Source organism: Bowmanella sp. JS7-9 (assembly GCF_004329715.1).
Classification (GTDB): Bacteria; Pseudomonadota; Gammaproteobacteria; order Enterobacterales; family Alteromonadaceae; genus Pseudobowmanella; species Pseudobowmanella zhangzhouensis.
Window position 1 is genome coordinate 1 of record NZ_JXSY01000024.1, and the last position, 56,745, is coordinate 56,745.

Here is a 56,745-nt window from a genome sequence, read left to right on the forward strand (position 1 = left end):
AAAAAAATGTTCGTTTGCGCAGTAACTATACAAACACCTCTATTTCTGTTTATTTTTTGACTAAATTGAACTAATTTGACCGTCCAATTGTCACAAAGTGGCATGTAAAAACGTTTTAAAAAGCCGAGGCTTGAGGTGCCGCAATATGAAAAAACTGATTCCCGTGCTGCTTTTTAGTGGAATGAGCTGTGCGTGCCTTGCCATGGAAGCTTCAGAGAGTAGTAATAATGGTATTACCCAAGACTTACTTGAAGAACAGTTGCAGAAGAACATCGGACTCGGCCAGGCGATTAAATCCATAATAAGTCACTATCCACAAGAAGCGCGGAATATCGTTAAAACAGCCCTTCAGTTATATCCGGATAAATACAGGGAAATTATTCATTCTGCTATATCAGCCCAACCCACGCTGACAGAGGATGTAGTAGAACTGGCATTAGAAGCTGGAATTACCACCTGTAGCAATGTCGTGCAGACAGCTATTAATGCAGAACCAAGTTATGTGGACTTCGTGGTTAATATAGCTGTGCAGGCGGAACCGCAAGAACTAGACGAAATAGTAAGAGTTGCCGTACTTACCGAACCTGACTCCGCTGACGACATTGTACGAACCGTTGCACAGGCTCATCCCAACAAACTGGTAGATATATTAACCAGCGCCCTGCAGGAAGTGCCTTTTGTAGGTGAATATATAGTAGATGCTCTACTCGCCGCATTCCCGGAGGAAGCTGAAACCGTAGTGGTTACCGCGGTAAAAGAATCCAAACAGTCGCCGGAGCACATTCATAAAATAGTCGAAGTCGCTCAGTCAGCAGGGATCAGTGATAGTGATATTACTAAGTATGCTAAGGAAGCAGGATTAGAGCAGGCGGCAATTGATACTGCGCTACAAGAACATAAACGCAATTAGCAGACAACCTTAATTTTACGCAATAAAAAAGCCGGGTAAACCCGGCTTCTTCATTTGTTTGGCTTATTCAGCCGCGTTGTCTTCAGAAGCAACTTCTTCAGCAACTGGACGGTCAACCAATTCAACGAATGCCATTGGTGCATTGTCACCGGCACGGAATCCGCATTTCAGAATGCGAATATAACCACCAGGGCGCTGCTCATAGCGTGGACCCAGTTCGTTAAACAGCTTACCGACAACCTCTTTGTCACGAGTGCGAGCAAATGCCAGACGACGATTTGCTACGCTGTCTTGCTTGGCAAGCGTAATCAGAGGCTCAATAACACGACGCAGTTCTTTCGCTTTTGGCAAAGTCGTTTTAATAACTTCGTGCTTTACCAAAGAGCCAGCCATGTTGCTGAACATCGCTTTACGATGGCTGCTGTTGCGATTTAACTGACGACCACTCTGACGATGGCGCATAGTTATTTCCTTCTCAAAAATCAGCGTGGTTATCGGGTTCCATTACCCAACAACCACAGGTTAATGCCGATCTAATTAGTCTTTCTCAGCGATACTTTCTGGCGGCCAGTTTTCCAGGCGCATACCCAGTGAAAGTCCGCGTGAAGCCAGTACATCTTTGATTTCAGTCAGAGACTTCTTACCCAGGTTAGGGGTTTTCAGAAGTTCAACTTCGGTACGTTGTACCAGGTCACCAATGTACTGAATTGCTTCAGCTTTCAGACAGTTCGCAGAACGTACAGTCAGCTCTAAGTCATCAACCGGACGAAGCAGAATCGGATCAAACTCCGGTTTCTCTTCTTTGGCTACCGGTACAGAGATATCACGAAGCTCAACGAAGGCTTCTAATTGCTCTGCCAGGATAGTCGCAGCACGGCGGATCGCTTCTTCAGGATCCAACGTACCGTTCGTTTCCATATCGATAACCAGCTTGTCCAGGTCGGTGCGCTGTTCAACACGTGCAGCTTCAACACTGTACGCAATACGCTCTACCGGGCTGTATGAAGCATCAACCAATAGACGACCAATTGGACGATCATCTTCTTCTGAGGAACGGCGCACAGATGCAGGTACATAACCACGGCCCATTTCTACTTTGATACGCATGCTGATTTCAGCGTCGCCAGTCAAAGTACAAATAACATGCTCAGGGTTAGCGATTTCTACATCGCCGTCATGCTGAATGTCTCCAGCTACGACAGGACCTGCACCTGATTTCACCAAGGTCAGTGTGGCTTCGTCTTTACCTTGCAGGCGTACTGCCAACCCTTTCAGGTTAAGCAGAATTTCGATTACATCTTCCTGTACACCTTCTTTGGTGCTGTACTCATGCAGTACACCGTCGATTTCAACTTCGGTGACCGCACATCCTGGCATAGATGACAACAGGATGCGGCGCAGCGCATTACCAAGAGTGTGTCCAAAACCACGCTCTAAAGGCTCTAAAGTGACTTTAGCGCGAGTTGGAGAGACGTTTTCGATATCCACTAGCCTTGGTTTTAGGAACTCAGTTACAGAACCCGACATTGTTTCCTCTCTTTATCCTTTAACCTTACTTACTGTAAAGTTCGACGATCAACTGTTCGTTAATATCAGCAGACAAGTCAGCACGCTCTGGCAGACGTTTGAAAACGCCTTCCATTTTAGTACCGTCTACTTCAATCCAGGTTGGCTTTTCACGTTGTTCAGCCAACTCCAGAGCAGCGACGATACGTGCTTGCTTCTTGGCTTTTTCACGTACAGCAACGACATCTTCAGCAGAAACACTGAAAGAAGGTACGTTTACCACGCGACCATTTACAGTAATGGCTTTGTGGCTTACCAGCTGACGCGCTTCAGCGCGAGTGCTAGCAAAACCCATACGGTAAACAACATTGTCCAGACGTTTTTCTAAAAGTTGCAGCAGGTTTTCACCTGTGTTGCCTTTCAGACGTGCAGCTTCCTTGTAGTAGTTACGGAATTGCTTTTCCAGAACGCCGTACATACGACGAACTTTTTGCTTTTCACGTAACTGAACACCGTAGTCAGACAAACGGCCGCGACGAGCGCCGTGTTGACCTGGTGCGGTGTCAATTTTACATTTCGAGTCAATTGCTCGAACGCCACTTTTCAGGAACAGGTCAGTTCCTTCGCGGCGGCTAAGTTTGAGTTTAGGACCCAAATATCTTGCCATGATCTTTCTCCAACTGTCCTACGCGATTAAACGCGACGTTTCTTCGGTGGACGACAACCGTTGTGAGGAATAGGGGTCACATCGGTGATATTCGTGATTTTGTAACCTGTCGCGTTCAGGGCACGGATTGCAGACTCACGGCCTGGTCCTGGACCTTTTACGAACACTTCAAGGTTTTTCAAACCGTATTCCTGAGCCGCAACGCCTGCACGCTCAGCAGCAACCTGTGCAGCGAACGGAGTAGACTTACGCGAACCACGGAAACCTGAACCACCAGAGGTAGCCCAAGACAGAGCATTGCCCTGACGGTCAGTAATAGTCACGATTGTATTGTTGAAAGATGCATGGATATGAGCCATACCATCTGCAACCTGACGCTTAGCGCGCTTACGAGTTCTTACTGGTGCTTTAGCCATAAATTCCCCCGCTTACTTCTTAATCGGCTTACGAGGACCTTTACGGGTGCGCGCATTAGTTTTAGTGCGCTGACCACGAAGAGGTAAGCTGCGACGGTGGCGCAGGCCACGGAAACAACCCAGGTCCATCAAACGTTTGATGTTCATAGAAACTTCACGACGCAGGTCACCTTCAACGGTGAACTTGGCTACTGCGTCACGCAGTTTATCGATCTGAGCTTCGTCAAGATCTTTGATCTTGGTGCTCTCTGCAACACCAGCTTCGGCGCAAACGCCTTTGGCACGAGTTGGGCCAATTCCGTAGATTGCCTGGATAGCAATTACAGCATGCTTGTGTTCAGGAATGTTAATGCCAGCGATACGGGCCACTAACAGTACTCCTCTAGTTAATTTGTCGACAGCCTAAAAAGCCCGCTAGGATACTTACCCATCGACTAAATTGCAATTGATAGTTTGATTATCAAACTACCGGTTTAACCGTTAAGCCGAAACTTAACGGTCGTATTGAGATTAACCTTGCCTTTGCTTGTGCTTTGGCTCGCTGCAAATCACACGCACAACACCGTTGCGCTTGATGATTTTGCAGTTACGGCAAATCTTCTTTACTGATGCACGAACTTTCATTACATCACTCCGTTAGGGCCAACTTAACGACCGAAGCCCTTAAGGTTGGCTTTCTTAAGAACAGAATCATATTGATGTGACATCAAATGAGTCTGCACCTGTGCCATAAAGTCCATGATAACAACGACGATAATCAATAATGATGTACCACCGAAGTAGAACTGAACGTTCATACCGATCATCATGAACTCAGGAATCAAACATATAAAGGTAATGTACAGCGCACCGGCCAGAGTCAGGCGAGTCATAACTTTATCGATGTATCGTGAGGTCTGCTCACCCGGGCGAATACCCGGTACAAACGCACCAGATTTCTTCAGGTTATCTGCTGTCTCACGCGGGTTGAATACCAACGCAGTGTAGAAGAAACAGAAGAAAATAATCGCCACGGCATACAGCAATGCATGTAAAGGTTGACCTGGAGACAGCATCAAAGATACGTCCTGCAACCACGCCATGCTTTCGCTTTGACCAAACCAGCTCGCAATTGTTCCAGGGAACAGAATAATACTGGAAGCGAAGATAGGTGGGATAACACCCGCCATATTCACTTTCAATGGTAAGTGAGTGCTTTGCGCAGCAAACATCTTACGACCTTGCTGACGTTTCGCATAGTTAACAACGATGCGACGTTGTCCACGCTCAACAAATACCACGAAGTAAGTTACCGCCGCGATAATCACCGCAATCAGTAACAATACCAGGAAATTCATATCACCCTGACGTGCTTGCTCAATAGTCTGACCAAACGCTGTTGGTAAACCAGCCACAATACCCGTAAAGATAATGATTGAGATACCGTTACCGATACCTCGCTCAGTGATCTGCTCGCCCAGCCACATCAGGAACATCGTTCCCGTTACCAGGCTGACAACCGCCGTAAAATAGAAAGAGAAGCCAGGGTTAATCACCAGCCCACTCATCATCCCAGGCAGCGACTTTGCAATCGCAGTGGCCTGGAAGATAGACAGTACCAGCGTAAAGTAACGCGTGTACTGACTAATCTTACGTCGACCAGCCTCGCCCTCTTTTTTCAGCTCTGCCATGGCCGGATGGACCACGGTCAGAAGCTGAATAATGATGGACGCTGAGATGTAAGGCATGATGCCCAATGCCAGCACAGAAGCACGCTCCATAGCACCACCGCTGAACATGTTAAACATTTCAACGATAGTACCTTTCTGTTGCGCAAACAGCGCCGCCAGCACGGTGCCGTCAATACCAGGAATAGGTACGTAGGATCCGAGTCTGAATACGATAATCGCACCAAGTACGAACAACAACCGTGACTTAAGTTCGGTTAATCCACCTTTTGCGCCGGGCGCTTCCAATCCTGGTTTGGCCATCTAGCTTATTCCTCTACTTTACCACCGGCCGCTTCGATAGCTTCGCGCGCGCCTTTAGTTACCTTTACACCGCTAACAGTAACAGCGCGTGAAATTTCACCACTCTTGATTACTTTAACAGCCAGACGGTCTTTCTTGATGATGCCCGCTGCTTTCAAAGTTTCCAGAGTAACAACTTCACCTTCTACCTTGGCGATTTCGTTCAACGTTACTTCGGCAGCAACCAAAGATTTACGTGAAGTAAAACCGAATTTAGGCAGACGACGCTGGATTGGCATTTGACCACCTTCAAAGCCAGCACGGATGCTGCCACCTGAACGTGAAGTCTGGCCTTTATGACCACGGCCTGCAGTTTTACCCAGACCAGAACCAATACCGCGACCTACGCGCTTACCAGAGGTTTTAGAACCTGGTGCAGGAGAAATGGTATTCAAATACATTGCTTACTCCTCCACTATCTCAACCATGTAGCTGACTTTGTTGATCATGCCGCGAACAGCAGGAGTATCTTCCAACTCACGAACATGACCGATTTTGCGTAAACCTAAGCCAGTCAGTGTTGCCTTATGCTTAGGCAAACGACCAATAGAGCTTTTAGTTTGCTTTACTTTAATCGTCTTAGTCATGAGTATTACCCCAGAATTTGATCAACGCTCAAACCACGTTTAGCAGCAACTTGCTCAGGAGACTTCATATCAGTCAGAGCATTGATAGTTGCACGCACTACGTTGATTGGGTTAGTTGAACCATAACACTTAGACAGAACGTTTTGAACGCCTGCCACTTCCAGTACCGCACGCATTGCACCACCGGCAATGATACCAGTACCTTCAGACGCTGGCTGCATGTAAACATTAGAGCCAGAGTGACGACCTTTAATTGGGTGCTGCAGAGTGTGGCCATTCAGACCTACAGTAACCATGTTGCGACGCGCTTTTTCCATTGCTTTCTGGATAGCTGCCGGCACTTCACGGGCTTTACCGTAACCGAAACCTACTTTGCCATTGCCATCACCCACTACAGTTAGTGCGGTGAAGCTCATGATACGACCACCTTTAACAGTTTTCGCTACACGATTAACGGCAATTAGCTTCTCTAACAGTTCACCGTTTTGAACTTCTTGTTTAGCCATGATTTACTCCTAGAACTGCAGACCAGCTTCACGAGCCGCATCGGCTAACGCCTTGACTCGACCGTGGTAGTTAAATCCGCTGCGATCAAATGCTACAGCAGTAACGCCAGCTTTGATTGCACGTTCTGCGATCGCTTTACCAACCGCTGCTGCAGCTGCTGCGTTACCAGTTGCGCTCAGATCTTTAGCCAGATCTTTCTCAACGGTAGAAGCGGCGGCCAGTACCACTGAACCACATGGTGCAATTACTTGCGCATACATGTGACGTGGAGTGCGGTGAACAGTTAAGCGGTTGACTGCAAGTTCACTAATTTTTTTGCGGGCGCGAGTAGCGCGACGCAAGCGAGCTGCTTTCTTATCCATCTCACCCACCTACTTTTTCTTAGCTTCTTTACGACGCACAACTTCATCAGAGTAACGTACACCTTTACCTTTGTAAGGCTCTGGTGCGCGGTACGCACGGATGTTAGCTGCAACCTGACCTACTAACTGCTTGTCAGCGCCTTTAATCAGCACTTCAGTCTGAGTAGGAGTTTCAACGGTAATACCTTGTGGTAATTCGTAAACAACCGGGTGTGAGAAACCCAAGCTCAGGTTAAGTTTATTACCTTGTGCATTTGCACGGTAACCAACACCAACCAGTTGCAGTTTCTTTTGATAACCTTCGGTTACACCCATTACCATGTTGTTCAACAGTGCGCGCGCAGTACCTGCTTGTGCCCAGCCGTCAACCGCGCCTTCGCGTGGCTTAGCCAGCAAAGAACCTTCTTGGTTAACTACTTCAACAGCGTTGTTGAATACACGGCTCAGAGTGCCGTTTTTACCTTTTACTGTTACGTCCTGACCAGCGATAGAAACTTCTACGCCTGCAGGAAGAGCAACAGCTGCTTTAGCTACACGTGACATTGAATACCTCCCGTTACGCTACATAACCGATGATCTCACCGCCCATGCCTGCTTTACGCGCAGCACGGTCAGTCATCACACCTTTAGATGTAGAAACGATAGCGATACCCAGACCACCCATTACTTTTGGCAGCTCATCTTTTTTCTTATAGATGCGCAGACCAGGGCGGCTGACACGCTCAATAGTTTCGATAACCTTTTTGCCTTCGAAGTACTTCAGGGTAACTTCAAGCTCAGGTTTAACTTCGCCAGAAACAGCAAAATCAGCAATGTAACCTTCATCTTTCAGCACTTTAGCGATTGCTACGCGCAGTTTAGAAGATGGCATCATTACAGATACTTTGCTGGCCAACTGGCCATTACGGATGCGGGTAAACATATCCGCGATAGGATCTTGCATGCTCATATTCTGCTACTCCTTACCAGCTGGCTTTTTTCAGGCCAGGGACTTCACCACGCATGGCTGCTTCACGCAGCTTAATGCGGCTCAGACCGAATTTACGCAGATAACCGTGTGGACGACCGGTTATGCGGCAACGGTTACGACGACGACAAATACTTGAGTCGCGCGGCAGTTGTTGCAGCTTCAGAACAGCATCCCAACGCTCTTCTTCAGAGACGTTAACATCGCTGATAATCGCCTTCAGCGCCATACGCTTTTCAGCGTACTTTGCTACCAGCTTAGCGCGCTTTGCTTCACGCGCCTTCATTGATTCTTTTGCCATAACCCTACACCTTATTTCTTAAACGGGAAGTTAAATGCATTCAGCAGAGCACGGGCTTCTTCGTCAGATTTAGCAGAGGTAGTGATGGTAATGTCCATACCACGTACTTTATCAACTTTATCAAAGTCGATTTCTGGGAAGATGATTTGCTCTCTAACGCCCATTGAATAGTTACCACGGCCGTCGAACGATTTAGGGTTCAGACCACGGAAGTCGCGGATACGCGGGATAGCGATTGAAATCAAACGCTCTAAGAATTCCCACATACGCTCGCCACGCAGGGTTACTTTGCAGCCAATCGGATAGCCTTCACGGATTTTGAAACCCGCTACAGACTTACGCGCTACTGTTACAACAGGTTTCTGGCCAGCAATTGCTTGCATGTCGCTTGTGGCGTTTTCCAGAATCTTTTTGTCAGCTACCGCTTCACCCAGACCCATGTTCAGGGTGATTTTTTCAATCCGAGGGACTTGCATGACGCTCTTGTATCCGAACTGCTTCGCAAGTTCAGCTACAACCGTTTCTTTATAGAAATCATGCAGTTTCGCCATCGTTAACTCCAAATAATTAAATCAGGTCGCCGTTTGATTTGAAGACACGCACTTTTTTGCCATCTTCAAAACGGAAACCTACGCGATCCGCTTTACCTTCACGGTTAACGATCGCTACATTTGACACATGAATGGATGCTTCTTTCTCGATGATACCACCAGCCTGACCCAGTTGAGGATTAGGTTTCTGGTGTTTCTTCATCACATTCACACCTTCTACTACAACACGGTTAGATGCAGGCAGTACTTTCAGGACTTTGCCTTTCTTGCCTTTGTCTTTACCGGTTAATACGACAACTTCATCATCACGACGAATTTTGTTTGCCATAATCGTGACTCCTTACAGTACCTCTGGGGCCAGTGAGATGATCTTCATGAATTTATCTCCACGAAGCTCACGGGTTACCGGGCCAAAGATACGCGTACCAATAGGTTGCTTGTTGTTGTTCAACAACACAGCTGCGTTGTTGTCAAAACGGATCACTGAACCGTCTGGACGACGAACGCCTTTTCTAGTACGCACCACCACTGCATTCAGTACGTCACCTTTTTTAACTTTACCGCGAGGAATTGCTTCCTTGACGGTAACTTTGATGATGTCACCGATATGTGCATAACGGCGATGCGAGCCACCTAGAACCTTAATACACATTACCCGACGAGCACCGGAGTTATCCGCCACGTCCAGGTTAGTTTGCATTTGGATCATTGTTAGTGCTCCGCTCTACACGTTAAGACCTTCACAGGTCGTAAAAACTGCTAAAAAACACCCTTACGGGCGCAATTTATCTTTCCCCTGATAAAAAGGGCGCGAAATAATAACAGAAAATAATCAGCTGCGATAGCACAAATCTAATTAAAATTCGTACAATTTGCCGGCATCGAAGCCGGCATCCTGATTAGGCAGGTTGATGCAGGAAAATATCCTTGTAGGCCGCGTAGATAGAGCCATACAGCATGGGAATAAAGACAAGTAAACCGAGGAAAAATGGCAACGCAGCAACGATGGCAGCGACCAACTGAACAACCCCGTAAAGCAAAAAGGGCAGTACATTTCTTGCACAGCCGATAAAGCTCAGCTTCATTGCCTCAATTACCGGTTTGTTTTGTAAAACGATTAACGCCGGTGCAAACCAAGTGCACATCATCAACGGCAGCAACAATGAAAATGCAATCAGCATGGGTAAGACGACATCTTCGATAATCGTCTGGGGGTTGGGCGTCCATTCGTTGCCCATCAGAATATCCCAATATAAGGGACCCACTACCGCTAACATAATCACCACAGACAAGATCTGGTTTATGATACCCAGCAGGACCAGTGTATCCAGGCGATGCTGAAAACCTGCGAACAGGTGATTAAGTTTTAATTCAGCGCCCTGGTCGGCATCGCGACAGCCGATCATCAGCCCGCCAATCCAAACGTAAGTAAAAATGCCAATCAGCAAGCCGGCGCCGGGAATAACATTAAGAATTCCCAGTGCCAACATCATCACAAATCCAACAACGCAAATACCAATCCAGGCCGCCGCATTAGCCCCAAATAAACGCATACCATCAGCAAGCCACTCAATCCCACGAACAATCCCCACGTTCCGTGGTGAGTGCATTTGCGGGGGTAATGGAGGCATCTCCTGCTGTATAGCGTTTTCCATCTCTGACATCCAAAGCTCCTTGTTATTTTTATAATTACACAGCGAGTCGTTGACGAACGATTTCGTATAAACACACGCCGGTGGCGACCGATACGTTGAGACTAGACACTGCACCTGCCATCGGTAATTTTACCAACTCGTCACAGGTTTCACGGGTTAAACGTCGCATTCCGGAGCCTTCGGCGCCCATTACCAGTGCAATGGGGCCAGTGATTTTGCAATCGTAGAGACTCTGCTCAGCTTCGCCCGCGGTGCCAACAACCCACACACCTTGTTGTTGAATCTCACGTAGAGTGCGCGCCAAATTGGTAACCTGTACTAACGGCACCGTCTCTGCTGCACCGCATGCTACTTTGCGCGCGGTGCCGGTTAACCCTGCAGATTTATCCTTGGGTACGATCACCGCATGTACGCCGGCGGCATCCGCCGTGCGCAAACACGCCCCCAGATTATGGGGATCGGTAACACCATCTAACACCAGTAAAAATGGTGTGCTGGCACCTGCAATGATGGCATCGAGGTCTTTTTCGTCGTATTGCTTACCCGGTTTGGCCCGCGCGACAATCCCCTGATGCTGTTCACCACTGACCTTGTCATCCAGGGTTTTACGCTGGCAAAACTGCACCGACACACCGAATCGACGAGCTTGGTTGACAATATTATTCAGGCGCGCATCATCGCGCCCTTTGAGCACAAATAACTCAATTAAACGCTCAGGTTCACGTTCGATGACGGCTTCCAGTGCGTGTAAGCCATACAACCATTCTTGCTGGGCCATGTTTATTTCCTACGGGATTTTTTTGCGGCGGGCATTTTACCTGAGTCACGCCGTTTCGACTTGGGTTTTGCTTCTTTGGATGTGACTTTTTTTACGCTGACCCGCTTGCCCTTGGGACTACGAGCCAGTGTTTCATCTAACACAAAGTCAATTTTGCGATCATCCAGATTCACGCCGGCTACCTTGATCCGTAGTGCGTCACCTAAACGAAATACGCGGTGCGAGCTTTCACCAATGAGACGCTGTTTTAGCTCGTCAAACCGATAGTAATCATTTTCCAGTGTGCTGATATGCACCAACCCATCAATACCGAATTCAATAATGCGCACGAACAGACCGAAGCTGGTGACTGACGCGATGACACCATCGAAGCTATCACCTACATGGTCCTGCATGAATTCACATTTCAGCCAATCGGCTACATTACGCGTTGCATCATCGGCGCGGCGTTCCGTCATAGAGCACTGCTCACCAAACGCCGCCATTTGTTCGTCGTCATACAAAAAGCCACCGGTTTTCGACTTGCGCCCTGCAATGCGGTCTAACACAGCTTTTATGGCTCGGTGGACCAATAAATCCGGATAACGGCGAATGGGTGAAGTGAAGTGTGCGTAAGCATCCAGCGCCAGTCCGAAGTGCCCGACATTATCGGGACTGTATTTGGCCTGTTTCATCGAACGCAACAACATGGTTTGAATCAATTCCTGATCCGGTCGATTACGGATTTTTTCCACCACGCTGGTGAAATCTTGCGGGCTGGCATTATCTCGAATGTGATGCGGGATACCGACTTCTGCCAGATAGGAAATAAAGGTTTTCAGACGCTCTGGATCCGGTTCTTCGTGCACCCGGTATAACCCTTCCGCCTTGTGCTCTTCAAGAAATCTGGCCGCGCAGACGTTGGCCAGAATCATACATTCTTCGATGATTTTGTGCGCATCGTTACGCACCACCGGGACAATGTGATCGATCTTGCGCTGGGCATTAAAAATAAACTTACTTTCCTGGGTTTCGAATTCAATGGCGCCACGCTGAGAACGGGCTCGCTTGAGACTACGATACATATCATGGAGGTTACGCAAATGCGGGACAAAGTCGGCATAGCGCTGGTGTAATTCCGGATCACCCTGCAAAATATCCCACACTTTGGTGTAGGTCAGGCGCGCTTTTGAGCGCATCACCGCTTCATAAAATGCATATTCCTGTAGTTTGCCATCGCCGCTAATCGACATTTCACACACCATACACAGACGATCGACGTCCGGGTTCAGTGAGCAAAGACCATTAGACAGAACTTCCGGTAACATCGGAATGACCTGTTCCGGGAAATAAACCGAGTTACCCCGCTCTATGGCTTCATCGTCAAGCGGAGTCGCAGGACGGACGTAGTAACTAACATCGGCGATGGCCACCCACAAATGCCAGCCACCTCTCTCATCAGGCTCACAAAATACCGCATCATCAAAGTCACGGGCATCCTCACCATCAATGGTGACCAGCGGCATGTCGCGCAGATCTACCCGGCCCGTCTTAGCATTCTCAGGCACCTGATCAGTTAACTTACCAACGGCAGTCTGCACCGCTTTTGGCCAGTCATGGGGAATGTCATAATTGCGCAAAGCAACCTGAATCTCCATGCCAGGCGCCATATGTTCACCCAGTACTTCAATCACCTTGCCGATCGCATTTACCCGGCGCATTGGGCGCTGGGTGATCTCAACAACAACCACGTAACCCTGACGGGCTCCATTTACCTGCTCTGGTGGAATAATGATTTCCTGGCATATCCGACTATCATCCGGAATCACAATCCCTAAGCCACTTTCCATAAAAAAGCGTCCAATTACAGGCTCCGGACGGCTCTCAATAACCCGAACAATACGCGCTTCGCGTCGGCCCTTATTGTCTTTTGGTCCCTCTTTGGCCAGCACCACATCACCATGCAGCAACTGGTTCATTTGCGGCGCGGCAATAAATAAGTCGGGTTTGCCGTCTTCCCGGTGCAGAAAGCCAAATCCATCACGATGACCAATGACCCGCCCTTTGATCAGCTCCATCTTATCGGCTAACCCATACTTTTTATTGCGGGTAAACAGAATCTGTCCCTCACGCTCCATCGCGCGCAAGCGACGTTGTATTCCGATGCGGCTATCCTCATCTCGTACATTGAGTAAGCGCCAGAAATCTTCCAGAGATAAAGGGATGTTTTGTTTTTCCAGCAGTTCCAGCAAGTATTCACGGCTGGCGACAGGATTGTCGTATTTTTGCTTCTCGCGTTCGTAGAAAGGGTCTGATTTGGTCAAAGTCTTTTATCTAAATAACAATTTATGCAGTCAGTATACCCGTACTCTTGAGGAAGAATGCAGAAAATCTCGGCAACTGTGTCAATTCGATGCATAAATGTAACCGGATGATGTCGAAAATTCCGCAACTGTAATAGAGTATCTCAGTTCAGGGGTTCTGACATATTCAGATACAAGCGGCGCTAACTTTCTTCCACCTGCACGCTACTAATTAACTGAGTATGTCACTCATTGTTTATTAGGAGCCCCTATTATGAAAGCGAAATTAATCACTTGTGCACTGGCTTTAACTGCATCGTTATCTGCAAGTGCTTCGTCAATTCCACAAACTTATCTGGAAACACAACTGGTAGGCATCTGCGAGTCAATCAGAGACGACCACGTCGGTAAGTTTCAGCACCGCGTAGCGCAGGCACATCTTCGTATGAAAACCATCCGTGAAAAATTAGTTTGCAATCAAATGTCTGCCTACGATTTTGCCATGCACTATGACTCGTTTAATGTGGCAAGTAAGTTACAGGTTCCGGCGGTTAGCATTACCGACTTAGCCAGGGTGACACCTGAGTCGGCGGTACACATCGCAGAATAACTTACCTTTCAATTTCCAGGGGCATATCCAACACCACAATAAAAATAACCATTCAGAATCAAAAAACGCGGCCATGCCGCGTTTTTGTTTAACTATCTACCGCTTGTTTTGCGGCTCTCACTGCCTTGGGATGCATCAGGGTTTCTAACTTCGTCAGACATCGACTGATTCTTTTATGCGTCGCGTCATCTGCCGTAATCGCACCATACAACCAACGGTAAGCATCTTCAAAATCGTAGGGGCTGCCATAACCGTCTATAAATAGTTCAGCTAATTGAATTTGCGCTTTCAGATTGCCCATCGAGGAGGCTTCACGCAGATACACCACCGCTCGCTCTTTATCCTGTTGTACCAGTTTGCCCTGAGCATAATAGCGGCCAAGCTGCTCCATCGCCGCCGGCATACCTTGTTCAGCCGCTTGCTTCATATAATAGATGCCACGCTCTGCATCCCGTTCAACACAAACGCCCCATGCCAACATATCGCCAAATAAAAACTGAAAAGCCGGTAATTTTAAGGTCATCGCGCGGGCCTCTACGTCCTGCACCAACTGGCAACGATCGGTTACCATACGGTCAAGATGGGCGTTGGCATCAATCAGCTTTAACAGTTCATCCTGCGAATATAACTGGACCAGCTTGATATCGTCCTGCGCAAATGACAGGGCAGGCAATAACAACAGGCAGGCAACTAACCTTTTCATAACGGCACGACGGGTAAAGTAATCATATTCAGCATATCGGCGAGAATAGCAGAATCCTGACCATCCATAATGAAAAAAGCCCGCTTACTGCGGGCTTGGGTATCAACCTTTGGCGTTGGTACTTTCGAAAATCTTATCCGCAGAGGCGGCAACAAACCCGGTGTAAAGTTCACCGTTGGCCATTTCAAAACGCTCAGCGAATTCATAGAAGCAGCTCGGAATTTCCATGGTCTTGTCAGCAAACTCCACCGGCATTTTATCTGCCATCGTAGAAGATTGAGCCAGACACACATCACGGCCACCTTTAATCTCACCACCTGAGGTATTTAAACGGAATCCCGCATCTTTGAGTGCCTGATTAACCGCCTCGAGGCTGTCATAACCCTTCAAATAATTCACGCTTACTGTGAAGTGGTTAGGGCGATAGCCCCACGCCGCCAGCCATGCCGCATATTCGGACTCTTCCAGTAACTGTTCATATTCTGCGGTGGTAATTTTCCACTGGGTTCCCGAATACAAAAAGTTTTCGGCACTAACTGCAGCTTCGTCGATTTGATCGACGATACGCTGCACAACAGCTTGCAGCTTGTCAGAGAATTCCTCTACCAGCAGCTCACTGATAAACACCTTTGGCTTGGTCGGGTCGCTGTGCTCATAGTGTTTGGCTTTGAGCTTCTTCTGTTCAAATACGTAATCACCTTTTTCTTCATAGCCTAATGCAAGTAAATGCGCGGCCAGTTTAGCGACATTTACTTTAGGATGATTAAACGTACGAAAAGCCACGTGGTCATTGATGATGTCATCACCACGACCCAGCAGCTGATGAATTTTGTTGGCGGATGGCGTAATGGCAACGTAATCCTGCCACATATTTGCAAATAGGGTATCGACGTTGGTATGCATGTTTATCAACTCTTTATATTGGTAGCGCGCCTCCATAGTGGAGGCGCGGGAATACTAACTAATTTTTAGTTGTTCGTTTTGATTCAGCGCAACTGCTCAGAATTTAAGCCCTGGACTCAAACTGGCTGGCATTTCCACCTTTTCCAACTCAACCGAAGCGACTGGATAAGAGCAGTAATCCGCTGCGTAGTAAGCACTGGCGCGATGGTTGCCGCTTTCACCAATACCGCCAAAAGGCGCTGCACTACTGGCACCCGTAATTGGGCGGTTCCAGTTCACGATACCAGCACGAATACGGTTTAGGAAATAGTCATATAATTCGGCATCATCACTCAGTAAGCCTGCAGACAAGCCAAAACGGGTGTTATTCGCTTCCAGTAATGCTGCATCGAAATCAACGTAACGGATCACTTTCAGCAAGGGGCCAAAATGCTCTTCATCCGGGAACACGTCCAAAATGCCAGTAACATCGATAATCCCCGGCGTTACGAATCCAGTGTTTTCATCAAGATGACGCATTTCCAGCAAAGAGGTCGCCCCCAAACGCTGCAATTGCTGTTGCGCGGCAATCATACCTTGGGCTGCACCACGGGAAACCATCGCGCCCATAAAGGGTTGCGGCTCGGCAGCGTAGTCGCCAACCGTAATATTCGATGCCACCTCGACCAGGCGCGCCACAATCGCATCACCCTGTGGGTTATTTTCGATAAACAAGCGGCGGGCACAGGTACAGCGCTGGCCGCTGGTAACAAACGCAGATTGGATGATGTCGTGCACAACCGCATCGATATCACTGATATCTTTAACGATAAGCGGGTTGTTACCGCCCATTTCCAGCGCCAGAATTTTACCTGGGTGACCGGCGAATTGTTCATGCAACAATTTACCGGTACGTGAACTGCCGGTGAAAAACAAACCGTCTAATCCTGCGTGTGACGCCAGCGCTTTGCCGGTTTCAACTTCGCCCTGTACCAGATTCAATACGCCAGACGGTAAGCCGGCTTTATCCCATAATTGAACCGTCTTTTCTGCCACCTTAGGGGTCAGGTCGCTAGGTTTAAACACCACCGTATTACCGGCTAACAATGCCGGCACGATGTGACCATTAGGTAAATGGCCCGGGAAATTGTATGGACCAAATACCGCAACCACGCCGTGTGGACGATGGCGGATGAAGGCTTTACCTTGCGGCATGGGATTTTCAACGACACCGGTACGCTCATGGTAAGCTCGCTCGGAGATGCCAATTTTACCAATCATGGCTGCCACCTCTGTGGCGGTTTCCCATAATGGCTTACCGGTTTCTTCCGCAATCACCTGAGCTAATTCGGCTTTGTGTTCGCCCAATAACTCGCCAAAGCGTTTCACAAACGCCAGACGTTCATCAAAGGTGAATTCACTCCAGGGTAAAAACGCTGCCCGCGCAGACTCTACAGCAGCATTTACTTGTGCCACTGATGCCGCGCCAGCCGACCAGATAACCTGATTGCGCGCTGGGTCGATAGAGTCAAATGCTTTGCCTTCGCCAGCAAGCCACTGACCATTAATGTATAAATTATTCATGCTATCCCCTGTTATTCAGACTGCGGGTGAAAAACGAACCCAGTCCCCGCTACTGACCTGCAATGCGTCTGCACTGGCCTGACTGATCACCAGCTTATTGTCCTGTATTACAGCACGCTGCATAACCGCACGGAAGTCACTGACTCTGGTATTAATAATCATGTACTTATCTGCACCCGCCACATCACCAATTACCACTGGCAGGCGACGACTGTAGCGGGCACTGCGAATATGCTCAAGCGACGCTTCTACTGTCGGGCCAGCATCGAAAATATCCACGTAGCCGCGACAACTGAATCCTTCGGATTGCAGCAATTTGAGCGCTGGGCGGGTTTTCTCGTGTACCTGTCCGATCACTGCCTGCGCCTGCTTGCTCAGTAGGCTGACATAAATAGGGTACTTGGGCATCAATTCAGCAATGAACTGCTTCTGACCAATCCCCGTCAGGTAATCCGCAGTAGGAAAGTCCATTGAAAAGAAATGTTCTTCTAACCACTGCCAAAAAGGTGAATTACCCTGCTCATCTGAGACGCCGCGCATTTCGGCAATCACTCTGTCCGCGAAGCGCTTACGATGCTCTGCGAGAAACAAGAAGCGAAACTTAGATAAGAAACGACCATTGTTGTGCTTACGCGCATGCTCATGCAGGTACAAAGTACAGATTTCAGTCACACCGGTGTAATCGTTACACAGGGTCAGAATATCAATCGATTTGTGTACATTGAGTTCGCGGGAGTGATGCACCACCTTACCCATATGGTAATGATAAAATGCATCTTCAAGGCCCACAGCGGCTTCGATACCACTGGTGCCTAAAATCTCACCGCTGTTGCTGTCTTCCAATACGAACAGGTAGCCCTGATCGCCCGGTACCTGAACGTCCGCTTTAAACGAACGCTCAGCACGACTGATTTTGCGTTTGAGGAGATCCTCGTTAACTGGCAGCGAAGTAAAGCCAATGCCTGACTTCACTGCACAATCGTATAACGCATCATAGTCGTTTTGATTGATGGGACGTATGATGTTCATAATTGGTTTCCCGGCAGATTAGCCGTTAACAACCTGAGCTACGGCTTTTTCAAATCTCGCCAGACCTTCGGCAATGTCTTCCTCACTGATAATCAGCGACGGTGCGAAACGCACCACGTTCACACCTGCCACCAGGCACATCAATTTGTGATCGGCAGCCGCGACCAGGAAATCACGCGAGCGTCCCTGATATTTCTCGTTCAGCGCAGCGCCCAGCAACAACCCTTTGCCACGCACTTCAGAGAATACGTCATACTTTTCGTTAATTGCCTGCAAACCCTTACGGAATAGTGCTTCGCGCTGTTTAACGCCTTCCAGCACTTCCGGGGTGTTGATGGTATCAATCGCAGCCTCGGCTACCGCACAGGCCAATGGGTTACCACCGTAGGTACTACCGTGCGTGCCCACTTTCAGGCTGGCGGCAACATCTGCGGTTGCCAGCATGGCACCAACAGGGAAACCACCACCCAGGGCTTTAGCCGTAGTGAGGATATCTGGCGCAACGCCCAGGCCCATATAGGCATACAAATGACCAGTACGGCCTACACCCGCCTGTACTTCATCGAAGATCAACAGGGCGTTGTGTTTGTCACACAGTTCACGCACGCCTTTAATGAATTCGTCGGTTGGGCTGATAATGCCGCCCTCACCCTGCAGAGGTTCCATCATCACTGCACAGGTCTTGTCTGACATAATCGCTTTTAATGCGTCCAGATCGTTATACGCCACGTGGTCGATAGCACCTGGTTTTGGTCCGAAACCATCGCTGTACGCTGGCTGACCACCAACCGTCACGGTGAAGAAAGTACGGCCATGGAAGCCCTGTTTGAAGGCGATAATCTGGTTTTTATCTTCGCCATAATGATCCAGTGCCCAACGACGCGCCAGTTTCAGTGCGGCTTCGTTAGCCTCTGCACCTGAGTTACAGAAATACACACGGTCGGCAAACGTCAGGTCAGTTAATTTCTTGGCCAGGCGCAGAGCGGGCTCATTGGTAAACACGTTACTCAGGTGCCACAGTTTTTCACTTTGCTCTTTCAGCGCGGTGACCAGTGCCGGGTGACAGTGACCCAATGCATTTACTGCAATACCACCCGCCAGATCGATATATTCTTCGCCATTCTGATCCCACACACGTGAGCCAACACCACGGACAGGAATCATCTTCGCCGGGTTGTAGTTAGGGGCCATTACTTCATCAAATAATTCGCGGGTTACTTTCATTTTGTACTCCTAATGCAGGGCATGACCGTCCATGGGGACGTAAAATTTTGCGCGCATTATGGCAAAATTTTAAACAGTTGTCTTCATCTGCAATATGCCGCAGGCCTTATATTTCAAGGGTTTGGACTAGTTTTGCAAATAATCTGCATAACTATTTGTACGTTCAAAACGGCCATTCCACGCGCACAGCATAAATTTGCTGCCTCACACTGGCATCGGATGGTTGATGGAAGAAATAAATATGCGGGTAAATAAATTGTTAAATTATTTTATCCGCGCTAACTGTAGGAAATTATTAAGGATTTGATGACCGGCGAGAGTAAGCACCGATTCTGGATGGAATTGCACCCCCCAGACCGGTAATTCAGTATGGCGCATGGCCATAATGGTTTGGCTACCATGATCGTCGCACCAGGCGGTGGCGGTCAAACAGGCGGGTAAAGTCTCACTTTCAACCACCAGCGAATGATAACGGGTCACTTCACAGGGGGACGCCACGCCATCGAATAAGTCGTCACCACCGTGACGTATCTGCGAGGTTTTACCATGCATAATCCGCTGTGCGCGTACTACGTTGGCGCCAAACGCCTGGCCAATAGCCTGATGACCAAGACAGACTCCCAGAATTGGCAATACACCAGCGAACCTACTGATAGCCTGCAACGAGACGCCGGCTTCGTTGGGTGTGCAAGGCCCGGGGCTGATGACCAGAGCATCGGGCTGCAGAGTCTCGATTTCACTCAATGATATTTGGTCATTACGCACCACTTTCACGCCCGCCCCCAGCTCGGTGAAATACCGCGCCAGGTTATGGGTGAAAGAATCGTAATTGTCGATCAGCAACAGCATGCTGACGCTACCCGTTTAGCGAGGGCGGGGAACAAAGCCCAAAACGTCGTACACTTTTCTCAGCGTATCTGCAGCCCTCGCACCGGCCTGCTCTGCGCCCGCAGCCATAATCCGATCAAGTTCAGCACGATCACTGCGTAATGCATGGAAACGTTGTTGAATAGGTTCCAACAATGCGACCACCGCATCCGCGGTATCGCCTTTCAAATGCCCATACATCTTATCTTCATATTCAGGTACCAGAGACTCAACCGATTTTCCGGTCGCACAAGACAACAGGGTTAACAGGTTTGATACACCCGGTTTTTCTTTCTGATCGAAGTAAATGCGCGCCTGCTCATCTGAATCTGTCACTGCACTTTTGATTTTCTTGGCAACTTTCTTGGGGTCTTCCAGCAAGCCAATGAAGTTTTTCGGATTATCATCCGACTTGGACATTTTCTTACCCGGGTCCTGCAGACTCATGATCCGCGCACCAAATTCAGGAATATAGGGTTCAGGCACAGTAAAGACATCTCCGTACAAATTATTCATACGTGTCGCGATATCACGGGCCAGCTCCAGATGCTGCTTTTGATCGTCGCCTACCGGCACCTGATTGGCCTGATATAACAGAATATCAGCCGCCATCAGCGCAGGGTAAGTAAACAAACCGGCGTTAATATTAGTAATATTCTTGGCTGACTTGTCCTTGAACTGCGTCATACGATTCAGTTCACCCATCTGGGTATAACAGTTCATGACCCAGGCTAGTTCAGCATGTTGTGGAACATGGGATTGTAAAAAGATGGTGCTCTTAGCCGGATCGATACCACAGGCCACATAAAGGGCTAAACCATCAAGGCTCGCCTCATATAAGCTTTTAGGCTCCTGGCGCACGGTAATCGCATGCAAATCCACCAGCATATACAGGCATTCGTACTCGTCCTGCATAGCAACCCATTGACGCAGCGCGCCCATGTAATTGCCAATGGTCAGTTGTCCGGATGGCTGGCATCCACTTAGTACGATAGGTTTTGTCATGATAAATACTGTCTTATTTCAAATTAGCGCTTGCGAGTTCACTGCGCATGGAATCAATCACCGCAGCATAATCGGGTTGGTTAAAGATTGCAGAACCGGCAACAAACGTATCGGCACCAGCTTCAGCAATGGCGCGAATATTATCGACTTTTACGCCACCGTCAATTTCAAGGCGAATATCGCGGCCGCTTTGTGTGATTCTTTGCCTGACCTGACGACACTTCTCCAGCGTCGCGGGAATAAATGACTGACCGCCGAACCCCGGGTTTACCGACATCAACAGAATATGATCTACCTGCTCGATAGTGTAATCCAGATAACTTAGTGGTGTAGCCGGGTTAAGCACCAGGCCCGCTTTGCAGCCCGCGTCTTTGATCAATTGGATGGTGCGATCTACATGACGGCTTGCCTCCGGATGGAAGCTTATCCAACTCGCACCGGCATCCGCAAAACGCTGAGCCAATTCATCGACCGGCTCCACCATCAAATGCACATCGATGGGTGCATCAATGCCATATTTACGCAACGCACTGCAAATCATCGGCCCAAATGTCAGATTTGGGACGTAATGGTTATCCATCACGTCAAAGTGCACCACATCAGCCCCTGCATCTAACACCCGTTGCGTATCGTCACCGAGACGCGCGAAGTCGGCAGAGAGAATAGAAGGAGCAATAAGAAAATCAGTCATTTATACAATCCTTTTGATAGCGCAGACACTTTACCCAAAAGCACGGAGGAGAAAAAGTATCGCTGTGATGCACTAATTCAAGACGTGCGCCCTAAAATAGTGCAAAAATTCACCACAAGGTCTATATCCATAATACTTACAACCAACTGGCCCTACCGTTCTTTATTTTTTTAATTCTTATTAATCAGATACTTATGAAGTATTTAAGTTGGATTTAGCCTGAGTTTGGCGCATGGGTACTGAATTTGCGTTAGTCCAGTTAAATCGAAATGGAGAACACACTAAATGAAAAAACTTACTTCACTCACAATTGCCGCACCTTTATTACTTGCTGCTTCAATCGCTCAGGCGGAGGTCAGTGCAAACTTTGGTGCGACCAGCAACTATCTGTGGCGCGGTGTCACTCAGTCTGCCGACGGTGCTTCTGTATCCGGCGGTCTGGATTACAGTAATGAAAGTGGTTTCTATGCGGGTACCTGGATCGGTACCATCGATTGGGGTATCGGCAACGCAGCCGAAACCGATTTATATCTGGGATACAGTGGCGAAGCCGACGGATTTAGCTATGACGTCGGTTACGTTTATTACGCTTACTTAGAAAGCGAATACGATGGTTCTGATTTCGGTGAACTGTACTTTAAAGGTGCCATGGCAGACTTTAACTTCAGCATCGCCTACACCATCAACAGCGATGCCGATGATGCAGCGCCATTTGGTCAGGGCGACCTCTACTATTCTGTTGGTTATGAATTCGCCCTGTCGGAAGACTACTCACTGGCTCTGACAGTGGGTCACTATGATTTTGATGTGGATGGCGCACTGGATGCAGATTACAGCCATGCCCAGTTGGACCTGAGCAAAGGTGACTTTACCTTCTCAGTTTCAAAAACGACCGACTCAGCGTTATCGGATGATGACCTGAAACTGGTGGTTAGCTGGTCAACCTCATTCTAAGTCATTGAGCCAGAGCATTTTTATGATGCTCTGGCGCATTTCGCCTAAGTGCCGATTTACGGGTCAAACCGCTATTGTTGTTTTTTTGAACTTGTTTATAATGGCTCAATCTTCGGATAGGAGCACCGGATATGAACAACTCCATTAAGCGCACGTCGCTTTTATTGGCATCAGTGGCAATGACCGCTGTAGTTGCGCATGTGCTCGTTCCGCAATCGGACAGCAATGTTATGTGTAGCGGTGTCGCTACCTACGACAACAACCTGCCAGCCAGCCACCCTAACAATGTTTGCGCCAGCCACACCGAGTCGGATGTCAGCTGGGGTAATTGGTTAGTGGGTAATAGTCAAAGCGGACAATTTCATTTCCTCGATCTACTCGAGCTTATCAGCCGTCACACCAGTGACGCCCAACCAGCCAAGACCTCACCCGGACCATAATGTCCAGGCTCTGGCGGATCATTCAGAGCGTATTAGCCAGCGCCTTTGGCGTGCAGAGCGAAGCCAATCGACAGGCAGATTTTAATCAGGAATCATTCGTCCCCTACATTCTGGTAGGCGTCGTGTTTGTGGCTTTGTTTATAGCAGGACTGATTGCACTGGTGAATGTCATTACCCACTAGCGGTAAAGCGCGAGTAACTCACCTACTTTTTTGCGACTGGCACCGTGGCGACTGATTGTGCGCGACACATGTAACTTGGTCAGCCTGGCGCCGCGATACAACTCGCGGGTTAGCGCTGTATCATGATTACTCAGCAGCACCGACGTCCCTTGGGCCGCTGCTTCGCGAGCCAACACTGCCAACTGATGTTGATCGTCTAACGAAAAACCCACTCTGGCGTAGTCGGTGAATTTTGCCGTCTCGCTGATTGGAGCATACGGCGGGTCACAATAAATAACCGCATTTGCCGGTGCATTACGCATCACATCCTGGTAAGACAAACAACTGAATGTGGCCAACTGCGCCTTCTCTGCGAACGCCCACATTTCCTTTTGCGGGAAATACGGCCGCTTATAGCGTCCAAATGGTACGTTATACCCGCCCTTACGATTGTAGCGACACAATCCGTTGTATCCATGGCGGTTGAGGTAAACAAATAGCGCTGAACGCCGCTGAATGTCATTGCACTGATTAAACTCATCACGCAGCGCATAGTAGCGCTCGGCCTGATTGTTGTACTCCTGCATCAGGCGTTCAATGTCAGCGATAATTTGATCCGGTTTGGTCTTGAGGAGTTGATAAAGATTGATCAGGTCTGGATTAATGTCATTGAGATGATAGGCCGAATACTGAGTATTCAGAAACACTGAACCGGCACCAACAAAAGGCTCAACCAACACATCTGCTTCCGGCAAGTGTGCTTTGATCTCTTTCATCAATCCGAATTTTCCCCCTGCCCATTTTAGAAAGGCGCGGGTTGGGGCGTGTTTCATTATTATGGTTTTTTTACGACATTAATGCGGAACATGCATTGTAACCACAGGGATCTTGCAAGAACAGAATTTTATTCAAACGGCGACGACGCTCTGGCCTGCTCGCGACTTATTTGTCGCCCGGATTTTACAAAGGGCTGTAAATCAGGCCACTGTTTCCGGAACTCTGCAATCCCTGCACGAGCGGCCTCCAGTGAATCAAAAGAATGACGCCACACCACTACATGCCAGCCATGATCATCACGACGTGTGGCATATTGAAGCAACTCGCCGCTCAGCTTGTTGCGTAAAACGAACTCATTTAACAAATCGATATTTTCCATACCTACGATTTGCAGATAATAACGACGGCTATCAATTTCCGGCTCAACAGTCACTGCATCTTGCTTGGGCACTGACAGCAATGGGTCTGTTTGCTCTGTCTGTTCTGTCTGTTCTGTCTGTAGCGTATTGTCTGTATCAATTAAAGCCATGTCCTGATGTTCTGGGCTTTGCAAATCGTGCGGCACTTCAACATATTCATCTGACGGGTTTGTGTTCTGCTCACTCTCCACCGCGCTTTCAGCCGCTTGAGGCAGGTTATTTTTATCCGCCATGTCTTCGCTAGCAGGCGCTGCCCAGTGAGTCACAGGTAACTGATTGGCGGGAATCTTAAGCGCAGCTGGTTCGGGCAGTTGGTTGGCGATATCGGGTGTAGTGAGTTCCTGTACATCCTGCCATACCATTGACACCCCATCCGGATAAAATCGGTGCAGCGCCAGCAAAGCGGCGGACATCACCAACACCATCATCATTGCCCGCCACCACCAGGCATCCTTAAATGAACGGGTATTGCGATGCTCATAAATAAACCCGTCATCAGTCTGATCCTGATTAACTGAAGAGGCGTCTTTATCGCTCAAATTAATTCTTTCCTGCGCCAGCAATACCGGTTGCTCATCACGATGGGCGGGGAGACAAGCCTTGCTCTCAGCGGCCCAGTCAGCAGGGCCAAATAACAGCACATTCATATGATGGCGCAAACGCTCAGAACGACTATGGCGAATAATGTCCCACAACTCACTGAGGATATCGCTATGCAACTTATCCGCATGCACAATTGCAATCAGAATAAACTGCGGACTATTGCCCAATGCATGGGGCAGGATCTCGGCCAATGGCCGCGCATAATCGAGACGTAACTTGCCCACTAACTGTTCGACAATGCGCTGACGCGCCTGACTCAGCGAAAGGTTTTCCTTACCAATTAGGTAAGCGACATTAGCCTGCTCACTTTTGCGTGCTAAAAACTCAGTAACAAATTCGTTATGCTGTGCGAGAGAATCACCGCCGACAAAAATTAATTGCGACGAGTAGTTCACCAGATGATCCAGGCGTGCATGCAAATCCTGAAATGGGGGGCGTGTGTGTCCTTGCGTCAATGGTTACTCTGCCAATATGTCTCTCAATAACGGTTCCGGTAACTCAGTGATCACCGCATGACCAATTTTATCTGCGATGACAAAGCGTATGGCACCTTGCTTCACTTTTTTATCATGGCGCATATGCTGGATAAATTGCGCATAACCCATGTGAGCAGGGGCTTTGACCGGTAAATCAAAGGCAGCGATCAGGTCGGTGATACGTCGAACTTCTGACGCACTCATCCAACCAAGTGCTGCTGATGCTTGTGCAGCAAATATCATACCAGTGGCCACTGCTTCGCCGTGCAACCAGGTGCCAAAGCCCATTTCTGCCTCGATTGCATGCCCAAAGGTATGGCCGAGATTAAGTATGGCGCGAATATTCTGTTCAGTTTCGTCGGCAGCAACTACCTCTGCTTTTATTTCACAGCTACGCTGCACGGCATAACGGATGGCCTCAGGCTCTAATGCTTTCAAAGCCCCGACATTATTTTCCAACCAGGCGAAAAATGCCGCATCGTAAATAATGCCGTACTTGATCACTTCCGCCATACCGGCGGCAAATTCGCGAGGGGGTAGCGTGTGCAAACTATCGATATCAATTAGCACCGCTTGTGGCTGATAAAACGCGCCTATCATATTTTTACCCAGCGGATGGTTTACCGCCGTTTTACCACCAACCGATGAATCCACCTGTGACAGTAAGGTGGTTGGGATTTGTACAAAGGGAATGCCACGCTGATAACAAGCAGCCGCAAAGCCTGTCAGATCACCGATCACACCGCCACCTAATGCCACTAAACAGGTATCCCGCGCCGCGTGCATGTCCAGCAGTGTGGTCATAATCTGTTCGAAGCTTTTAAGCGTTTTATATGCTTCGCCGTCGGGAATTTCGATCCATTGAGCATGTGGACAGGCAGCCGCCAACTTTGCACCGTACAAGGCACGAACTGTGGGATTGGTTACCACCACCAGATGTTGATAAGGAAGATATTGATTGACCAGTTGTGGCTGTTGCAGCAAACCAGTCTGGATACAAATCGGGTAGCTACGCTCACCCAGACTAACAGTTAACAGGCTCATGAGCGTAGCTCCGTAAGAAGGGTTTGATTACAAACCGATTTTTTCGATGATTTGGTTGGCCACTGCGCGCGCGCTTTGGTCGTCGGTTTGTACCACGTAATCCGCCACTTCTTCATACATAGGATTACGTTCATCGGCCAGGCTACGCAACACCTGCTCAGGTTCACCATTTTGCAGCAGTGGACGGCGCTTATCACGCTGAGTACGCGCAACTTGCTTCTCGATGGTCGTTTGCAGATACACCACAATACCACGGGCAGATAAACGGTTACGGTTTTTCTTGCTGATGATTGAACCACCGCCGGTGGCTAATACAATTCCTTGCTTCTCGGTGAGATCTTCGATGACATTTTCTTCGCGAACTCGAAAACCTTCTTCACCCTCCAGATCGAAAACCCAGGCAATATCTGCACCGGTACGGCGCTCAATTTCCTGATCGGAGTCATAAAATTCTAAATGGAGTTCGTCGGCGAGGTGTCTGCCAATGGTGCTTTTACCTGCACCCATGGGTCCGACGAGAAAGATATTACGTTTTTCGGCCATATTTTTCAGGTCACAAACTAATAATTAATCGTAAGGTGGAAAGCTCTAATACCTCCGGTATTAACCCGGGTCATTTGAGAACGCCGGATTATCTCAGTTTACCTGTCAACTTTGCAAGCATTGCGCCGTTTAATTAGCCATTATCCGAAGATAAACAAAAACGGCACCCGCAGGTGCCGTTATCCAATAACCAGATTTACATGGATTCGAGAATAATCTTCGGTGTCACGAAAATCAGTAATTCGCGCTTTTCGTTGAGGTTTTGTCTGTTTTTGAACAGATGGCCTAACACCGGAATATCACCCAACAAAGGCACCTGAGTAACAGCTTGCGTGGCATTTTGCTGGAAAATACCGCCCAACACGATGGTTTCACCGTTTTCCACCAGCACCTGTGTACTGATTTCCTGAGTATCAATGGCGACCGCAGGACCCGTCGAGGTAGAGACAGTGTCACCACGGGTATCCTGAGTAATCACCAGATCCAGAATAATACGGTTGTCCGGGGTGATATGAGGTGTCACTTTCAAACTCAACACCGCCTTTTTGAACTCAACCGAGGTAGCGCCACTGGAAGTTGCCTGTACGTATGGAATCTCTGTACCCTGCTCGATATAGGCATCATGCTGGTTGGCAACTGTAATACGTGGGCTTGCAATCACTTCGCCTTTGTTCTCATTCTCCAGCGCCGATAATTCCAGATCCAAAATGGTGCCATCCGCCAAGCGGGCAATACTCAGACCAAAACGACCCGCCGCGCCACTGACTGGCAAATTCACATTCAGACGATCTGTCAGAGAAGGAATGTTACCGCTGCCAATGGTTTGCGCACCTTCCAGCGAACCCGATACCCCATCGGTGTCTTGTTGGTCACTGAACCCCCAGCGTACCCCTAATTCATCGGAAATATTGTCACGTACGGTGACCATGCGTGATTCAATCAGCACCTGTTTCACCGGAATATCCAGCGTGCGCACCATATCACGTGCCTGATCGATGGACTCCTGCGTGTCTTTGATCAGAATGGTATTGGTTCGCTCATCCACCGTGACAGAACCACGGGCGGTAAGCAGTCCGCCTTCCGGAGATTTCAGAATCGCAGCAATGTTAGCTGCCTTGGCGTAGTTAATCTGTAAGTTTGCTGACGTCAGTGGTGCCAGTTCCGCCACCTGTTGTTGCGACTGCAATTGTTGAGCTTCACGCGCTGCCAGTTCATCGGCCGGTGCCACCAGCAAAATATTGCCTTCAACACGCTTATCCAGGCCCTTGATTTTCAGGATCATATCCAGTGCCTGATCCCAGGGAACACCGCTCAGGCTGATTGTCACGTTGCCATTCACAGAATCGGTCGTAACCAGATTAAAGCCATTAACCTGCGCAATGATTTGCAGTACCTGACGTACGGGAACATCCTGAAAATCCAGCGAGATAGGTGCACCGGCATAATCGGATTGCACCGCCTCAGCCTCCTGCATCGCTTCTTGCTGACTCACCGGCGAAATCTCAATCACTAAACTGTTGTCACTGCTTTGCTCAATCCATTTGACATTATCCGCCAACGTGAACACGACTGCGGCGTTCTCACCTTCCTGGAAAGTTTCAATCATCGTCACCACAGACGCGAAGTCCGTCACATCCAACTGGTATAAATGCTCTTCAGAGACATTAACGTTGGCTAAATTGATGCGCAGTGCATCCGCGGATTTTTCGAACTGAGCATCCACACCCTGCTGATCGAATACCAATACGGTGCGAGCACCGCCGTCCTGGGTGCGTTGAAATTGCACGTCATTCAGGGTAACCACCTGCATAGTATGTGCTTCGGTGTTGACCAACACCGGTTCTTGCGCGCTGGCGTGCCAGCCCAGCAAAGATACCGCAGCCAGCGCAACCCAAGGCCAAACGCGACGCTGTTTGTTCAATTTTTTGTTAAAGATATATCGCTCAGACATCACTTTGCTCTCCTGCTGCTGAGGCCTTTGTCAACTTGGCATCTTTTCTAAGCCAACACCCGGTGCCATCAGGCAACATTTCTGAAATTACTATCGCGTCCGGCGTGATGCTGGTGACTTTGCCATAAAACAGTCCCAGAAAATCGCCCGGTTTAACTTTGTATAATCCGCCATCACTGCTTTGTACCAGCCCCCATTTGGTGCCCATTGCGTCAAATGACCCCTTAAATTGCAGCGCGTCTATCCCATAGCGCTCGAGAGGTTGCTTCTGACGACGAAAATCGGGCTGAGGACAGTTGACGTTTTTGGTATCCGCCACCTCATAGGTTTCACGCTTAGGACGCTGAAACGGATTACGCTTATCTTTTCCTGTGTACTCGAAAGGTGGCATGCGTGAAAACTCAGGGTATTTTTCGATGGTAACCTGAGTCGTACTGTTGACCTGTTGAATAAACGCTTGCAAATCAGACACATCCGCCTGACATCCAGCCAAGGTCATCAGTGGTAGCAACATAAGCACTTTTTTCATCTTAGCGCTCCACCAATGTGCCAGTACGATAGGTTTTCGCTTTAACCTTCAGGTTAAGCCCTTCGTTAGTCTGGTTGATATCGAAATCATGCATCGTCACAATACGCGGCAACGCAGCAACACTGGACACAAACTCACCAAACTGGTGGTAACTGCCCTGTACTTCCATCTGAATCGGTAACTCTGTATAAAATTCTTTGGCGACTTCTGGCTGCCAGTCGAGCAACTTGAAGGTCAAGCCTGCCGACGTACCCACATACGTAATGTCATCAAGCAGACCCGGCGTTTCATCACTGGTCGGTAAAGAGCGCAACATAGAAGAAAAGTCATCCTGAATGCGTGCCAGCTGCTCTTCGTAGGCGCTCAGATTAACGGCGATACCGTACTTCACCTGATAAGTACTGCGTAATTCAGGTTCCTTGGCTTGCTCTTGGTCTAACACCGGTAATTTGTCACTGACCACCAGGTAGTAACACAACACACCAACGATAATCGCTTCAACCAGCGCCACCACGGTCTTGACTTCAAACGGCCAGAACGCAACCTGTTCGAAATCCAGCTCATTCATTTCCTTCAGTTTGGCAAAATCAAATTTCATTTTTTGCCTCCTTTTTTACCTTTCTTGTCATCCGCTTTGTTTTCAGCCAGCGTTAGATCCGGAGCAACCTTGTTACTCACGTGAAAGGTAATTTTGAAATCACTCACTGCACCACCTGCATCCTGACTAGCGCGGATCGAAGACAGATCTTCACGGTCAAACACCTCAGAATTTTGCAACTGGCGCATAAATTCGGCTAGGCGGTTATTGGACTCACTTTGCCCCTGCACCTCAATCTGATTGTTGGTGCGCTTGAGGCTTTTAAAGCTCACGCCGGCTGGCACAATCTTGGCCAACTCATCCAATACATGTGCAGCAACGTTACGACTGGTTTGTAACTGTTCAATCAGCGCCATTTGCTGCTCAATCGCTGCTTTCTTCTCTTTAATATCTTTAATTTTCGCAATTTGGGCATCCAGACCGGCAATTTGCGTTTGCATAAACTGATTGCGGTGACGCTGATTATCAATCATATGGTCGATTGTCATCCCCACCAGATACATCACAGCGAACGCGCCAAAGGCAACAAGCCCCAGTATTCCGAGGTATTCCTTTTTCTTTGCCTGCCGTTGCTTTTCACGCCACGGCAACAGGTTTATATGTGCCATGGTGCAAATCCCCGACTCGCCAGCCCTGCGGCAATTGCCATTTGTGGTGCCAAACGCTCAGCCCCCTGCTTGGCAGCCTGCTCACTGATCGTGAGGTGGGCAAATGGGTTAAAAATCTCGACCTGAATATTCATCTCTCGACTTAGCTCTTCGTTAATCGCTTCGATACAGGCGACTCCGCCAGCTATCATGATGGAAGATGGGGTACCTTTTCCAGTTGCACTTGCATACATCTGTATTGCGCGTGATAACTGCTGAGCCAGATTCGCCACAAATTGCGGCAAAGAGTCCTGCCGCCAGGTCGCTGGCAATTCATTTTGGATAAGCTGACGTTCCGCTTCCAGCTTATCCAGCGAATTCATAATCGCTAAATCCTGCAAAATCACATCTGAGCCGAACATATGTTCTTTGCAATAAATGACGTCGTCGCCCTGTACAGCAGCCAGCGTCATCATATTATTGCCAATGTTGGCACACACCACGGGCTGTGGCTGGTCATCTTCCGTGTCGGCAACGGGAGCAAAATGAAGTAATGCATTGGCCAGCGCATAGGTTTCAACGTCGATGACTTTGGGCACGAACTGCACTTCCTGCAATACGGTGACGCGGGTATCTATCAGATCCCTATGGGCTGCGGTTAATAGCACATCGACTTTTTCTTCTGCGGCTTTACTGTCACCTAACTCCTCGAAGTCCAGGTAAACCTGATCTAATGGATAAGGGATCAAACTGTCGGCTTCCAGTTCAATCTGGGTTTCCAGCTCCAGATCATTCATCCCTTTATCCATGTAGACCACTTTAGTAATGACAGAGCTTCCGGAAACGGCAGTGGCGATATCATCTTGTTTGGTTTTCAGGGCTAACTTTACTTTGCGCAACGTATTGCTCAACGCTTCAGCGTCACGCACGTCACGGTCAACCAATACATTGGCCGGTAAATACTCACAGGCGCAGGCTGCCACTTCGTGACCATTCTCGGTTTCTTGTAAAAGCACCGCCTTTACCGCGCGGGAGCCAATATCAATGCCGATAATTTGCGCCTGCTTTTTCTTTAAAATTTGTTTTAACACCGGTTAAGCCCATCCAGTTGATACCGCGGGAAGCATATTATTAACTTATTTTACTTCCTAATTGGTTCTAATAACGGTACATAGGTATAAAATATAAGTCATTTTGCTGTAATTGCCCTGTTATCATTAGTTTTGTGAAGTATCTCAAACGTTTATTCTTACTTACCCTGATAGGTTGCTTTTTAGCGACCGGGCTGATTATTGGCCTTTATTATTACTATAAACCGCAACTTCCCAGTGTAGACGTATTAAAAGATGTGCATTTACAAACACCGCTGCAAATTTATACGTCAGATGGCAAGTTAATTTCCCAGTACGGAATTAAGCGCCGTATTCCGCTTAAACTGTCAGAAATACCGCAGCCCCTGATCGATGCAGTAATCGCCACTGAAGACAGTCGTTTTTACGAGCACCCTGGTATCGACTTTATCGGCGTTTTTCGCGCCGCCGTTAACCTAATTCGCACAGGAGAGCGCAGTCAGGGTGCCAGTACCCTGACCATGCAGCTGGCTCGGGGATTTTTCCTCAGTCGCGAAAAGAAATTCGAACGCAAGATAAAAGAAATTTTTATCGCCCTGGCGATGGAACAGGTCCTCAGTAAGGATGAAATCCTTGAGCTTTACCTGAATAAATATGAATTAGGCCATCGCGCATTTGGTGTTGGTGCTGCCGCGCAGGTCTATTACGGCAAAAACGTTCAGGAGCTGACACTGGCGCAAATGGCAACCATCGCCGGTTTACACCAGGCACCGTCACTGCTGAATCCCATCAGCCACCCCTCGCGTTCAATGGAACGTCGCCGCATAGTGTTATTGCGTATGCTGGATGAAGGTTACATTAACAAAGACCAATACATGGAGGCGGTTGCGGCGCCCGTCACGGCCCGCTTGCACGGAGCAGAAATCGAAGTCAACGCCCCTTACGTAGCTGATTTAGCCTATCAGGAAATGGTACGCCGATATGGTCGCGAAGAAGCCGAGACGATGGGCTACAAAGTTTATCTCACAACCCCATCCGATATTCAGCAAGCGGCAACAGACGCGGTCATTCAGAACCTGCACGATTATGACGAACGTCATGGATACCGCGGGCCGATAGCTCAACTTTGGCCGGCCGACCAACCAACTCCCGTTGACGAAACGCAAATACTCGACATGCTCTCCGCCACGCCGGCATACAGCCCATTGACCCCGGCAGCCGTGTTGGCAGTACAGGAACAATCTATCGACGTAGTGAACAAAGACGGTACCCGGCTGAGAATTGACTGGGATGGCCTCGCCTGGGCACGACAGTTTATTTCCGATATTGAACAAGGGCCTGATCCTCAGACAGCAGCAGACATTGCGCAGGTAGGTCAGCTTATTTACATCCGCCAGAATCAGCAGCAACAATGGCAAATTAGTCAAATTCCCGATGTGACCGGCGCGTTTGTTGCGCTGGATCCGCTTAACGGAGCGATCCGCGCTTTGGTCGGCGGTTATAACTTCTATCACAGCGAGTTTAACCGGGCGACTCAGGCTAAACGTCAGGTCGGATCTAACATTAAACCCTTTGTTTATTCCTCTGCTCTGGAACATGGCTTTACCCCAGCCAGCATCATTAACGATGCGCCAATCAATCAGTGGGATCGTGCCTCAGGGTTGGCGTGGCGTCCAAAGAACTCACCGGAAGAATATGATGGGCCCATTCGTATGCGAGTGGCGCTGGGTAAGTCTAAAAACGTGGTCTCCGTACGATTGCTGCGGGCGGTAGGGCTGGATAATGTTATCAATCATCTGGCCAATTTTGGCTTTAACCCAAAAGAACTTCCGCGCGATGAGTCGCTGGCACTGGGTTCTGCGTCTCTGACCCCGCTGCAGGTGGCAACCGGCTTCAGTACCTTCGCCAATGGTGGATTTTTAGTCGAGCCCTATTTGGTCGAGCGGGTAGAAAATATTGATGGTGACACGATTTGGCAAGCCAATCCCGCGCTGGCGTGCCGAGAATGCGTGCTAACCAATCTACTCGATACGCCGACAGAACCCGACACAACGCAGCAAACCCGCGAAGAATTGGAGTCGTCACAAAGCCTCGAAGCACCGAAAGCACCGCGGGTAATCAGTGCCGATAATGCATTCTTAATGACCGATATGATGCGTACTGCCTTAAAGACTAATGGCAAATGGGGCACCAACACCTACTGGCAAGGTACGGGTTGGCGTGCCGCGAATCTTTTGCATCGTGATGACGTAGCAGGCAAAACCGGTACCACCAACGATGCGCGCGATACCTGGTTTAGCGGATTTACCCCGAATCTCGTAGCTACCAGTTGGGTTGGCTTTGACGATATGAGCCGCATGCTGGGGCGCACGAGCGCAAACCAGTATCTGATAAATCAGAATCCCCAACGTTATAACTGGTTGGGTAATGCCATGGTAGGTGGCGAAGACGGCGCCAGAGTGGCGCAACCAGCGTGGATTCGATTTATGCAGCAGGCCTTGTTGAAAGAGGCGGAACAGGAGTTTTTTGTACCGCCGAATATTGTCACAGTCAGAATTGACCGCAGCACAGGCAAACTCACTCAACGCAGTGATTTCACCTCGCGCTTTGAATATTTTAAGGCCGGCACGCAACCGACCCAATTTGTGCGTGATGACGAAATAGAACAGACCCAGCAAACTGAGCAGTCAACACTGGGCGATATTTTCTAGCCGACAAACTTTACTTCAACACAATTTGGCATAGGTTTAGTAGATGACAGGTAGTTTGTTGTCCCTATGCCATTTCAGCACCACAGTGATGACCAGCAGATAAAACACACGCTTAATATTGCGCGGCGACGTGTCATTATCACCGTTTGCATGGTGATCATTACGCCGTTTTTGAGTATCTGGCTGTTTTACGCCGAAGCACAACGTACCTTTAAGAGTGATTTTCTCGACCATATCAATGAAATGGCGACCGTGGCGGCAAACCTTATCGATCCGGTACAACATGCCTATCTGGCGAACCAGACGCAGTTAGATAAGTCCATCGCGGACATGGTACTACAGCCGTTAGCACAGCTGCATCGCAGTCTCAAAGATGTGCACTACGTCAGTACCCTGACCATTGAAAACAACACCACCTTTTTGATCCTCGACACCGCATGGGTACTGGAAGACGGTGATACCGCGTATGTTCTGGAGGCATCAGATTTTCGCGAGGAATTTCCCCCACAGGATGAATTTGACTACGAGTCGTATGCGGTACTGTCAGAGGGCAAAAATTATATCTTTACCCATTTATATACCGATGAATACGGTACCTTTATCGCAGCTGCCGCACCAATTCCTCGCGTTGGCGACACCCCACAGGCATTTGTTATTCTTGAAATAAACGCCGCCACCTTACTGGCACGTGAACAACAACTGAGTCGCAATCTGATGATTTCATGTGCCGCAGCATTGGTGATTATCGGCACTATCTTATTGTTTATGTTGCGTAACTTTATGCTGATGCGCCAGGCGTTTACGCTGATTGGTGAGCAACGGGATGAATTCCAGCAACGCTCTCTGACAGACCCCTTAACCGGAATTTTTAACCGTCGGGCATTTGATCTGGCATTACAGCGTGAGATGTCGGACGACTCGGATTATCTGGCATTGATAATGTTTGATATCGATCACTTCAAACAGGTGAATGATACCCATGGCCATGATGTGGGCGATTTGGTATTACAGGATCTTGCCCTGTTGGTAGAAAGCCACATTCGCAACCATGATGTATTCGCCAGAACCGGCGGAGAAGAATTCACCATTATCAGTCGTCACCGTGAACGGAAAGGCGCGTGGGAGCAGGCCGAAAAGTTGCGCGAAATCGTTGCCGGCCATGATGTTCATTTTAACGGCGGGTCGTTAACCGTCACCATCAGTGCAGGCCTGCATTTGATCAACTATACCGAGCAACCGGCTGATGCGCTCAAAGCGGCCGACACTGCACTTTATCTTGCCAAGCAAAATGGCCGAAATCGCGTCGAACAAAGCTAATTTAAAATTCCTTATAATTCAGTCCTGTACTGAATAACCCAGCAAATCCTCTTGCCGGCTGACAATCATTTGCTAATTTTTATGACGACTTTTTTCCAGCGAATGATAAGGACATCGCCTATGCCCCGCTTATGCCCGACAACTAATTGATTTCACCTTATGTGCTGAACGGTATCCGACATGAATGTAACCTGTTACCGACATTCAAGGATTGGATAGCAATAAAAACAATGATGATTCGAAAGCCTTCTGGCAGGGCCGTGCGTAAATAAGAATGTTGTTCATCAATAACTTAGCCTTCGATTCAATGCCGCTACCGTTCAGCTCATTCCCAACAAAAAACCCGGCCTGATGCCGGGTTTTTGTGTCTGTAAGATTAGTCTTTGCCAACCCATTCCACCCGGTACAGATCCCGGCGCCGATCCAGATAGTTTCTGACCGAACCTTCATTTTGTAACTCTTTGAGTTTGTCGAAATCCAAGTCGACAATCAGTGTCATCTCAGTATTGGGTGTTGTTTCGCTAACTATCGCATCGTGAGGAAAGGCAAAATCTGACGGTGAAAAAACCGCCGTTTGACCGTACTGAATATCCACATTATCCACTTTGGGTAAGTTACCGACACTCCCGGCGATTGCTACATAGCACTCATTTTCAATCGCACGGGCCTGGGCACAGCGGCGCACCCGCAAATATCCATTTTTGGTATCCGTCCAAAAGGGTACAAACAGCACCTGAATTTCCTTTTCGGACAACAAACGCGCCAATTCAGGAAATTCCACGTCATAACAAATCAAAATACCGATGCGACCAAAATCAGTATCAAACGCCTGTAACCTGTCACCGCCCTGCATGATCCAATCGCGCTTTTCATGCGGAGTCGGGTGAATCTTGTACTGACTTTCGATACGCCCATCCCGGTGGCACAGGTAGGCAACGTTGTACAATTGCTGTTCTTCAATAATCGGCATGGAGCCGGCAATGATATTGATATTGTAAGACACGGCTAAATGGCTGATTTGACGAAGAATTTCCTCGCTATACATGGCCAGATTCCAGATGGCATCAATCGATGACTCGGCCGGGTTCAGGCCCATCAGCGGCGCGTTAAAGAACTCCGGAAACAACGCTACATCGCATTTGTAGTCCGACAACGCATCGACAAAATATTCCACCTGTTGCAGCAATTCCTGCACATCATGGAAATATCGCATCTGCCACTGCACGCAGCCAATACGCGCACTGTGCTTGCGTCCACCAATCAGTTTCGACTGATCCGGGTCGTAATAAATGTTATGCCATTGCAATAATGTGGCATAACCCAGGGAATGCTTATCTTCCGGCAAGTAAGCTTTCAACACCTGCTTAACCTCAAAGCCATTGGATAACTGAAAGGTCAGGATAGGGTCATAAATATCTTTACTCTTCACCGCCTCAATATATTGATAGGGCGACATGTCATTAGCGAATTGGGCATAGTTAGGAATACGTCCACCGGCCATGATCGAGCGCAGATTCAAATTCATACAAATTTCGCGTCGGGCTTCGTAAAGGCGACGTCCAAGACGCAGACCGCGGTATGCCGGTGAAACAAACACATCCACCCCGTACAGCACATCGCCGTTTGGATCATGGGTGGTCAGATAGGCGTCGCCGGTGATCTGGTCGTAAGTGTGCTTATCACCGAATTTGTCGTAATCAACTATGACTGAAAAGGCAGCGGCAATCACTTTGCCTTTATCAACGATACAAATCTGACCTTCCGGGAAGGTGCTGATTTGTGCAGTATATTCTTTGCGAGTCCAGGCCCCTCCCACATCCTTATACACCACATCCATTAACTCTCGGACGTCGTCGAAGTCGTCCATTGTGAGATTGCGCAGCTCCAGATGATGGTTAACACCTTCTGCGAATTCGGCCTGATTAATTTCCTGCATGGCTCCTCCTGTTGCACGAGTGACGTTTTATCCTACGTCACCGCGCAGCAGAATGACCACTTATTCGCGCATTTTTTGTTCAGTGGTGGTTAAAGCCAGCTCAAATACTTTGGAATTGCGTTGATAGTTGTACAGGCGTTTCTTTTTCTCCGGCAGACTATCGGGGCTACTTAAAGTAAAGCCTTGTTCCATAAACCAATGTGCCGTCACTGTGGTGAGCACGAATATGCGTTCAAGACCTAATTTCAGCGCTTGTTTTTTCATGGCGCGCATCAAACGTTCACCACGCGCACCACCGCGATAATCTGAATGGGTTGCTACGCACGCGACTTCGCCACAACGTTCTTCAATGTAGGGATAAAGCGCGGCACACGCGACTATCATGCCGTCACGATCGATAACGGTAAACTGGCCGATTTCAGCCTCCAATAACTCCCGGGAACGCTTAACCAGAATGCCTTTTTGCTCAAGGGGATCAATGAGATTCAGGATCCCGCCCACATCTTCGATCGTGGCGCGCCTGACCTGTTCATAGTGATGGCTGGCAATCAGCGTACCACTGCCATCGCGGGTAAATAGTTCCTGCAGTAACGCCCCATCTTGTCGATAGCTGACGCAGTGACAACGTGGAATGCCCGCCAATAAGCTTTGCTGAATCGCGCGCAGGGTAAACGGATCATTAGGCGTTTCCTGCGCTATGAGGCCCTCCAGCTCACTATATTCAAGCTGTGGCAACATGGTGCCCTGTTCATCCACCAGCCCACTGGCACTGGTAAAACAGATTAGTTTGTCGGCTTTAAGTGAAATCGCGGTATGCATCGCTACTTCCTGATGCACCAGATTAAACACCTCGCCCGTTGAGCTGTAGCCCATCATGGATAGCAACACGATAGAGCCGTCATTGAGATGATCACGGATCCCATCTACATCGATGCGTCGCACCTGGCCGGAATGTTCAAAATCCACTCCGTCACGTACACCAATCGGCATCGCAACGACCAGATTACCACTGCACACCCGGATATGCGCACCATGCATGGGCGAATTGGCCAGCCCCATGGTCAGTAACGCCTCGATTTGTGAGCGTACCGAACCCGCGGCATCTTTGACGCACTCTAAGGTTGCTTTATCGGTAATACGCACACCATCGTGATATCGACTGGCCAAACCGCGCATCGCGACCCGGCTGTCTATTTGCGGCCTGGCCCCATGCACTAGTACCAGGCGCACGCCAAGGCTACTTAGCAAGGCAATGTCATGGATGATGTTGGCGAAATTCGCTTCTTCAATGGCCTCTCCGCCAAATACGATGACGAATGTCTTACCACGATGGGCATTAATATAGGGTGCCGAATTTCGGATAATTTTGACGCTATCCTGCAGGCTCACCATCATGCTTGATTTAACTCCACACCTAAACGCAGCGCTTCCGTCTGTAATGCCGCGTGCACTGGTTTTGCGCCCGTACCACCGGGCAAACTGCGCTTGTTGACCAGAAAATCCAGATCCAACACGTCATAGACATCTTGCTGTATCTGCGGGGCAATTTGCTGTAACTCTGCGAGACTCAGGGCCTCCAGCGCACATTGTTTTTCCAGTGCGACCAATACTGCCTGCCCGGTTAAGTCGTGGGCAGTGCGAAACGGAATTCCCTTCGCAACTAAGTAATCAGCCAGTTCCGTCGCATTGGCATACCCTTGTTGGGCCGCCTGACGGGCGCGGGATTCATTCAGTACCAGGGTATCCAGCACCTCGGCGGCAATACACAAACAGATATGCCACTGACTCAGGGCGTCAAATACCCCTTCTTTGTCTTCCTGCATATCCTTGTTGTAGGCCAGCGGCAGTCCTTTCATTGTCACCAACAGGCCCTGCAACGCACCAAAAACGCGACCGCATTTGCCACGAATAAGCTCCATGGCATCGGGGTTTTTCTTTTGCGGCATCAAAGACGAGCCTGAAGTCACCGCATCGCCAAGCTGGACGAATCCCGCTTCGCCAGTGTTGTAAAAAATGACATCTTCGGCCAGGCGCGATAAGTGCATCATGCCGGTGCTGGCAGCGAACAGTAATTCCAACACGAAATCCCGATCGGATACCGCGTCCAAACTATTCATACACGGCGAGGTAAACCCCAAATCCTCGGCTAACAGGTCGCGGTCGATGGGATAAACAGTGCCAGCCAACGCGCCGCATCCCAGCGGCATTTGATTCAGACGTGTCATCGCATCCTGCACGCGCGACACATCGCGTTTGAGCATTTCCACATAGGCCAGACACCAATGAGAGAACCTGACCGGTTGGGCTCGCTGTAAGTGGGTATAACCGGGAATGATGGCATCCGTGTAACGGTGGGCCAGACGCACCAGCGCACACTGCAATGCTTCCATATCTGTAATCAGTGCCTGTGCCTGATTGCGACACCACAGACGCAAATCGGTTGCGACCTGATCATTACGGCTACGTCCGGTATGCAGTTTGCGGCCGATATCGCCTAGCTTAGTGATTAAGTGCGCTTCCACAAAACTATGGATGTCTTCGGCATCACTGCTGGCAAAATCCAATTCGCCCCGCTCTGCCTGTTCCTGCAGGGCGTGCAGTTCACCATGCAGTTGCGCCAGCTCCCGCTCCGTGAGCACGCCGGCTTTCGCTATCGCGGATGCCCAGGCAATCGAGCCCTGAATATCCTCCACAGCCAGTGTCTTATCAAACGGCAGCGAGTCATTCACCGTACGGAACATGCTGCTGGACTGGCCGCTGAAGCGGCCTCCCCATAAGGCCATCACGCGCCTCCGGATTGTTTCAGGGCGGCAATACGACTGGATAAGCTATACAGGCGAATGAAGCCTTCCGCATGTTTCTGGTTGTAGACTTCGTCTTTACTGAAGGTTGCGAAGTCTTCGGAATATAAGCTGTTGGGTGAACGGCGCTGAACCACCTGCGCAAAGCCTTTGTACAAACGCACCACCACATCGCCGGTCATGCCCTGTGCGAACACCTCTGCCGCGGCCAGAATGGATTCCCGCAATGGGGTAAACCAGCGGCCGTCATAGACCAAATGAGAAAACTCCAGCCCCAACTGCTCGCGGAATTGCAATGAGCGTTTATCCAGAATAAGCGTCTCCAGCCCCTTGTAGGCGGCCATCAGCACAGTGCCTCCCGGTGTCTCATAGGCGCCACGGGATTTCATTCCGACCAGGCGGTTTTCTACAATATCAATGCGGCCCACACCATGGGCAGCGGCGATGGTATTGAGTTTCACCAACGCCTGATATGCCGACAATGCCTCACCATTAACGTGAGTCAGTACCCCATTGGCGAAACTCAACTCAACATTTTCAGGTGTATCCGGGGCATCCAGCGGGTCCACTGTCATTGTCCAGACCTGCTTGGTAGGCTGGCACCATGGATCTTCTAACTCACCACCTTCATGGGAAATATGCCAGGCGTTCGCATCGCGGCTATAGATTTTGGTAGCTGACGCAGAGGTTTTAATATTGCGCTCAGCCAGATAATTCAACAAATCTTCGCGGGACGACATTTCCCACTCACGCCAGGGTGCAATAACCTGTAAATCTGGCGCCAGAGCAGCGAACGCGCCCTCAAAACGCACCTGATCGTTGCCTTTACCAGTACAGCCGTGACACAACGCATCCGCCCCCACTTTACGCGCAATCTCAACCTGCGCTTTGGCAATAATCGGCCGTGCCATCGACGTGCCGAGCAGATACAGACCTTCATATACAGCGCCTGTTTTAATCGTCGGGAATATGTAGTCTTTAACAAATTCTTCTTTTAAATCAACAATGTGACATTCGCTGGCGCCGGTGGCGATGGCTTTATCATGTAAGCCCTGCAGTTCCTCATCACCCTGACCTACATCGGCTGCAAACGCTACCACTTCGCAGTCATAATTTTCCTTTAGCCAAGGAATAATCGCCGACGTATCCAAACCACCTGAATATGCCAATACCACTTTACCAATTGATTTTGTAGACACAGTTCTCTCCGCCTAACCTAATAAATTTATTAAAATTGCATTTTGTGCGTGCATGCGATTTTCCGCCTGATCCAGCAGCAACGAGCCTTTGCCGTCCATCACGGCCGAGGTGATCTCTTGCTCGCGATGCGCAGGCTGACAATGCATAACAAATTGCGCGCCGCTGTTTTGCATCAGCGTTTCATTAACCTGATACGGCATAAATATCGGTGCAATATCTTCATAGCGGCTGCCTGCCCCCATGGAAATCCACGTGTCGGTATAAATCACGTCACATCCAGTGGCCAGCGCAATATCATGGGACTGACTAACCTTACCGCCATGCTGCGCCGCCAAACCGGCTGCCAGCTGGAATACCGTCTGATTGACGTCGTGCCCTTTCGGTGTGATCACCCGCACATCCGCCCCCAGTAGTGCACCAGCCAGCAACAACGAATGGGTTACGTTATTACCATCACCTATGTAGGCAATTTTGGCATTGCGCACGTCACCCAATGTTTCTTTAATCGTCAGATAATCAGCTAATGCCTGACACGGATGGTAGGTGTCACACAACGCATTAATCACCGGCACGCTGGACGCATCGGCCAGTTCAATCAGGGTCTGATGGGAAAACACCCGCGCGACGATGGCATCACACCAGCGCGAAAGATTCGCCCCCATATCTTTTAATGACTCGCGGGCGCCGAGTTTATCGTTCTGACTGTCCAGATAAACGAAATGGCCACCTAACTTGTTGATGCCTACATCAAAGCTCACCCGTGTGCGCAGCGACGGCTTTTCAAATAACCCCACCACAGACTTGCCAGCCAGTGCCTGACAATATCGTTGGGGCTGATTTTTCACTTCCTGCGCCAGTTCCAGATAGCCCATTAATTGATCCGGCGAAAACATCGCAAACGACAATAAATCCTGTTTCACTTCTTTTCCTCAAAACCGCGTCGGGACAATTCGTGTGCCCACCTGTTCACCGTCCAGCAGCGCGTGTAATGCCTGAATATCGCGCCAGCCAGCAATGATTACCTCCTGCCCCAGCAGATTGGCGGTATCCAGTGCCGCCTCTACTTTGACTTGCATACCATCTTTGATCACACCCTCGGCAATCAATTGATGAATCGCTGCCTGATCCAACTCTGCAATCAATTGTTTCTGCCTGTCCAGCACCCCTGGCACATCGGATAACAGCAACATTTGCGCAGACAGTGCCTGCGCCACGACCACCGCGGCCTGATCGGCATTAACATTCAATAGCTGCCCATGGCTATCTGCACCAATCGAGCTAATCACCGGCACAAACCCGGCCGCCAGCAAGGTAGATAACAAACGATTACCTTTAGGCGAAGCGCGCCCGACGCATTGCAGCGCCGGATCCAATTGCTGACAAATTGCAATATCCCCATCGGCAAGGCTCAGACCTACCGCATTAAAATGATACTTCGCTGCAATGCCCACCAACTTTTTGTTTGCAGTCCCTGCCAGTGCGCCACTGACATACTCAATCTGATCCTCGGGTGTAACGCGCAATCCATTGATTTTAGTAGTGGTTTTACCTAATGCATGCAGCCATTCATCCACCAGCTTGCCGCCACCATGCACCAACACCACAGCACGCTGCTTCTGTAATTTGCTGACAAGTTGAAACAACCCATCCAACTCGGCACTGCTGTCCAGCAAGGCACCACCAATTTTGATAACTAACGGATTCACCACACTCACAGGCCACAATCCTTTTCCAGCCCCAGCATCAGGTTGGCATTTTGCAATGCCTGCGCGGCAGCACCTTTTAACAGGTTATCGATGGCACTGCTCACCACCAGATAGCCACTGTGAGGATCGAACTGCCAGCCGATATGGCAACGGGGTGTGTTAACCACATCATCCAGTCTTGGCATCTGCCCGTGCGATACCCGCACCAACGGGCTGTTCACATATGCCTGTTGATAAGCGTGCTGAATATCTGCAATGTTCACCTCTTCACGCAGTCGCACACTGATAGTGGCTAAAATCCCCCGTTTAAAGGTGCCCAAATGCGGCGTGAATAATACGTCCTGCCCTAGCCAGGCGCTGATTTCAGGCTGATGACGATGACCGAGCACACCATAAGCCTGCACACCCACTTCACAAAAGCTGGTGTTCAGCGCCGCTTTGCGCCCTGCACCGCTCACGCCGGAGATAGCATTGATCACCGGGCGTACTGCGGTATCCAACAGTGCGGCCAGCGGCTTTAATGCCAGTAAACTGGCGGTCGGGTAACAGCCAGGAACCGCCACGAGGCTGGCGCGGGTAATCTTATCTGCATAAAAATCCACTAAACCGTATTCGGCCAATGCCAATTCTTCACGCTGCAAATGATTAAATCCGTAACACCTGGCAAAGGTGGCTGCATCTTTTAAGCGAAATGCCCCTGACAAGTCCGCCACCCGAATCCCGGCGTCCAGCAACGCCGGTGCCACATCATGACTAAATTCATGAGGTGTTGCTAAAAAGGCCAGCGATACACCGTCCATTTCATGCACGTCCGCCAGAGAAAAAGGTTGCAGTGTTACCCCATCCAAGCCGGGGAATTGCGGGTAGAGCTGGCTCAGCGCTTTGCCTGAATCATTACTGTTTTCAGAAACATAGGCGCAAGCCAGTTGCATACTGGGGTGTCTGCTTAACAAATTACACAATTCGGCGCCGGTATAACCACTGGCACCCAACACAATGACCTTCATTCTGATTTCATCGCTCGTTAAATGTATGAGTAAAGATAGAAAAATATTAGCAGCAACCCAATTTCATCCTAGAATTAGGCGCGCTGCTGCTAAAGGACATGGCTTCCTGTCTTTGCTGGGAGAAAATCTTGCTACCAGATCACAGATCAGATTGACGCTGTCTAGATTTGCTGTCAGATTGCCACCAAAAGCATTTTTATTCAACTTTATTGCATAAATATTTTTATGGTTCATAAAAAATTCACACAGTGGTACCAGGACATTATCGCGATTCCGAGCATCAGTGCCTTTGATGCGCATTTAGACCAGTCAAATCTGGCCATCATCGAGTACCTTGCAGAGCGTTTTCAGCAGCTGGGCTTTCATATTGATATTCAGCCGGTGCCGGGTACCCGCCACAAGTTTAATATGCTGGCCACTGTTGGTTCTGGCGAAGGCGGGCTGTTACTAGCCGGGCATTCGGATACCGTGCCATTTGATGAGGGCCGCTGGAATTCCGATCCGTTTGCACTCAAGCAGGTTGAACAGCGTTTTTATGGCTTAGGCACCTGCGATATGAAAGGCTTCTTTGCTTTTATTCTCGCCGCTCTCGAAGAGATGCCACTGCATAAACTTAGAAAGCCACTTTACATTTTGGCCACCGCCGATGAGGAAACCAGCATGGCCGGCGCGCGTTTTTTTGCCAGCCAACAGAAGGTTAAACCGCAGATGGCCATTATTGGTGAGCCGACCGAACTCAAGCCCATCTACAAACACAAGGGCCATATGGCTCACCGCATCGATATTGTCGGGCAGGCAGGACATAGCAGCGATCCAGCCCGCGGGGTAAATGCCATGGAAATCCTGCATGATGCACTGGGTCAGCTATTGCAGGTAAAAGATCAATTACGTCAGCGTAAGGATGACAGTTTCAGCGTGCCGGAATGCACCCTCAATCTGGGTCACGTGCATGGCGGCGATGGTGAAAACCGCATTTGTGGTCATTGCCATATGACATTCGATGTTCGCCCGTTGCCCGGTATGCAGGACGACGAAGTCGTTGCGTTACTGGACGAGGCTCTTGCACCGGTGCAACAAAAATGGCCAAATCGATTAACCCGCGATTTTCTGTACCCCAGTGCGCCAGCGTTTGGCTGTAATAACGAGTATCAGATCATCGAACTGGCAGAGCGCCTGACTGGCTTTTCCGCTGAGCCCGCCAACTATGCCACCGAAGCGCCGTTTATCAATGCGTTAGGCTGCGATACGTTGGTGCTTGGCCCGGGCAGCATCAAACAGGCCCACCAGCCGGATGAGTTTATTGATCTGCACTATGTTGATCCCACGGTCAACTTGCTGCGTGGGTTTATTCAGCAGATTTGCCACTGACAACGTTAGCTGGCGTTGTATAGAACGACATCGCCAGCCTTACCCGCATACGTAATGCCGCGTATTCGGCGCGGTTACCGCCAAGGCCATCTGACGGGTTAAATCACCGTTCCAACCAATTAACCAAACATGCCGCTGGCCAATGCTTTTTGAATACTCAGGGCGCTATCCTTTTTGAGCTCCTTACTCACCACCTGCTCTTCGCCAGAAATGTAAATCTTCAATTCTGCATCCAGATCGAAATGCCCGGCGGTTTCCACCTTAAAGTGCGTAATGGCTTTGTAAGGAATGGAGTGATACTCGACTTTTTTGCCTGTCAGCCCTTGTTTATCCACCAGAATCAGGCGCGCAGACGTAAACACAAACATATCGCGGATGACTTTGTAGGCCTGAATAATGGTTTCCGTTTCGCCGAGGATTGGCGCAAACTCGTCCTGAATTTTTGCTACATCAATTTCCGACGCATTACCCAGTAGCCCGTCCAGAATTCCCATAAATATTCTCCGATTGTTGTTATCTGACATTGCAATCCTTGCCAGCAAACGGGCACAATTCAAGAAAATTTGCTCATCTTATGTTCGAACCGCCTGTACCATCAGGCAAATCGCAGGAATACGGTACACAGCATGGATTACTTTTACAGCGATGAAGCAGGCTTATCTGAGCGTTTAACCACACATATCGCGCCCTTTTGGCAGCAACATGTCCGTATTGGTGAATTTCAGGGCGTCGATGGCGTCACCATAGTGCATGCCCATGTGCTGCACCCTAACCCCATTGGCAGTATTGTGATCAGTGCCGGGCGGGTCGAATCGCTGGTGAAATATCAGGAACTGATTTTCGAACTGTATCAAAACGGCTACTCGGTTTTTATCCACGATCATCGCGGCCAGGGTCTGTCAGGTCGAATGCATAGCGATCCGCAGCGGGGCTATGTAGCTGACTTCGATCATTACGTACAGGATATGGCGACGTTTTACGAAACCGTGGTGGCACAACATAGTCAAACCCAGCCTATCCTGCTTGCCCACAGCATGGGCTGCGCCATTGGCGCCCTGTATTTATTGCAGTATCCGCAGCATTTCTGCAAAGCCGTGTTCAGTGCGCCTATGTTCGGGATTAAATCTCCTCTGCCACCCTGGCTGGCAACCAGTGTGATTCATGCCGGCATTACCCTCAATGAGCTGGTATCCCGTAAACCCTGGTATTTCCTGAGCCAAACGCCCTATATTGATGTGCCGTTTGCTATCAATACCTTAAGCCACAGTAAGCTGCGCTACAGCCATTTTCGTCAGCAATATCAGCAACAGCCGTCTTTACAACTGGGTGGGGTCACTTATCAATGGCTGGATGCGGCGGTGGAAGCGATGGATCATGTCGAGCAGCACGCCAGTGAGATACTCACGCCATTACTGGTGCTGCAAGCAGGTGGCGATCATGTGGTCGACAACAAAGCGCAGTCACACATCTGTGCACTGTTGCCCCACTGTGACAAGCGAGTCATCAAAGATGCCCGTCATGAACTGATGATGGAAAGTGATGAATACCGCCAACCGGCGCTGGCGTTAACTTACGAGTTTATGCGTTTACCTGAGCATCCCGCACAATAGAAATAGGATCCTGATGGATCAGCACGTCCGCTTCAGGATACGCACGCATAATCGCTTCTTCTACCGCATCGGTAATGCCATGGGCCTCCAGTAGCGGCATCTTATCGTCCAGTTCCAGATGGAGTTGGACAAATTTAGTATGCCCGGCCTGACGGGTACGCACCGCATGCACCCCATGTACCCGGGGATGAGCACACACGATGCGCTCAATATCAGCAGTGAACTCCGGTGGCAGTTCTTTATCCATCAACGCAGCAGCGGATTCCAGCGCAATGTCTTTTGCCCCCCAAATCAAGTACAGGGCGATACCGATAGCGAACCAACCATCCACTGAATAATATCCCTGCATGGTTAGCCACAGGGATAACAAAATCGCCAGATTCATCAGCAAATCCGAGCGGTAATGCATAGAGTCGGCTTTAATCGCGACCGAATTCGTGCGCTGCACGGCAACGATTTGCAGCGCCACCAGCGCCAGGGTAATCACCACACTGGCTATGGTGGCATACACTGCCAGTTCACCGTTATCGATAGGCTGCGGGTGCTTGAGGCGGTCAATACTGTGCAAAATCAACAACATAGCCGAGCCCATAATAAAGGCTGCCTGAGCCAGACCGGCCAGTGATTCCGCCTTACCATGCCCAAAACGATGATCATCATCCGCCGGCAGCAGCGCATAACGCAGCACGAAAAAGTTAATAATCGAGGCGGCCACATCAAATACGGAGTCTGTCAGAGACGCCAGCATCGCCGCCGAGTCACTCATATACCAGGCAATGGCTTTTATAGTAATCATGCACAGTGCGGCAATCACCGCGGCACTGCTGGCAAGGCGGGTCCAAAACTGATACTGCTGTCTGTGTGCGCTGGCCGTCATGAAAAACCTATTAAAAATCAATTAACTTGTAAAATTGGCCAGCCAGTATAACGGCAAGCTGGGTTCGCTTCATCCGATTTGCTATGCTTGCCGGCAATTTCACTTAGTTATTTTTCTGCATGCTCGATATCGTTTTGTACCAACCGGAAATTCCACCCAATACCGGCAATATTATTCGTTTATGTGCCAATACGGGTTTCAGACTACACCTGATCGAGCCGTTGGGTTTCGACTGGGATGACAAGCGCGTGCGGCGCGCTGGCCTGGATTACCACGAATTTGCCGATGTGAAACGCTACGCCGATCTGGACGCCTTTCTTGCTGATATAAAACCGACTCGCTTGTTCGCCTGTACCACCAAAGGTAAAGCCTATTTTACTGAGGTAAGCTTCGCCCCCGGCGATGCCTTATTGTTTGGTCCGGAAACCCGCGGTTTACCCGCCGATATCATTGAAAGCCTGCCGATGCCGCAACGCTTGCGCATCCCGATGCGCCCGGACAGCCGCAGTATGAATTTATCCAATGCTGTCTCGGTGTTTGTGTATGAAGCCTGGCGACAAATGGGTTTTGATGGCGCGGTGTAATGCAGTCATTGTAGAGTGCGCCGCCTATCTGTTAGCGTAAATGTTTAGTCATTCAAATTATGTAAGGAATCAGGGATGCATCCTCATCGAAATGCCATTGCTTTTGGCAGCCTCGTATTTTTAGTTGTCACATTTATTCTCCTTATCATTGCAGCCCTGTGGGCATGGCCAAAATACAAAGTTTACAAACAAGAAATGGATGGCATCGCAGCGCTGCGAGAGGCCGAGTGGAGCAAACAAATATTGATCGAAGAGGCTAAAGCGCGAGAACAAGCTGCGCTGATGCAAGCAAAAGCAAAAGTTACTTTGGCGCAGGCTGAAGGTCAGGCAGAAATTGAGCGGGCAAAAGCGACTGCGGAAGCAAATCGCATTATTGGTGATTCATTGAAGAACAACGATGCTTATCTTCGCTACTTGTGGATCATGGGGTTACAAGATGAGTCTGGTGAGAGAATTTATATTCCCACTGAAGCCGGGTTACCCATCCTGGGAGCAGGAAAAGCAGGTAAATAGCAGCAATGGCTATCTGGCATGAACTTTACGATATCTTTGCCCGTGAACGGCAACACAGACTGTCTGCCAATGCAGAACGTGAAGCGCTGGTGTTTGAAATTAATCAGAATCTGGCCACGCTGGCTGACGCCCTGTCCGCACATGCCCCAAGCGGGGTCACATCGGGTCTAAGCCTCGCTCCGCTGTTACATGCTGCGTTTGATCAATTTCGTCAGTCCGGTCGCTCGCTTAACACGCTGCAAAGCAAAAAACTGAGTCGTAAAATTTACGCTAACTATGCGGAATTTGAACGATATGACGGGCAGGATACCCGTAGCCTGATCAACAACGCCTATTTGCGTGTTCACCGCCTCAATAGCCTGCTGAAACAATCCACATCCAATGACCTGAGTCGCCGGGCACAGAGTCTGTTTAGATTTTTAATGCTGCTTAACGCGCATATTCAGCAGCAGCCACTCAAACAAAAAGGGCGGTAAACACCGCCCTTTCGTTAATGACCCCGTCCTTCACGGTGTCCCCTTTCCTGCCACATTTCACGACGCTCGTGCTGCCTGTCCTGCATTTGCGCCCTCTGCTGGGGTGTTAATATCTGCAAGGTCGCATAGCGCTGTTTGGCCATTTCTACCCCAGCTTCAACAAACCCTGGCTGATACTGGGCATACAGGGCATCCCATCCAGCCTGACTAAAGTTGCCGCTGGTAATTAATGCCTGCTCAGCGGTGTGAAACGCCTGCATCTGCGCACGATTTGCCTGCATACGCTCACGCTGCTGCTGTTGCAATGTATCCAATTCAGCCTGCTGTGCATCGGTCAACGCTAACCCTTTTTGCCATTTGGGTTCTCGCTCTGGGCGATCCGCCATGCTCTGCTGACGATCGTTGCGCTTGACTGCCATGATGGCCAATAAGGCTTCACGCTGATCAGCATCCAATACTGCATACAAGTTCGCCTGACGCTCTACCCGTTGCCATTTTTTGTCCTTTGCCAGCGTTTCACGCTGCTCTACTAACTGCGTGACTTTCGCTTCATTAAAGGTTTCACTGTCAAGCACATTGGCCATTTCTTGCATGATTTCGCGCATGGCCTGCCGGTCTTCACCACGCTCACCGCGCATCGCTTTACGTTCTGCCTGCATACTTTCACGCAACTGTTGTTTTTGCTCGGTGGACAAATTTAATTGCTCCAGCACGTCACGCATTTCTTCACCCGGGCGCTTACCGTCGTGGGCAACAACATTGAATGCCATCGCACCGATTACTGTGCTCATGACTAACGCTAATACTGATTTTCTCATGGGGGTTCTCCGTTTTGGTTCAAATCTATACTAGCGAACTGATTGCAAAGTAACGCAAAGGCCGTGTAAAGCTTGTGTAAAGACAGATTGATTAAGCTATTTCACCCACCGGTTACGCGTTAGGATAGGCATCAAGGAGAGCGTATGGCCTACCAAATCTTATTAATTGATGATGATCGCGAACTGGCTGCGCTAGTCATTGAGTTTCTTAGCCCACAGGGATATCAGCTCACCCATGCTGAAGACGGTGAACTCGGCCTGAGAATGGCACGTGCACAACACTATGACCTGATTTTATTGGATGTCATGATGCCAAAGCTGGATGGCTTTGACGTACTGCGGCAATTGCGTCCGGCGGTGCTCACGCCCGTGCTGATGCTGACAGCCCGCGGTGATGACCTGGACCGTATTCTGGGTTTAGAAATGGGGGCCGATGATTATTTACCTAAGCCCTTTAATCCACGTGAGCTGGCCGCGCGCATTAAAGCCTTACTGCGTCGTGAGGCACTGTTAACTCAGGCTCACTCTCAGCGCGTACTAAATAGCCCGTCTGTCAGCCTGGATCCGGGTCGTCAATTTGTCAGTTGTGCCAATCAGCCCGTGGTGTTGACCGGTACCGAATTTGCAACCCTGCAATTACTGATGCAGCGCGCCGGAACACTTGTCAGCAAAGAAGACATCAGTGAGCAGGTGCTCGGGCGTAAGCTCGCCGCGTTCGATCGCAGTATCGATATGCATATCAGCAACTTACGTAAAAAGCTTAGCGATATTCAGGACGCCGAATTAATCCGCACCGTGCGCGGCGCCGGCTATTTATTTCTGGAGTCGGTGCAATGAACTGGTTGAGCAGGCTCAACCCGGCTAACCATTTATTCGGGCGAATTTTCCTGTGGTTCTGGATCACCTTGATTTTAGTTGTGACCGTCACCGCCTTCGCCACCCGAGAGATCGCCCGCAATCAGGAAGGCAGCCTGAGCGAACTCAATGAGAGTCAGGAACACTGGCTGGAAGAAAATCAGCGCCTGCTGGCAAGGCTACCTGCGCTGCTCGAACAATCCCGTGATTTAGCCGCAGCGCTGGATCGTCTGAGTAAGCGCAATCGTCAGCTGATCGTATTGGTTCGCCAGCGGGATAATGCCCTGATTAGCCCAGTGCCCGCGCGCGAGCTTGGAGACAGTAAAGCGTTCGCACGTGCCAGTGCCAGTGATGAAGCCGTAATGCTGCATATTCGCCATTTTGAATTTATTGGCCCAATCAACAAAATTACTTACAACGGTGACACCTATAGCCTGTTTTTGGGACGCATGGCACGTCCCAACCCGTTGCGGGAATTCCGCGAGCAATATCCGCTGGCATTACTCACACTGGCGTTAATACTCAGTGCCGTGCCGTGCTTTTTGCTCGCCCGGTCCTTGGTTAAACCCTTAACCGCATTGGGACGCCACGCGCGACAGATGGGTGCGGGAAATTTACAATCCAAGGATCTGCACACCGCACTACGGGGGGATGAAATCGGTCAATTGGCGCGGGAATTTAATCAAATGGCCACCCATCTGGAAGATATGCTCGAACGTCAGAAACGCATGTTATCGGATATCTCCCACGAATTACGCTCACCACTGACCCGCATGCAAGTTGCGGTAGCGCTGGCGGAGAATGAATTTGGTGAGGACCATCCCCTGTGTAAACGGATCAGCAAAGAGGCTGGGCAATTGGATACCATGCTGGGACAGCTGCTTGCACTAGCGCGACTGGAAAGTCAGCAATCCCAGCGATACAGCCATTTCCAAACCAGCGACATACTCAGCCAAATAGTCCAGGATGCTGAATTTGAAGCGAGCGCTGTAAATAAACACTTGATATCTGAATTCGGTGATAGCGCGCCCTTGTATGGCGATGCTCAGCTGATTGCCAGCGCGCTCGAAAATATTCTGCGCAATGGCATCAAATACGCCAAACAAAGCATCGCCGTGCATGCCAATCTACCGGATGACCAATCCTGGCAACTTGTCATCGAAGACGATGGGCCGGGCGTAGCCGAAGAGCACCTGACAAAATTATTTACGCCGTTTTACCGTACCAGTGAGGCGCGGGATCGTGACTCCGGTGGCGTAGGGTTAGGATTAGCCATCGCCGCGCGCGCTATTCACGCCAATGGTGGTAATATCAGCGCCATGCGCAGCACCGAATATGGTGGGCTGCGCATTGAAGTGACGTTGCCATTACATCCCGTCAGCTAAATAAAAACATGATCTGACCCCGCAAAAATCCACGTCCGGCGTGGATTTTTTCGTCATAGCCCCGTATTCTTGCATGCCTTAGCAGCCCTTGTTCGTGTGGAGAAAAAACAATGTACAAATTGGTGTTAGTACGCCACGGTGAAAGCCAATGGAATCTGGAAAACCGCTTTACTGGCTGGCATGACGTAGACCTGACTGAATCAGGTGTCGCGCAAGCCAAAAATGCTGGTCGTTTACTTAAAGAAGCGGGCTTTGAATTTGATCAGGCTTACTCCTCAGTGCTGGTACGTGCCATTCGTACACTGAACATTATCACCGAAGAAATGGGCCAGATGTGGTTGCCGGTCGAACGTCACTGGCGTTTGAATGAGCGTCATTATGGTGCGCTGACTGGTTTGGACAAAGCCGAAACAGCGGCCAAACATGGCGACGAGCAGGTTAAAGTCTGGCGTCGCAGCTTTGATATTCCACCTCCGGCCGTTGACGAGAGCAGCGAACATTTCCCAGGCCATGATCGTCGTTACAAAGGCATCGACCCACGCGCCCTGCCTAAAGCAGAGTCTCTGGCACTGACCATCGACCGCGTACTGCCATACTGGCATGACGTCATCAGCCCGGCAATTCAGGCTAACAAGCGCGTCATCATAGCCGCCCACGGCAACAGCTTACGCGCTCTGGTGAAATATCTGGATAACATGAGCAACGAGGAAATCCTTGAGCTGAATATCCCAACCGGCGTACCACTGGTTTATGAACTGGACAAAGATCTGAAGCCCATCAGCAAAGAATATTTAGGCGACGCAGCACAAATCAAAGCCATGATGGATGCGGTTGCTAAACAGGGTCAGGCGAAAAAATAAGCCCTGCACAATTGGAAAAGCCGGCGACAGCCGGCTTTTTTGTGCTTGATATATAGCGAATACCGCTCTTTTGTCAGGGCTTGTCAGCTAACGTAAAGGTTAAGTAAAGGCGGCAACTTTTTCCCTCCATTGGTTCTAACAAGGCTTCTAAACACAACAAAAAGGAAGCCTCATGCATACGCGCTTTGCCCTGATTTTTTCTACCCTCAGCCTGTTATCTCTTACCGGTTGCGGCGGTTCCGACAGTAGCGACGACACCAGCTATACGTCTGCCTACTTACAGTTCTACAACGCATCCAGTAACAGCCCAAGCGTAAGCTTTCTGGTTGACGACACCCTGATTGGCAAAAGCAGCTTTGCCGATGCCACCAGCCTTGCGACCGTGACTGATGGAGATGCTCATGAGCTGCAATGGATTTACGAGGACGAAGACGATGCCGAACATAACGTCGCGACGGACACGCTGACTCCCAAAGAAGGTTACAAAACCCTGATTGTATTGAGCGGTGATTTTAATGACCCTGAATTTATCCACTACGCGATAAAACGCGACGATCTGGAGGATAACTTCCGGCTGTTTGCGATGAACGTAGCATCGGTGGAAAACGAGTACGACATTTATCTGGCGCCCGCTGGTGCCGGGATTGCTGACGCTACCTTGCTGGCGACGCTCAGTTATCAAAATGGCACCGAACTGGATAACCCAGACGCCACCAACGATGCCCCCTATTGGCCGACGGGCGATTATGTGATTTACCTGACTGAGGTAGGCACGCAAAATATTCTGTATGATAGTGCCACACTGAATCTCGCCTATGAGACGGAATACACCCTGATGGTGCGTAAATCAGCCGGTGCCCTGCAGGGCCAGCTCAGCATCGATCTGGTGATTAACAGCACGACCGTGAGCAATATCAGCGACATTAACGCAACCGCACAGTATCGGGTGTATAACAGCCTCGACGATGCCAATAGCCTGAGCATGACCCTGAGCGACAACCAAAGCAACGACTCAGAACTGTCGCTGGCCACCGATACCCTGTCGGAATTCTCTGCGGCGGCTTATGGTGACTACCGCCTGCATGCGAGCTTAGGCGAATTGCGCATCGAAAATCGTCTGCTATCGCTAAATCAGGGGCAAAGCAAAGCGCTGATCTTTTACCAAAATGCTGAGCAGCAGCTGGCACTGCTGACCGTCACCGAAAGTGAATTACCCCAGGTATATGAACATGACCTGCGATTAGTGAATCTGACCAATGATTATGACGATATTGCGATCTACTTTGTGCAAGCCGACCAAACCATTGAAAGCAGTAATCATTACTTCCTCGGCATCGAGTTCGCCGAAACCGCAAACTATAAGTTGCCGTTGGGGTACTACGAGGTCGTTGCTGTGGCAGAAGACGAGGACGGCAATCTGGTGCTGATGGACAGAACCCCGTCCATGACACTGGAAGAAGGCGAAAACTATCTCATCACCTTAGAGACCGATACCACCTCTGCCACTGGCTATCGCTTACACGTCTTACACTAAGGCACAACCGACCAACAAAAAGCCCGCTTTGTTGCGGGCTTTTTTAACTGGTTTATTTGGATTCGCTTTTGCGATCGCGGCCTAACAATGCCAGACTGGCGTCCATAGCGGATTTACCCTCGTATAAAACCTGGTAAATCTGCTCAGTAATAGGCATTTCCACGCCCTGACGTTGCGCCAGCATGTGGACTTCTTTGGTATTACGATAGCCTTCCACCACCTGACCAATTTCATCCATCGCCTGTTGCACCGATTTGCCCTGACCCAATGCCAGACCAAAACGACGATTGCGGGATTGATTGTCAGTACAGGTCAACACCAGGTCACCTAACCCTGCCATGCCCATAAAGGTTTGTGGCTCGGCACCTAACGTGGCGCCTAAACGGGTCAGTTCAGCTAACCCACGGGTGATTAACGCGGTGCGGGCATTGGCACCATAACCGATACCATCAGCCAAGCCGGCACCGATAGCGATAACATTTTTTACCGCGCCGCCAAGTTGCACACCGATGAAATCATCATTTTTGTACACCCGGAAACTGCGGTCACAGTGCAGCATCTCTGCCAGTTGCTCAATAAACTCATCATCACAGGATGATAATGAAATCGCGGTCGGTAACCCGGCGGCCATTTCCTTTGCAAACGTTGGACCTGACAACACCGCTAGGCTGCGCTTTTCACCCAGTTCCTGACGCGCAACCGCCTGCAATAAATCGCCGTTATCCGGATCTAACCCTTTGGTTGCCCAGGCAATTTTATGGGTATCCGTCAGTTGCGGCGCAATCGCTTTCAACATGCCACGAAACGCATGACTGGGTACCACGACTAACACAAAGTCCGAATGAGCCAGCGCTTTGTTCAGATCGGTTTCTACGTTCAGGCTGGCAGGAAACGTTGCCCCCGGCAGATAGCGTTCATTGCTGCGGGCTGCAGCCATCGCTT

64 protein-coding genes (1 of these 64 only partly in view) are annotated in these 56,745 nt (G+C 49.5%); 16 read left to right on the forward strand and 48 right to left on the reverse strand.

Annotated features, from left to right (window positions below; translation table 11 throughout):
- Positions 1–145: 145 nt before the first annotated feature.
- Positions 146–910 (forward strand): hypothetical protein, encoded by a 765-nt coding sequence (locus TK45_RS13140; RefSeq protein ID WP_131259301.1) that lies wholly within the window; start codon positions 146–148, stop codon positions 908–910.
- 63 nt (positions 911–973) lie between these two features.
- Here TK45_RS13140 and rplQ read toward each other — a convergent pair whose 3' ends face one another.
- From rplQ to rnr, 20 genes are all read right to left on the reverse strand, one after another.
- Positions 974–1,372 (reverse strand): 50S ribosomal protein L17, encoded by a 399-nt coding sequence (rplQ, locus tag TK45_RS13145; protein ID WP_131259302.1) that lies wholly within the window; start codon positions 1,370–1,372, stop codon positions 974–976.
- A 75-nt stretch (positions 1,373–1,447) separates the two neighbouring features.
- Positions 1,448–2,437, reverse strand: coding sequence for a DNA-directed RNA polymerase subunit alpha (gene rpoA, locus TK45_RS13150; RefSeq protein WP_131259303.1), 990 nt, complete (start codon positions 2,435–2,437; stop codon positions 1,448–1,450).
- Between the two features lie 25 nt (positions 2,438–2,462).
- Entirely contained in the window at positions 2,463–3,083 is a 621-nt protein-coding gene (gene rpsD, locus TK45_RS13155; protein ID WP_131259304.1) for a 30S ribosomal protein S4, read from the reverse strand.
- Between the two features lie 26 nt (positions 3,084–3,109).
- Complete coding sequence (gene rpsK / locus TK45_RS13160) at positions 3,110–3,499, reverse strand: 30S ribosomal protein S11 (RefSeq protein ID WP_131259305.1); 390 nt, start codon at positions 3,497–3,499, stop codon at positions 3,110–3,112.
- A 12-nt stretch (positions 3,500–3,511) separates the two neighbouring features.
- The gene (gene rpsM, locus TK45_RS13165) at positions 3,512–3,868 is read right to left on the reverse strand and encodes a 30S ribosomal protein S13 (protein WP_131259306.1); all 357 of its coding nucleotides are present in this window, start codon (positions 3,866–3,868) and stop codon (positions 3,512–3,514) included.
- 141 nt (positions 3,869–4,009) lie between these two features.
- On the reverse strand, positions 4,010–4,123 hold the full coding sequence (gene rpmJ, locus TK45_RS13170; protein WP_039969906.1) for a 50S ribosomal protein L36: 114 nt from the start codon (positions 4,121–4,123) through the stop codon (positions 4,010–4,012).
- Positions 4,124–4,146: 23 nt separating this feature from the next.
- Complete coding sequence (gene secY, locus TK45_RS13175; RefSeq protein ID WP_131259307.1) at positions 4,147–5,469, reverse strand: preprotein translocase subunit SecY; 1,323 nt, start codon at positions 5,467–5,469, stop codon at positions 4,147–4,149.
- 5 nt (positions 5,470–5,474) lie between these two features.
- A complete protein-coding gene (gene rplO / locus TK45_RS13180; protein WP_131259308.1) occupies positions 5,475–5,909 on the reverse strand; it encodes a 50S ribosomal protein L15 in 435 nt (144 codons plus the stop codon).
- Between the two features lie 3 nt (positions 5,910–5,912).
- Positions 5,913–6,095, reverse strand: coding sequence for a 50S ribosomal protein L30 (gene rpmD, locus TK45_RS13185; RefSeq protein WP_131259309.1), 183 nt, complete (start codon positions 6,093–6,095; stop codon positions 5,913–5,915).
- A 5-nt stretch (positions 6,096–6,100) separates the two neighbouring features.
- Positions 6,101–6,601, reverse strand: coding sequence for a 30S ribosomal protein S5 (gene rpsE, locus TK45_RS13190; RefSeq protein WP_131259310.1), 501 nt, complete (start codon positions 6,599–6,601; stop codon positions 6,101–6,103).
- Between the two features lie 9 nt (positions 6,602–6,610).
- Entirely contained in the window at positions 6,611–6,964 is a 354-nt protein-coding gene (gene rplR / locus TK45_RS13195) for a 50S ribosomal protein L18 (protein WP_131259311.1), read from the reverse strand.
- A gap of 9 nt (positions 6,965–6,973) precedes the next feature.
- Entirely contained in the window at positions 6,974–7,507 is a 534-nt protein-coding gene (gene rplF / locus TK45_RS13200) for a 50S ribosomal protein L6 (protein WP_131259312.1), read from the reverse strand.
- Positions 7,508–7,520: 13 nt separating this feature from the next.
- Complete coding sequence (rpsH, locus tag TK45_RS13205; protein WP_131259313.1) at positions 7,521–7,913, reverse strand: 30S ribosomal protein S8; 393 nt, start codon at positions 7,911–7,913, stop codon at positions 7,521–7,523.
- 13 nt (positions 7,914–7,926) lie between these two features.
- Positions 7,927–8,232 (reverse strand): 30S ribosomal protein S14, encoded by a 306-nt coding sequence (gene rpsN / locus TK45_RS13210; protein ID WP_131259314.1) that lies wholly within the window; start codon positions 8,230–8,232, stop codon positions 7,927–7,929.
- An 11-nt stretch (positions 8,233–8,243) separates the two neighbouring features.
- Complete coding sequence (gene rplE, locus TK45_RS13215) at positions 8,244–8,783, reverse strand: 50S ribosomal protein L5 (protein ID WP_131259315.1); 540 nt, start codon at positions 8,781–8,783, stop codon at positions 8,244–8,246.
- A 16-nt stretch (positions 8,784–8,799) separates the two neighbouring features.
- A complete protein-coding gene (rplX, locus tag TK45_RS13220; protein WP_131259316.1) occupies positions 8,800–9,111 on the reverse strand; it encodes a 50S ribosomal protein L24 in 312 nt (103 codons plus the stop codon).
- Positions 9,112–9,123: 12 nt separating this feature from the next.
- Positions 9,124–9,492, reverse strand: coding sequence for a 50S ribosomal protein L14 (gene rplN, locus TK45_RS13225; RefSeq protein WP_131259317.1), 369 nt, complete (start codon positions 9,490–9,492; stop codon positions 9,124–9,126).
- A 190-nt stretch (positions 9,493–9,682) separates the two neighbouring features.
- The gene (locus TK45_RS13230; RefSeq protein ID WP_131259318.1) at positions 9,683–10,447 is read right to left on the reverse strand and encodes a BPSS1780 family membrane protein; all 765 of its coding nucleotides are present in this window, start codon (positions 10,445–10,447) and stop codon (positions 9,683–9,685) included.
- Between the two features lie 25 nt (positions 10,448–10,472).
- Positions 10,473–11,216 carry a 23S rRNA (guanosine(2251)-2'-O)-methyltransferase RlmB gene (gene rlmB / locus TK45_RS13235; protein ID WP_131259319.1) on the reverse strand — a complete coding sequence of 248 codons (744 nt, stop codon included), beginning with the start codon at positions 11,214–11,216 and terminating at the stop codon, positions 10,473–10,475.
- Between the two features lie 2 nt (positions 11,217–11,218).
- Positions 11,219–13,519, reverse strand: coding sequence for a ribonuclease R (gene rnr / locus TK45_RS13240; protein ID WP_131259320.1), 2,301 nt, complete (start codon positions 13,517–13,519; stop codon positions 11,219–11,221).
- Positions 13,520–13,772: 253 nt separating this feature from the next.
- Here rnr and TK45_RS13245 point away from each other — a divergent pair, with 253 nt between their 5' ends.
- On the forward strand, positions 13,773–14,108 hold the full coding sequence (locus tag TK45_RS13245) for a DUF3718 domain-containing protein (protein WP_131259321.1): 336 nt from the start codon (positions 13,773–13,775) through the stop codon (positions 14,106–14,108).
- 88 nt (positions 14,109–14,196) lie between these two features.
- On the opposite strand, the gene TK45_RS13250 is transcribed toward TK45_RS13245, so the two are convergent.
- The 8 genes from TK45_RS13250 to rpe form a co-directional block, all read right to left on the reverse strand.
- Positions 14,197–14,811 (reverse strand): tetratricopeptide repeat protein, encoded by a 615-nt coding sequence (locus TK45_RS13250; protein ID WP_131259322.1) that lies wholly within the window; start codon positions 14,809–14,811, stop codon positions 14,197–14,199.
- A 102-nt stretch (positions 14,812–14,913) separates the two neighbouring features.
- Complete coding sequence (locus TK45_RS13255; protein WP_131259323.1) at positions 14,914–15,714, reverse strand: DUF1338 domain-containing protein; 801 nt, start codon at positions 15,712–15,714, stop codon at positions 14,914–14,916.
- A 96-nt stretch (positions 15,715–15,810) separates the two neighbouring features.
- Positions 15,811–17,277: a succinylglutamate-semialdehyde dehydrogenase gene (astD, locus tag TK45_RS13260; RefSeq protein WP_131259324.1), complete on the reverse strand. Its 1,467-nt coding sequence runs from the start codon at positions 17,275–17,277 to the stop codon at positions 15,811–15,813.
- A gap of 15 nt (positions 17,278–17,292) precedes the next feature.
- On the reverse strand, positions 17,293–18,306 hold the full coding sequence (gene astA / locus TK45_RS13265) for an arginine N-succinyltransferase (RefSeq protein WP_131259325.1): 1,014 nt from the start codon (positions 18,304–18,306) through the stop codon (positions 17,293–17,295).
- An 18-nt stretch (positions 18,307–18,324) separates the two neighbouring features.
- Positions 18,325–19,530, reverse strand: coding sequence for an aspartate aminotransferase family protein (locus TK45_RS13270; protein WP_131259326.1), 1,206 nt, complete (start codon positions 19,528–19,530; stop codon positions 18,325–18,327).
- Positions 19,531–19,794: 264 nt separating this feature from the next.
- Positions 19,795–20,379, reverse strand: a complete 585-nt coding sequence (locus tag TK45_RS13275; protein WP_131259327.1) for an aminodeoxychorismate/anthranilate synthase component II — start codon at positions 20,377–20,379, stop codon at positions 19,795–19,797.
- A gap of 15 nt (positions 20,380–20,394) precedes the next feature.
- Entirely contained in the window at positions 20,395–21,402 is a 1,008-nt protein-coding gene (trpS, locus tag TK45_RS13280) for a tryptophan--tRNA ligase (protein WP_131259328.1), read from the reverse strand.
- Positions 21,403–21,415: 13 nt separating this feature from the next.
- Complete coding sequence (gene rpe / locus TK45_RS13285; RefSeq protein ID WP_131259329.1) at positions 21,416–22,093, reverse strand: ribulose-phosphate 3-epimerase; 678 nt, start codon at positions 22,091–22,093, stop codon at positions 21,416–21,418.
- Between the two features lie 285 nt (positions 22,094–22,378).
- On the opposite strand from rpe, the gene TK45_RS13290 reads away from it, so the two are divergent.
- From TK45_RS13290 to TK45_RS13300, 3 genes are all read left to right on the forward strand, one after another.
- Positions 22,379–23,047 carry a TorF family putative porin gene (locus tag TK45_RS13290; RefSeq protein WP_131259330.1) on the forward strand — a complete coding sequence of 223 codons (669 nt, stop codon included), beginning with the start codon at positions 22,379–22,381 and terminating at the stop codon, positions 23,045–23,047.
- A 131-nt stretch (positions 23,048–23,178) separates the two neighbouring features.
- Positions 23,179–23,487, forward strand: a complete 309-nt coding sequence (locus TK45_RS13295) for a hypothetical protein (RefSeq protein ID WP_131259331.1) — start codon at positions 23,179–23,181, stop codon at positions 23,485–23,487.
- Complete coding sequence (locus tag TK45_RS13300; protein ID WP_131259332.1) at positions 23,487–23,669, forward strand: DUF2970 domain-containing protein; 183 nt, start codon at positions 23,487–23,489, stop codon at positions 23,667–23,669. Before TK45_RS13295 ends, TK45_RS13300 begins: the two co-directional genes overlap by 1 nt.
- Here TK45_RS13300 and TK45_RS13305 read toward each other — a convergent pair.
- The 9 genes from TK45_RS13305 to pilM all read right to left on the reverse strand — a co-directional run bounded on the left by TK45_RS13305 (position 23,666) and on the right by pilM (position 32,266).
- Positions 23,666–24,481 (reverse strand): Dam family site-specific DNA-(adenine-N6)-methyltransferase, encoded by an 816-nt coding sequence (locus TK45_RS13305; protein WP_131259333.1) that lies wholly within the window; start codon positions 24,479–24,481, stop codon positions 23,666–23,668. The genes TK45_RS13300 and TK45_RS13305 overlap by 4 nt on opposite strands.
- 71 nt (positions 24,482–24,552) lie before the next feature.
- Entirely contained in the window at positions 24,553–25,902 is a 1,350-nt protein-coding gene (locus tag TK45_RS13310; RefSeq protein ID WP_131259334.1) for an SPOR domain-containing protein, read from the reverse strand.
- A gap of 3 nt (positions 25,903–25,905) precedes the next feature.
- Positions 25,906–26,967: a 3-dehydroquinate synthase gene (gene aroB, locus TK45_RS13315; protein WP_131259335.1), complete on the reverse strand. Its 1,062-nt coding sequence runs from the start codon at positions 26,965–26,967 to the stop codon at positions 25,906–25,908.
- A gap of 27 nt (positions 26,968–26,994) precedes the next feature.
- Positions 26,995–27,510, reverse strand: coding sequence for a shikimate kinase AroK (gene aroK, locus TK45_RS13320; protein WP_131259336.1), 516 nt, complete (start codon positions 27,508–27,510; stop codon positions 26,995–26,997).
- A 196-nt stretch (positions 27,511–27,706) separates the two neighbouring features.
- Complete coding sequence (locus TK45_RS13325; RefSeq protein ID WP_131259337.1) at positions 27,707–29,461, reverse strand: type IV pilus secretin PilQ; 1,755 nt, start codon at positions 29,459–29,461, stop codon at positions 27,707–27,709.
- The gene (locus tag TK45_RS13330; protein WP_131259338.1) at positions 29,454–29,990 is read right to left on the reverse strand and encodes a pilus assembly protein PilP; all 537 of its coding nucleotides are present in this window, start codon (positions 29,988–29,990) and stop codon (positions 29,454–29,456) included. The genes TK45_RS13325 and TK45_RS13330 overlap by 8 nt, the downstream gene beginning before the upstream one ends.
- A 1-nt stretch (position 29,991) precedes the next feature.
- Positions 29,992–30,588: a type 4a pilus biogenesis protein PilO gene (locus tag TK45_RS13335; protein ID WP_131259339.1), complete on the reverse strand. Its 597-nt coding sequence runs from the start codon at positions 30,586–30,588 to the stop codon at positions 29,992–29,994.
- Complete coding sequence (locus TK45_RS13340; RefSeq protein WP_131259340.1) at positions 30,585–31,196, reverse strand: PilN domain-containing protein; 612 nt, start codon at positions 31,194–31,196, stop codon at positions 30,585–30,587. The genes TK45_RS13335 and TK45_RS13340 overlap by 4 nt, the downstream gene beginning before the upstream one ends.
- Entirely contained in the window at positions 31,184–32,266 is a 1,083-nt protein-coding gene (gene pilM / locus TK45_RS13345) for a type IV pilus assembly protein PilM (protein ID WP_131259341.1), read from the reverse strand. The genes TK45_RS13340 and pilM overlap by 13 nt, the downstream gene beginning before the upstream one ends.
- Before the next feature lie 134 nt (positions 32,267–32,400).
- Between pilM and TK45_RS13350 the strand changes: the two genes are divergently transcribed.
- Both TK45_RS13350 and TK45_RS13355 read left to right on the forward strand, forming a co-directional pair.
- The gene (locus tag TK45_RS13350) at positions 32,401–34,956 is read left to right on the forward strand and encodes a penicillin-binding protein 1A (RefSeq protein WP_131259342.1); all 2,556 of its coding nucleotides are present in this window, start codon (positions 32,401–32,403) and stop codon (positions 34,954–34,956) included.
- 66 nt (positions 34,957–35,022) lie between these two features.
- The gene (locus TK45_RS13355; protein ID WP_131259343.1) at positions 35,023–36,273 is read left to right on the forward strand and encodes a GGDEF domain-containing protein; all 1,251 of its coding nucleotides are present in this window, start codon (positions 35,023–35,025) and stop codon (positions 36,271–36,273) included.
- Between the two features lie 376 nt (positions 36,274–36,649).
- Here TK45_RS13355 and TK45_RS13360 read toward each other — a convergent pair whose 3' ends face one another.
- Genes TK45_RS13360 through argC form a run of 7 tightly spaced genes read right to left on the reverse strand, consistent with a single transcriptional unit; the run spans position 36,650 to position 44,923 of the window.
- Positions 36,650–38,209 carry a carbon-nitrogen hydrolase family protein gene (locus tag TK45_RS13360; protein ID WP_131259344.1) on the reverse strand — a complete coding sequence of 520 codons (1,560 nt, stop codon included), beginning with the start codon at positions 38,207–38,209 and terminating at the stop codon, positions 36,650–36,652.
- Positions 38,210–38,269: 60 nt separating this feature from the next.
- A complete protein-coding gene (gene argA / locus TK45_RS13365; RefSeq protein ID WP_131259345.1) occupies positions 38,270–39,604 on the reverse strand; it encodes an amino-acid N-acetyltransferase in 1,335 nt (444 codons plus the stop codon).
- Positions 39,601–40,992: an argininosuccinate lyase gene (gene argH, locus TK45_RS13370; RefSeq protein ID WP_131259346.1), complete on the reverse strand. Its 1,392-nt coding sequence runs from the start codon at positions 40,990–40,992 to the stop codon at positions 39,601–39,603. Before argH ends, argA begins: the two co-directional genes overlap by 4 nt.
- Entirely contained in the window at positions 40,992–42,209 is a 1,218-nt protein-coding gene (locus TK45_RS13375; protein WP_131259347.1) for an argininosuccinate synthase, read from the reverse strand. The genes argH and TK45_RS13375 overlap by 1 nt, the downstream gene beginning before the upstream one ends.
- 12 nt (positions 42,210–42,221) lie before the next feature.
- Positions 42,222–43,130: an ornithine carbamoyltransferase gene (locus tag TK45_RS13380; protein WP_131259348.1), complete on the reverse strand. Its 909-nt coding sequence runs from the start codon at positions 43,128–43,130 to the stop codon at positions 42,222–42,224.
- A 9-nt stretch (positions 43,131–43,139) separates the two neighbouring features.
- Complete coding sequence (argB, locus tag TK45_RS13385) at positions 43,140–43,925, reverse strand: acetylglutamate kinase (RefSeq protein ID WP_371414279.1); 786 nt, start codon at positions 43,923–43,925, stop codon at positions 43,140–43,142.
- Complete coding sequence (gene argC / locus TK45_RS13390) at positions 43,922–44,923, reverse strand: N-acetyl-gamma-glutamyl-phosphate reductase (protein WP_131259349.1); 1,002 nt, start codon at positions 44,921–44,923, stop codon at positions 43,922–43,924. Before argC ends, argB begins: the two co-directional genes overlap by 4 nt.
- A 225-nt stretch (positions 44,924–45,148) precedes the next feature.
- Here argC and argE point away from each other — a divergent pair, with 225 nt between their 5' ends.
- Positions 45,149–46,291, forward strand: a complete 1,143-nt coding sequence (argE, locus tag TK45_RS13395) for an acetylornithine deacetylase (RefSeq protein WP_131259350.1) — start codon at positions 45,149–45,151, stop codon at positions 46,289–46,291.
- A 119-nt stretch (positions 46,292–46,410) separates the two neighbouring features.
- Here argE and TK45_RS13400 read toward each other — a convergent pair whose 3' ends face one another.
- The gene (locus tag TK45_RS13400) at positions 46,411–46,785 is read right to left on the reverse strand and encodes a PH domain-containing protein (protein WP_131259351.1); all 375 of its coding nucleotides are present in this window, start codon (positions 46,783–46,785) and stop codon (positions 46,411–46,413) included.
- Positions 46,786–46,917: 132 nt separating this feature from the next.
- On the opposite strand from TK45_RS13400, the gene TK45_RS13405 reads away from it, so the two are divergent.
- Positions 46,918–47,901 (forward strand): alpha/beta fold hydrolase, encoded by a 984-nt coding sequence (locus TK45_RS13405; RefSeq protein WP_131259352.1) that lies wholly within the window; start codon positions 46,918–46,920, stop codon positions 47,899–47,901.
- Here the strand turns inward: TK45_RS13405 and TK45_RS13410 are convergent.
- Complete coding sequence (locus TK45_RS13410; RefSeq protein WP_131259353.1) at positions 47,870–48,778, reverse strand: cation diffusion facilitator family transporter; 909 nt, start codon at positions 48,776–48,778, stop codon at positions 47,870–47,872. The two genes, TK45_RS13405 and TK45_RS13410, sit on opposite strands and share 32 nt — an antisense overlap.
- 119 nt (positions 48,779–48,897) lie before the next feature.
- Between TK45_RS13410 and trmL the strand changes: the two genes are divergently transcribed.
- From trmL to TK45_RS13425, 3 genes are all read left to right on the forward strand, one after another.
- Positions 48,898–49,362 (forward strand): tRNA (uridine(34)/cytosine(34)/5-carboxymethylaminomethyluridine(34)-2'-O)-methyltransferase TrmL, encoded by a 465-nt coding sequence (gene trmL, locus TK45_RS13415; RefSeq protein ID WP_131259354.1) that lies wholly within the window; start codon positions 48,898–48,900, stop codon positions 49,360–49,362.
- A 75-nt stretch (positions 49,363–49,437) separates the two neighbouring features.
- Positions 49,438–49,875, forward strand: coding sequence for a hypothetical protein (locus TK45_RS13420; RefSeq protein WP_131259355.1), 438 nt, complete (start codon positions 49,438–49,440; stop codon positions 49,873–49,875).
- Between the two features lie 5 nt (positions 49,876–49,880).
- Positions 49,881–50,351, forward strand: coding sequence for a hypothetical protein (locus tag TK45_RS13425; RefSeq protein WP_131259356.1), 471 nt, complete (start codon positions 49,881–49,883; stop codon positions 50,349–50,351).
- 14 nt (positions 50,352–50,365) lie between these two features.
- On the opposite strand, the gene TK45_RS13430 is transcribed toward TK45_RS13425, so the two are convergent.
- A complete protein-coding gene (locus TK45_RS13430; protein WP_131259357.1) occupies positions 50,366–51,169 on the reverse strand; it encodes a Spy/CpxP family protein refolding chaperone in 804 nt (267 codons plus the stop codon).
- A 144-nt stretch (positions 51,170–51,313) separates the two neighbouring features.
- On the opposite strand from TK45_RS13430, the gene TK45_RS13435 reads away from it, so the two are divergent.
- The 4 genes from TK45_RS13435 to TK45_RS13450 all read left to right on the forward strand — a co-directional run bounded on the left by TK45_RS13435 (position 51,314) and on the right by TK45_RS13450 (position 55,803).
- Complete coding sequence (locus TK45_RS13435) at positions 51,314–52,006, forward strand: response regulator transcription factor (RefSeq protein ID WP_131259358.1); 693 nt, start codon at positions 51,314–51,316, stop codon at positions 52,004–52,006.
- Positions 52,003–53,409: an ATP-binding protein gene (locus TK45_RS13440; RefSeq protein WP_131259359.1), complete on the forward strand. Its 1,407-nt coding sequence runs from the start codon at positions 52,003–52,005 to the stop codon at positions 53,407–53,409. Before TK45_RS13435 ends, TK45_RS13440 begins: the two co-directional genes overlap by 4 nt.
- 110 nt (positions 53,410–53,519) lie before the next feature.
- Complete coding sequence (gene gpmA / locus TK45_RS13445) at positions 53,520–54,269, forward strand: 2,3-diphosphoglycerate-dependent phosphoglycerate mutase (RefSeq protein WP_131259360.1); 750 nt, start codon at positions 53,520–53,522, stop codon at positions 54,267–54,269.
- Between the two features lie 172 nt (positions 54,270–54,441).
- Positions 54,442–55,803: a DUF4397 domain-containing protein gene (locus TK45_RS13450; RefSeq protein WP_131259361.1), complete on the forward strand. Its 1,362-nt coding sequence runs from the start codon at positions 54,442–54,444 to the stop codon at positions 55,801–55,803.
- A 52-nt stretch (positions 55,804–55,855) separates the two neighbouring features.
- Here TK45_RS13450 and gpsA read toward each other — a convergent pair whose 3' ends face one another.
- A protein-coding gene (gene gpsA / locus TK45_RS13455; protein WP_371414282.1) for an NAD(P)H-dependent glycerol-3-phosphate dehydrogenase crosses the window boundary here: on the reverse strand, positions 55,856–56,745 show its 3' portion. Its footprint extends 124 nt past the window's final position; the window shows 890 of its 1,014 coding nt (coding positions 125–1,014); its start codon lies off the right edge, out of view; it ends in the stop codon at positions 55,856–55,858.

Coding starts and splice junctions, on each gene's coding strand:
- TK45_RS13140 (WP_131259301.1), top strand. CDS start 146: ATGAAAAAACTGATTCCCGTGCTGCTTTTTAGTGGAATGAGCTGTGCG.
- rplQ (WP_131259302.1), bottom strand. CDS start 1,372: ATGCGCCATCGTCAGAGTGGTCGTCAGTTAAATCGCAACAGCAGCCAT.
- rpoA (WP_131259303.1), bottom strand. CDS start 2,437: ATGTCGGGTTCTGTAACTGAGTTCCTAAAACCAAGGCTAGTGGATATC.
- rpsD (WP_131259304.1), bottom strand. CDS start 3,083: ATGGCAAGATATTTGGGTCCTAAACTCAAACTTAGCCGCCGCGAAGGA.
- rpsK (WP_131259305.1), bottom strand. CDS start 3,499: ATGGCTAAAGCACCAGTAAGAACTCGTAAGCGCGCTAAGCGTCAGGTT.
- rpmJ (WP_039969906.1), bottom strand. CDS start 4,123: ATGAAAGTTCGTGCATCAGTAAAGAAGATTTGCCGTAACTGCAAAATC.
- secY (WP_131259307.1), bottom strand. CDS start 5,469: ATGGCCAAACCAGGATTGGAAGCGCCCGGCGCAAAAGGTGGATTAACC.
- rplO (WP_131259308.1), bottom strand. CDS start 5,909: ATGTATTTGAATACCATTTCTCCTGCACCAGGTTCTAAAACCTCTGGT.
- rpmD (WP_131259309.1), bottom strand. CDS start 6,095: ATGACTAAGACGATTAAAGTAAAGCAAACTAAAAGCTCTATTGGTCGT.
- rpsE (WP_131259310.1), bottom strand. CDS start 6,601: ATGGCTAAACAAGAAGTTCAAAACGGTGAACTGTTAGAGAAGCTAATT.
- rplR (WP_131259311.1), bottom strand. CDS start 6,964: ATGGATAAGAAAGCAGCTCGCTTGCGTCGCGCTACTCGCGCCCGCAAA.
- rplF (WP_131259312.1), bottom strand. CDS start 7,507: ATGTCACGTGTAGCTAAAGCAGCTGTTGCTCTTCCTGCAGGCGTAGAA.
- rpsH (WP_131259313.1), bottom strand. CDS start 7,913: ATGAGCATGCAAGATCCTATCGCGGATATGTTTACCCGCATCCGTAAT.
- rpsN (WP_131259314.1), bottom strand. CDS start 8,232: ATGGCAAAAGAATCAATGAAGGCGCGTGAAGCAAAGCGCGCTAAGCTG.
- rplE (WP_131259315.1), bottom strand. CDS start 8,783: ATGGCGAAACTGCATGATTTCTATAAAGAAACGGTTGTAGCTGAACTT.
- rplX (WP_131259316.1), bottom strand. CDS start 9,111: ATGGCAAACAAAATTCGTCGTGATGATGAAGTTGTCGTATTAACCGGT.
- rplN (WP_131259317.1), bottom strand. CDS start 9,492: ATGATCCAAATGCAAACTAACCTGGACGTGGCGGATAACTCCGGTGCT.
- TK45_RS13230 (WP_131259318.1), bottom strand. CDS start 10,447: ATGTCAGAGATGGAAAACGCTATACAGCAGGAGATGCCTCCATTACCC.
- rlmB (WP_131259319.1), bottom strand. CDS start 11,216: ATGGCCCAGCAAGAATGGTTGTATGGCTTACACGCACTGGAAGCCGTC.
- TK45_RS13245 (WP_131259321.1), top strand. CDS start 13,773: ATGAAAGCGAAATTAATCACTTGTGCACTGGCTTTAACTGCATCGTTA.
- TK45_RS13250 (WP_131259322.1), bottom strand. CDS start 14,811: ATGAAAAGGTTAGTTGCCTGCCTGTTGTTATTGCCTGCCCTGTCATTT.
- TK45_RS13255 (WP_131259323.1), bottom strand. CDS start 15,714: ATGCATACCAACGTCGATACCCTATTTGCAAATATGTGGCAGGATTAC.
- astD (WP_131259324.1), bottom strand. CDS start 17,277: ATGAATAATTTATACATTAATGGTCAGTGGCTTGCTGGCGAAGGCAAA.
- astA (WP_131259325.1), bottom strand. CDS start 18,306: ATGAACATCATACGTCCCATCAATCAAAACGACTATGATGCGTTATAC.
- TK45_RS13270 (WP_131259326.1), bottom strand. CDS start 19,530: ATGAAAGTAACCCGCGAATTATTTGATGAAGTAATGGCCCCTAACTAC.
- TK45_RS13275 (WP_131259327.1), bottom strand. CDS start 20,379: ATGCTGTTGCTGATCGACAATTACGATTCTTTCACCCATAACCTGGCG.
- trpS (WP_131259328.1), bottom strand. CDS start 21,402: ATGACAAAACCTATCGTACTAAGTGGATGCCAGCCATCCGGACAACTG.
- rpe (WP_131259329.1), bottom strand. CDS start 22,093: ATGACTGATTTTCTTATTGCTCCTTCTATTCTCTCTGCCGACTTCGCG.
- TK45_RS13290 (WP_131259330.1), top strand. CDS start 22,379: ATGAAAAAACTTACTTCACTCACAATTGCCGCACCTTTATTACTTGCT.
- TK45_RS13295 (WP_131259331.1), top strand. CDS start 23,179: ATGAACAACTCCATTAAGCGCACGTCGCTTTTATTGGCATCAGTGGCA.
- TK45_RS13300 (WP_131259332.1), top strand. CDS start 23,487: ATGTCCAGGCTCTGGCGGATCATTCAGAGCGTATTAGCCAGCGCCTTT.
- TK45_RS13305 (WP_131259333.1), bottom strand. CDS start 24,481: ATGAAACACGCCCCAACCCGCGCCTTTCTAAAATGGGCAGGGGGAAAA.
- aroB (WP_131259335.1), bottom strand. CDS start 26,967: ATGAGCCTGTTAACTGTTAGTCTGGGTGAGCGTAGCTACCCGATTTGT.
- aroK (WP_131259336.1), bottom strand. CDS start 27,510: ATGGCCGAAAAACGTAATATCTTTCTCGTCGGACCCATGGGTGCAGGT.
- TK45_RS13325 (WP_131259337.1), bottom strand. CDS start 29,461: ATGTCTGAGCGATATATCTTTAACAAAAAATTGAACAAACAGCGTCGC.
- TK45_RS13330 (WP_131259338.1), bottom strand. CDS start 29,990: ATGAAAAAAGTGCTTATGTTGCTACCACTGATGACCTTGGCTGGATGT.
- TK45_RS13335 (WP_131259339.1), bottom strand. CDS start 30,588: ATGAAATTTGATTTTGCCAAACTGAAGGAAATGAATGAGCTGGATTTC.
- TK45_RS13340 (WP_131259340.1), bottom strand. CDS start 31,196: ATGGCACATATAAACCTGTTGCCGTGGCGTGAAAAGCAACGGCAGGCA.
- TK45_RS13355 (WP_131259343.1), top strand. CDS start 35,023: ATGCCATTTCAGCACCACAGTGATGACCAGCAGATAAAACACACGCTT.
- TK45_RS13360 (WP_131259344.1), bottom strand. CDS start 38,209: ATGCAGGAAATTAATCAGGCCGAATTCGCAGAAGGTGTTAACCATCAT.
- argA (WP_131259345.1), bottom strand. CDS start 39,604: ATGATGGTGAGCCTGCAGGATAGCGTCAAAATTATCCGAAATTCGGCA.
- argH (WP_131259346.1), bottom strand. CDS start 40,992: ATGGCCTTATGGGGAGGCCGCTTCAGCGGCCAGTCCAGCAGCATGTTC.
- argC (WP_131259349.1), bottom strand. CDS start 44,923: ATGAAGGTCATTGTGTTGGGTGCCAGTGGTTATACCGGCGCCGAATTG.
- argE (WP_131259350.1), top strand. CDS start 45,149: ATGGTTCATAAAAAATTCACACAGTGGTACCAGGACATTATCGCGATT.
- TK45_RS13400 (WP_131259351.1), bottom strand. CDS start 46,785: ATGGGAATTCTGGACGGGCTACTGGGTAATGCGTCGGAAATTGATGTA.
- TK45_RS13405 (WP_131259352.1), top strand. CDS start 46,918: ATGGATTACTTTTACAGCGATGAAGCAGGCTTATCTGAGCGTTTAACC.
- TK45_RS13410 (WP_131259353.1), bottom strand. CDS start 48,778: ATGACGGCCAGCGCACACAGACAGCAGTATCAGTTTTGGACCCGCCTT.
- trmL (WP_131259354.1), top strand. CDS start 48,898: ATGCTCGATATCGTTTTGTACCAACCGGAAATTCCACCCAATACCGGC.
- TK45_RS13420 (WP_131259355.1), top strand. CDS start 49,438: ATGCATCCTCATCGAAATGCCATTGCTTTTGGCAGCCTCGTATTTTTA.
- TK45_RS13425 (WP_131259356.1), top strand. CDS start 49,881: ATGGCTATCTGGCATGAACTTTACGATATCTTTGCCCGTGAACGGCAA.
- TK45_RS13430 (WP_131259357.1), bottom strand. CDS start 51,169: ATGAGAAAATCAGTATTAGCGTTAGTCATGAGCACAGTAATCGGTGCG.
- TK45_RS13435 (WP_131259358.1), top strand. CDS start 51,314: ATGGCCTACCAAATCTTATTAATTGATGATGATCGCGAACTGGCTGCG.
- TK45_RS13440 (WP_131259359.1), top strand. CDS start 52,003: ATGAACTGGTTGAGCAGGCTCAACCCGGCTAACCATTTATTCGGGCGA.
- gpmA (WP_131259360.1), top strand. CDS start 53,520: ATGTACAAATTGGTGTTAGTACGCCACGGTGAAAGCCAATGGAATCTG.
- TK45_RS13450 (WP_131259361.1), top strand. CDS start 54,442: ATGCATACGCGCTTTGCCCTGATTTTTTCTACCCTCAGCCTGTTATCT.